Source organism: Streptomyces sp. SID12501 (assembly GCF_010550245.1).
In the GTDB taxonomy this organism is placed as follows: Bacteria; Actinomycetota; Actinomycetes; order Streptomycetales; family Streptomycetaceae; genus Streptomyces.
Window position 1 is genome coordinate 57,025 of record NZ_JAAGLU010000035.1, and the last position, 57,671, is coordinate 114,695.

The 57,671-nt window shown below is 70.5% G+C and carries 45 protein-coding genes and 1 pseudogene (2 of these 46 only partly in view); 32 read left to right on the forward strand and 14 right to left on the reverse strand.

What is annotated here, in order from left to right; translation table 11 throughout:
- Positions 1 to 563: the end of a sigma-70 family RNA polymerase sigma factor gene (locus G3I71_RS34340; RefSeq protein ID WP_164320894.1), read on the forward strand. Its footprint begins 1,132 nt before the window's first position; the window shows 563 of its 1,695 coding nt (coding positions 1,133–1,695); its start codon lies beyond the left edge, outside the window; its stop codon occupies positions 561 to 563.
- Positions 564 to 587: 24 nt separating this feature from the next.
- Here G3I71_RS34340 and G3I71_RS34345 read toward each other — a convergent pair whose 3' ends face one another.
- Entirely contained in the window at positions 588 to 1,271 is a 684-nt protein-coding gene (locus tag G3I71_RS34345; protein WP_164320896.1) for a glycerophosphodiester phosphodiesterase, read from the reverse strand.
- A 36-nt stretch (positions 1,272 to 1,307) separates the two neighbouring features.
- Positions 1,308 to 2,491, reverse strand: a pseudogene (locus tag G3I71_RS34350) (adenosine deaminase).
- A gap of 97 nt (positions 2,492 to 2,588) precedes the next feature.
- Between G3I71_RS34350 and G3I71_RS34355 the strand changes: the two are divergent.
- Complete coding sequence (locus G3I71_RS34355) at positions 2,589 to 3,599, forward strand: DUF4190 domain-containing protein (RefSeq protein ID WP_164320900.1); 1,011 nt, start codon at positions 2,589 to 2,591, stop codon at positions 3,597 to 3,599.
- Between the two features lie 132 nt (positions 3,600 to 3,731).
- Here G3I71_RS34355 and G3I71_RS34360 read toward each other — a convergent pair whose 3' ends face one another.
- Positions 3,732 to 4,373 (reverse strand): NADAR family protein, encoded by a 642-nt coding sequence (locus tag G3I71_RS34360; RefSeq protein ID WP_164320902.1) that lies wholly within the window; start codon positions 4,371 to 4,373, stop codon positions 3,732 to 3,734.
- Between the two features lie 177 nt (positions 4,374 to 4,550).
- On the opposite strand from G3I71_RS34360, the gene G3I71_RS34365 reads away from it, so the two are divergent.
- The 7 genes from G3I71_RS34365 to G3I71_RS34395 all read left to right on the forward strand — a co-directional run bounded on the left by G3I71_RS34365 (position 4,551) and on the right by G3I71_RS34395 (position 12,429).
- Positions 4,551 to 6,074 carry a gamma-aminobutyraldehyde dehydrogenase gene (locus G3I71_RS34365; RefSeq protein ID WP_164320903.1) on the forward strand — a complete coding sequence of 508 codons (1,524 nt, stop codon included), beginning with the start codon at positions 4,551 to 4,553 and terminating at the stop codon, positions 6,072 to 6,074.
- Positions 6,075 to 6,132: 58 nt separating this feature from the next.
- The gene (locus tag G3I71_RS34370) at positions 6,133 to 7,380 is read left to right on the forward strand and encodes a spermidine/putrescine ABC transporter substrate-binding protein (protein WP_164320906.1); all 1,248 of its coding nucleotides are present in this window, start codon (positions 6,133 to 6,135) and stop codon (positions 7,378 to 7,380) included.
- A gap of 53 nt (positions 7,381 to 7,433) precedes the next feature.
- Positions 7,434 to 8,600, forward strand: coding sequence for an ABC transporter ATP-binding protein (locus G3I71_RS34375; protein WP_164320907.1), 1,167 nt, complete (start codon positions 7,434 to 7,436; stop codon positions 8,598 to 8,600).
- The gene (locus G3I71_RS34380; protein ID WP_164320909.1) at positions 8,600 to 9,526 is read left to right on the forward strand and encodes an ABC transporter permease; all 927 of its coding nucleotides are present in this window, start codon (positions 8,600 to 8,602) and stop codon (positions 9,524 to 9,526) included. Before G3I71_RS34375 ends, G3I71_RS34380 begins: the two co-directional genes overlap by 1 nt.
- Entirely contained in the window at positions 9,527 to 10,342 is an 816-nt protein-coding gene (locus G3I71_RS34385; RefSeq protein ID WP_164320911.1) for an ABC transporter permease, read from the forward strand.
- Positions 10,343 to 10,374: 32 nt separating this feature from the next.
- Positions 10,375 to 11,808: an FAD-binding oxidoreductase gene (locus G3I71_RS34390; RefSeq protein ID WP_164320913.1), complete on the forward strand. Its 1,434-nt coding sequence runs from the start codon at positions 10,375 to 10,377 to the stop codon at positions 11,806 to 11,808.
- Between the two features lie 168 nt (positions 11,809 to 11,976).
- Positions 11,977 to 12,429 (forward strand): hypothetical protein, encoded by a 453-nt coding sequence (locus G3I71_RS34395; protein ID WP_164320915.1) that lies wholly within the window; start codon positions 11,977 to 11,979, stop codon positions 12,427 to 12,429.
- A gap of 133 nt (positions 12,430 to 12,562) precedes the next feature.
- Here the strand turns inward: G3I71_RS34395 and G3I71_RS34400 are convergent, their stop codons facing one another.
- Positions 12,563 to 13,261 carry a phosphatase PAP2 family protein gene (locus tag G3I71_RS34400; protein ID WP_343243148.1) on the reverse strand — a complete coding sequence of 233 codons (699 nt, stop codon included), beginning with the start codon at positions 13,259 to 13,261 and terminating at the stop codon, positions 12,563 to 12,565.
- 340 nt (positions 13,262 to 13,601) lie between these two features.
- Complete coding sequence (gene gabT, locus G3I71_RS34405; protein WP_164320919.1) at positions 13,602 to 14,936, reverse strand: 4-aminobutyrate--2-oxoglutarate transaminase; 1,335 nt, start codon at positions 14,934 to 14,936, stop codon at positions 13,602 to 13,604.
- A gap of 308 nt (positions 14,937 to 15,244) precedes the next feature.
- On the opposite strand from gabT, the gene G3I71_RS34410 reads away from it, so the two are divergent.
- From G3I71_RS34410 to G3I71_RS34420, 3 genes are all read left to right on the forward strand, one after another.
- The gene (locus G3I71_RS34410) at positions 15,245 to 17,650 is read left to right on the forward strand and encodes an ATP/GTP-binding protein (protein ID WP_164320920.1); all 2,406 of its coding nucleotides are present in this window, start codon (positions 15,245 to 15,247) and stop codon (positions 17,648 to 17,650) included.
- Between the two features lie 97 nt (positions 17,651 to 17,747).
- Entirely contained in the window at positions 17,748 to 19,496 is a 1,749-nt protein-coding gene (locus tag G3I71_RS34415; RefSeq protein ID WP_164320922.1) for a PucR family transcriptional regulator, read from the forward strand.
- A gap of 264 nt (positions 19,497 to 19,760) precedes the next feature.
- On the forward strand, positions 19,761 to 21,215 hold the full coding sequence (locus G3I71_RS34420; RefSeq protein WP_164320924.1) for an aldehyde dehydrogenase family protein: 1,455 nt from the start codon (positions 19,761 to 19,763) through the stop codon (positions 21,213 to 21,215).
- A 118-nt stretch (positions 21,216 to 21,333) separates the two neighbouring features.
- On the opposite strand, the gene G3I71_RS34425 is transcribed toward G3I71_RS34420, so the two are convergent.
- Positions 21,334 to 24,207 carry a glycoside hydrolase family 3 C-terminal domain-containing protein gene (locus tag G3I71_RS34425; RefSeq protein WP_164320926.1) on the reverse strand — a complete coding sequence of 958 codons (2,874 nt, stop codon included), beginning with the start codon at positions 24,205 to 24,207 and terminating at the stop codon, positions 21,334 to 21,336.
- A gap of 370 nt (positions 24,208 to 24,577) precedes the next feature.
- On the opposite strand from G3I71_RS34425, the gene G3I71_RS34430 reads away from it, so the two are divergent.
- From G3I71_RS34430 to G3I71_RS34460, 7 genes are all read left to right on the forward strand, one after another.
- Complete coding sequence (locus tag G3I71_RS34430) at positions 24,578 to 26,257, forward strand: extracellular solute-binding protein (RefSeq protein ID WP_164320928.1); 1,680 nt, start codon at positions 24,578 to 24,580, stop codon at positions 26,255 to 26,257.
- The gene (locus G3I71_RS34435; protein ID WP_164320930.1) at positions 26,257 to 27,345 is read left to right on the forward strand and encodes a sugar ABC transporter permease; all 1,089 of its coding nucleotides are present in this window, start codon (positions 26,257 to 26,259) and stop codon (positions 27,343 to 27,345) included. Before G3I71_RS34430 ends, G3I71_RS34435 begins: the two co-directional genes overlap by 1 nt.
- The gene (locus tag G3I71_RS34440) at positions 27,342 to 28,268 is read left to right on the forward strand and encodes a carbohydrate ABC transporter permease (RefSeq protein ID WP_164320932.1); all 927 of its coding nucleotides are present in this window, start codon (positions 27,342 to 27,344) and stop codon (positions 28,266 to 28,268) included. Before G3I71_RS34435 ends, G3I71_RS34440 begins: the two co-directional genes overlap by 4 nt.
- A 178-nt stretch (positions 28,269 to 28,446) precedes the next feature.
- Positions 28,447 to 30,675, forward strand: coding sequence for a sialidase family protein (locus tag G3I71_RS34445; RefSeq protein ID WP_164320934.1), 2,229 nt, complete (start codon positions 28,447 to 28,449; stop codon positions 30,673 to 30,675).
- On the forward strand, positions 30,675 to 32,639 hold the full coding sequence (locus G3I71_RS34450) for a beta-galactosidase (RefSeq protein ID WP_164320937.1): 1,965 nt from the start codon (positions 30,675 to 30,677) through the stop codon (positions 32,637 to 32,639). Before G3I71_RS34445 ends, G3I71_RS34450 begins: the two co-directional genes overlap by 1 nt.
- Positions 32,636 to 34,906 (forward strand): glycoside hydrolase N-terminal domain-containing protein, encoded by a 2,271-nt coding sequence (locus G3I71_RS34455; protein ID WP_164320939.1) that lies wholly within the window; start codon positions 32,636 to 32,638, stop codon positions 34,904 to 34,906. Before G3I71_RS34450 ends, G3I71_RS34455 begins: the two co-directional genes overlap by 4 nt.
- Before the next feature lie 79 nt (positions 34,907 to 34,985).
- Positions 34,986 to 35,705, forward strand: coding sequence for a hypothetical protein (locus tag G3I71_RS34460; protein ID WP_164320941.1), 720 nt, complete (start codon positions 34,986 to 34,988; stop codon positions 35,703 to 35,705).
- 41 nt (positions 35,706 to 35,746) lie between these two features.
- On the opposite strand, the gene G3I71_RS34465 is transcribed toward G3I71_RS34460, so the two are convergent.
- From G3I71_RS34465 to G3I71_RS34475, 3 genes are all read right to left on the reverse strand, one after another.
- On the reverse strand, positions 35,747 to 36,934 hold the full coding sequence (locus tag G3I71_RS34465) for a sulfotransferase (protein ID WP_164320943.1): 1,188 nt from the start codon (positions 36,932 to 36,934) through the stop codon (positions 35,747 to 35,749).
- Between the two features lie 152 nt (positions 36,935 to 37,086).
- On the reverse strand, positions 37,087 to 39,138 hold the full coding sequence (locus G3I71_RS34470; RefSeq protein WP_164320945.1) for a glycoside hydrolase family 31 protein: 2,052 nt from the start codon (positions 39,136 to 39,138) through the stop codon (positions 37,087 to 37,089).
- Positions 39,139 to 39,366: 228 nt separating this feature from the next.
- Positions 39,367 to 40,380 (reverse strand): LacI family DNA-binding transcriptional regulator, encoded by a 1,014-nt coding sequence (locus tag G3I71_RS34475; protein ID WP_164320947.1) that lies wholly within the window; start codon positions 40,378 to 40,380, stop codon positions 39,367 to 39,369.
- Between the two features lie 386 nt (positions 40,381 to 40,766).
- On the opposite strand from G3I71_RS34475, the gene G3I71_RS34480 reads away from it, so the two are divergent.
- Positions 40,767 to 42,713 carry an acyl-CoA dehydrogenase family protein gene (locus G3I71_RS34480; protein WP_164320949.1) on the forward strand — a complete coding sequence of 649 codons (1,947 nt, stop codon included), beginning with the start codon at positions 40,767 to 40,769 and terminating at the stop codon, positions 42,711 to 42,713.
- Positions 42,714 to 42,786: 73 nt separating this feature from the next.
- Here the strand turns inward: G3I71_RS34480 and G3I71_RS34485 are convergent, their stop codons facing one another.
- Positions 42,787 to 43,239 (reverse strand): lamin tail domain-containing protein, encoded by a 453-nt coding sequence (locus G3I71_RS34485; protein WP_164320951.1) that lies wholly within the window; start codon positions 43,237 to 43,239, stop codon positions 42,787 to 42,789.
- 155 nt (positions 43,240 to 43,394) lie between these two features.
- Between G3I71_RS34485 and dxr the strand changes: the two genes are divergently transcribed.
- The 6 genes from dxr to G3I71_RS34515 all read left to right on the forward strand — a co-directional run bounded on the left by dxr (position 43,395) and on the right by G3I71_RS34515 (position 50,912).
- The gene (dxr, locus tag G3I71_RS34490) at positions 43,395 to 44,666 is read left to right on the forward strand and encodes a 1-deoxy-D-xylulose-5-phosphate reductoisomerase (protein WP_164320953.1); all 1,272 of its coding nucleotides are present in this window, start codon (positions 43,395 to 43,397) and stop codon (positions 44,664 to 44,666) included.
- A gap of 8 nt (positions 44,667 to 44,674) precedes the next feature.
- Positions 44,675 to 45,967 carry an RIP metalloprotease gene (locus G3I71_RS34495; protein WP_203732147.1) on the forward strand — a complete coding sequence of 431 codons (1,293 nt, stop codon included), beginning with the start codon at positions 44,675 to 44,677 and terminating at the stop codon, positions 45,965 to 45,967.
- Positions 45,968 to 46,158: 191 nt separating this feature from the next.
- Positions 46,159 to 47,316 carry a flavodoxin-dependent (E)-4-hydroxy-3-methylbut-2-enyl-diphosphate synthase gene (ispG, locus tag G3I71_RS34500; protein WP_164320957.1) on the forward strand — a complete coding sequence of 386 codons (1,158 nt, stop codon included), beginning with the start codon at positions 46,159 to 46,161 and terminating at the stop codon, positions 47,314 to 47,316.
- A 280-nt stretch (positions 47,317 to 47,596) separates the two neighbouring features.
- Positions 47,597 to 48,451 carry a GNAT family N-acetyltransferase gene (locus G3I71_RS34505; RefSeq protein WP_164320959.1) on the forward strand — a complete coding sequence of 285 codons (855 nt, stop codon included), beginning with the start codon at positions 47,597 to 47,599 and terminating at the stop codon, positions 48,449 to 48,451.
- A gap of 107 nt (positions 48,452 to 48,558) precedes the next feature.
- Positions 48,559 to 49,134: a GNAT family N-acetyltransferase gene (locus G3I71_RS34510; RefSeq protein WP_164320961.1), complete on the forward strand. Its 576-nt coding sequence runs from the start codon at positions 48,559 to 48,561 to the stop codon at positions 49,132 to 49,134.
- 71 nt (positions 49,135 to 49,205) lie between these two features.
- Entirely contained in the window at positions 49,206 to 50,912 is a 1,707-nt protein-coding gene (locus G3I71_RS34515; RefSeq protein WP_164320963.1) for a proline--tRNA ligase, read from the forward strand.
- A 106-nt stretch (positions 50,913 to 51,018) separates the two neighbouring features.
- Here the strand turns inward: G3I71_RS34515 and G3I71_RS34520 are convergent, their stop codons facing one another.
- Positions 51,019 to 51,390 (reverse strand): hypothetical protein, encoded by a 372-nt coding sequence (locus G3I71_RS34520; RefSeq protein WP_239149511.1) that lies wholly within the window; start codon positions 51,388 to 51,390, stop codon positions 51,019 to 51,021.
- A 15-nt stretch (positions 51,391 to 51,405) separates the two neighbouring features.
- On the opposite strand from G3I71_RS34520, the gene G3I71_RS34525 reads away from it, so the two are divergent.
- The 4 genes from G3I71_RS34525 to G3I71_RS34540 are packed head-to-tail and all read left to right on the forward strand — an operon-like array spanning position 51,406 to position 54,422.
- Positions 51,406 to 52,398, forward strand: coding sequence for an FAD:protein FMN transferase (locus G3I71_RS34525; RefSeq protein ID WP_164320965.1), 993 nt, complete (start codon positions 51,406 to 51,408; stop codon positions 52,396 to 52,398).
- The gene (locus tag G3I71_RS34530; RefSeq protein WP_164320967.1) at positions 52,395 to 52,988 is read left to right on the forward strand and encodes a ferric reductase-like transmembrane domain-containing protein; all 594 of its coding nucleotides are present in this window, start codon (positions 52,395 to 52,397) and stop codon (positions 52,986 to 52,988) included. The genes G3I71_RS34525 and G3I71_RS34530 overlap by 4 nt, the downstream gene beginning before the upstream one ends.
- Positions 52,985 to 54,205: an NADH-ubiquinone oxidoreductase-F iron-sulfur binding region domain-containing protein gene (locus tag G3I71_RS34535; RefSeq protein WP_164320969.1), complete on the forward strand. Its 1,221-nt coding sequence runs from the start codon at positions 52,985 to 52,987 to the stop codon at positions 54,203 to 54,205. The genes G3I71_RS34530 and G3I71_RS34535 overlap by 4 nt, the downstream gene beginning before the upstream one ends.
- Before the next feature lies 1 nt (position 54,206).
- Positions 54,207 to 54,422: a ferredoxin gene (locus G3I71_RS34540; RefSeq protein WP_164320971.1), complete on the forward strand. Its 216-nt coding sequence runs from the start codon at positions 54,207 to 54,209 to the stop codon at positions 54,420 to 54,422.
- A 100-nt stretch (positions 54,423 to 54,522) separates the two neighbouring features.
- On the opposite strand, the gene G3I71_RS34545 is transcribed toward G3I71_RS34540, so the two are convergent.
- The 3 genes from G3I71_RS34545 to G3I71_RS34555 are packed head-to-tail and all read right to left on the reverse strand — an operon-like array spanning position 54,523 to position 56,539.
- Positions 54,523 to 55,455, reverse strand: coding sequence for an aminoglycoside phosphotransferase family protein (locus G3I71_RS34545; protein ID WP_164320972.1), 933 nt, complete (start codon positions 55,453 to 55,455; stop codon positions 54,523 to 54,525).
- A 41-nt stretch (positions 55,456 to 55,496) separates the two neighbouring features.
- The gene (locus tag G3I71_RS34550) at positions 55,497 to 55,985 is read right to left on the reverse strand and encodes a ferritin-like domain-containing protein (protein ID WP_164320974.1); all 489 of its coding nucleotides are present in this window, start codon (positions 55,983 to 55,985) and stop codon (positions 55,497 to 55,499) included.
- Positions 55,982 to 56,539: a hypothetical protein gene (locus tag G3I71_RS34555; protein ID WP_164320976.1), complete on the reverse strand. Its 558-nt coding sequence runs from the start codon at positions 56,537 to 56,539 to the stop codon at positions 55,982 to 55,984. Before G3I71_RS34555 ends, G3I71_RS34550 begins: the two co-directional genes overlap by 4 nt.
- A 215-nt stretch (positions 56,540 to 56,754) precedes the next feature.
- Here G3I71_RS34555 and rimP point away from each other — a divergent pair, with 215 nt between their 5' ends.
- Complete coding sequence (gene rimP, locus G3I71_RS34560) at positions 56,755 to 57,294, forward strand: ribosome maturation factor RimP (RefSeq protein WP_164320978.1); 540 nt, start codon at positions 56,755 to 56,757, stop codon at positions 57,292 to 57,294.
- A gap of 2 nt (positions 57,295 to 57,296) precedes the next feature.
- Positions 57,297 to 57,671, forward strand: partial view of a transcription termination factor NusA gene (gene nusA, locus G3I71_RS34565; protein ID WP_164320980.1) — the start only. The gene runs 672 nt beyond the window's last position; the window shows 375 of its 1,047 coding nt (coding positions 1–375); the start codon lies at positions 57,297 to 57,299; its stop codon lies beyond the right edge, outside the window.

Sequence of the window (57,671 nt, forward strand, 5' to 3'; positions counted from 1 at the left end):
TCCCGCACCGGCCCGAGGCCGGGATCACCAGCACCGGCGGCGCGCACGCCACCATGAACCACCGCGGGGACAGCGTGACGCTCACCGGCCAGGGCTATGTCCTCGTCCGCTGGCAGATCTCGCCGCAGTACCGGGCCGGCAGCCTGGTCATGCCGGCCTGGACCGGCCTGAAGGGCAGGCTCTTCCACGTGGCCTCGGGCGGTGGCCGCCGTATGGACGACCGGGTCAGCAGCACCGACAGTTCCGCCACCGGCATGGGCAACTCGGCCACCGGCTACGCCGTCCCGCCGGCCGGCACCCAGCAGATGTGGCAGAACGAGTACTTCTACGTCGAGGGCAGCGTCACCCTCACCGTGAACGAGCGGGGCGCCGACTACGGCCTGAACGTCTTCCCGACCACCTGGGACAACGCGGAGGCCGACATCACCAGTGGGCCTCCCGAGGGCGCCATCCGCTACGGCCTGGTCCGAGACACCGGCAAGGACGACTCCCCCGTCCCGCAGTACGTCACCCGGGAGACCCCGGCGGACCCGGCGACCGTGGCCCAGAAGTCCCGCGTGTAAGGAGCGATCAGCAGCCGAGCCGCGTCACCCCTTGCGCAGCGCGCACAACGTGTCGATCCGGTTGGTGGTGATCGAGTCGACGCCGGCGTCCAGCAGCCGCCGGATGGAACGGCGGGTGTCCGGAGTCCACACCGACAGCAGGTGACCGTCCCGGTGTACCCGTGCCACGAGCCGTCGGTCGACCAGGGGGAAGCGGTAGTTGAGCCAGCGCGGGCGTACCGCCGCGAGCAGGGCGGGGCGGGGCGGCGCGACGCTCTTCCAGGTCAGGGCGATCTCGGCGGACGGGGCGGCCGCGCGCACCGCGAGCATCGCCGGGGCGTCCGCGCAGTAGTACACGCGTTCTGCCGCCGCGCACTCCCGGACCACGTCCGTCACCCGCCGGACCGCCCGCGCATCCGGCGAGCCCGGCAGGTCGATCATCACCCGGCTGCCCTCGGTCACGGCCAGCGCCTCCGCGAGCGTCGGCACCCCGTCGTCCGTCAGCCCGCGCACCTCGGCCGCCGACAGTACGGCCAGTGGCCGGTCCCGCTCCCACAGCCGCTTCAGCGTCGCGTCGTGCAGCAGCACGGGCACGCCGTCCCGGGTGAGCCGTACGTCGATCTCGACCGCGTCCGCGCCCCGGTCGAGCGCGGAACGCAGCGAGTCGGCCGTGTTCTCACGGACGCGGTAGGGGTCGCCGCGGTGGGCCACGGCGGTCACGTTCTGCATGGGCCCATTGTGCGTGGGCGGGGCCGGTGGTGTTTCTCAGGGGGCGAGCCATGCCGAGGTGTAGGTGTCGATCTCGTCGGCCAGCGCGGCCTTGCCCGCCGGGTCGAGGAAGGAGGCCTCGACGGCGTTCTTGGCGAGGTCGGCGAGACCCCACTCGTCGAGGTCGAGCAGCCGGGCGGCGACCGCGTACTCGCTGTTGAGGTCGGTGCCGAACATCGGCGGGTCGTCGGAGTTGATCGTGACGAGGACGCCGGCCCGCACGAACTCCTTGATGGGGTGCTCGTCGAGCGTACGGACCGCGCGCGTGGCGATGTTGGAGGTCGGGCAGACCTCCAGGGCGATCCGCTGCTCGGCGAGGTGCGCGAGCAGTTCGGGGTCCCGCGCGGAACTCGTGCCGTGCCCGATGCGTTCCGCGCGCAGGTGGTTCAGCGCGTCCCAGACCGTCTCGGGACCGGTGGTCTCGCCGGCGTGCGGCACCGACCGCAGTCCGGCGGCGATCGCCCGGTCGAAGTACGGCTTGAACTGCGGCCTGGGTACGCCGATCTCGGGCCCGCCGAGCCCGAACGAGACCAGCCCTTCCGGGCGCAGCCGGTCGTCGGTGGCGAGCCGCACGGTCTCCTCGGCCGCTTCGAGTCCGGCCTCGCCGGGGATGTCGAAGCACCAGCGCAGTACGGTCCCGAACTCGGCCTCGGCCGACTTCCGGGCGTCCTCGATCGCGTCCATGAAGGCGCGCGCGTCGATGCCGCGGCGGGTCGAGGAGAACGGGGTGATGGTCAGCTCGGCGTACCGGACCTGCTGCCGGGCCATGTCCCGGGCGATCTCGTACGTCAGCAGCCGTACGTCCTCGGGCGTGCGGACGAGGTCCACGACGGACAGGTACACCTTGATGAAGTGGGCGAAGTCCGTGAACGTGAAGAAGTCCGCCAGTGCCTCGGGATCGGTGGGCACCTCGGAGTCGGGGTGGCGGGCGGCCAGCTGCGAGACGATCCGGGGGGAGGCGGAGCCGACGTGGTGGACGTGCAGTTCGGCCTTGGGCAGCCCGGCGATGAAGGCGTGCGGGTCGTTGGCTGCGGCTGGGGCAGGCTGGTGGTGGTCGCTCAAGGGTTCCTCCCCGGGAACGGCGCCCCGGATCGTGCGAAGGTCGGCGGGACGCGGGTGATCGGCTGATCGATGACTCGGGGATCATCGTAGGCCGGGCTCGCGAGGAGACGCCTGTGGATTCCGTCCCAGGGCGGGGCGGGCAGGGCGGAGGTGCCCCCTCGGCCTGTGATCGCGGGCCGTAGCATGACGGAACGCACGAACGAGGGGACCCCACGCATGACCGACGCCGCGCAGCCACCGCACCCACCGGAGAACATCCCCGCGGAGGGGGCGAGTTCCGAGGGCGCGGCGACCGGGGAAACCGTCAGCGAAAGCCCCGCGAGCGGCACCCCCGCGCGGGTCCCGCTGGACAAGCCTCCGGCCGGATCCGCCACCGGCGGCACGACCGTTTCCGACGCCGAGTTCAATCCCTGGGCACCGCCGACAGCGGAGGTCCCTCGCTCGGGTCCGGCCCCTGAGGGCCCCGGCAGCACGGTGTTCTGGAACAACGGCGACACCACCCCGCCACCCCCCGGCGTCCACCACCACCCCACGGTCACCTCGACGCCCGCGGCCACCACGCCCCCGCCGGGCGCCCACACCGGCCCGCCCGTACCCCAGGCCTCCCAGCCCTGGGCCAACCCGTTCGCGCCCCCCGGCGCTTCCGCGGCCGGGACCCCGCAGGACAACCCGTTCGCGCCGCCCACCCCGCACGCCTCCTACGCCCAGCCCGCCGCGCCGGGCGAGCCGGTCCCTCCGCCGCCCATAGCACCCGACGGCCCCGGACAGGCCCCGTACGGCTACCCGTCCTACCCGGCCTATCCGTCCGAACGGCAGGACTACGGCTACCCGCAGCAGTCCGGCTACGTCGTTCCCGGTCCCGCGCAGTCCGTGCCCCCGATGTACGGCGGCACCGGCTACGGCTGGGCCCCCATGGCGCCCCAGCCGATGAACGGCATGGGTACGGCCTCGCTGGTGGTCGGCATCGTCTCGGCTGTCTTCTTCTGCCTCTGGCCGCTGGCGATCATCCTGGGCATCCTCGCCGTGGTGTTCGGCCTGATCGCCCGTGGCAGGGCCCGCCGGGGCCAGGCGACCAACGGGGGCCAGGCGCTGGCCGGGATCATCTGCGGTGGCGTCGCCATCGTCCTCGCCGTGACGGTCGGCGTCCTCGTCATCGCGTTCAACGAAGAGGGGTCCGCGAACGACTTCGACGGCGGTTACTCGACCTCTCTGTCCCAGCAGGTCTAGCGAGCAGGCCCAGTGAGTGGGTCGAACGGGCCGGGTCGAGCAGGCGGAGCCGAGCGGCAGGGAAGGGCGGCCGGTGCGAAATCCGCACCCCGTGTCGGTGGCGTGGGCCCCGGGACAGGCGCCGGCCCAGCCCTAGCCCCGCAACCGTTTCCGTGCCGCCATCAGTGCGAACCCGAGCAGGTTCGGCCCTCGCCACCGCTCGGGGTCCATCGCCGCCTCGTCGTCCGCGGCGAGGCCGATGCCCCACACGCGGTCGACCGGGCTCGCCTCGACCAGTACACGCTCGCCCGTGCCCAGCAGAAAGCCTTGCAGGTCACTGTGGGCGGCGAACTTGTGGACGCTTCCCTCGACCACGATCTCGAACCGCTCGCGCTTCCACACGGCCTCGTCGAAGCCGCGCACGAGCCGGCCGGCCTTCTTCGCCAGTGCCGGGTTCGGTGCCGAGATCGCCCGTTGCTCCGCCTCCGCGTCCTCGAACAGGCGGGCCTTGGCGGCCATCATCCAGTGCTCGGCCGTCGCGTAATCCACCCCGTCGACCGAAAACGCGGCCGGCCACCACTGGCTGAGACAGCTCGCCCCCACGCGGCCGTCCGGGCGGGGGCGGTGTCCCCAGAAGTGCAGGTACTTGACCCGGGCCCCCGCACGGACTTCCCTGGTCAGGTCCTCCAATGAATCGATCTGCCCGGACTGCTCCGGGTTGGCGGTGTTCGCGTCTTTGGCGGTGTTCGCAGCGAGTTTCCCCATGCACGCGAGTCTTGCAGCCACCACTGACATCGCGTCCCTCCATTTCCCATCCCGCTGGACACCTCGTCGACAGATTCCGTCGCGTAACCAAAAGGAAACAACGGAATCACTTGTTGGAGGACATTTACTCTGTCAGGATCGGCACTCAAATCGACCTGGAGCTACGTTGACCCCCGCAGCACGGGGCGGGCGACGGAGGAGAGCGACATGCACATTCCGGGCCATCGCTTCCCGGCACAGGAGCGGCTCGCGGCCGGCGCGCAGTACATCGCGGGCCGTCTGACACGCGGCACCTCGGGCCGTACGCACGCGGTCGTCGATCCAGCCACCGGCGACGCGGTCTACACGTACGAGCTGGCCGGTCACGACGACGTGGACGCCGCCGTCGCCGCCGCACGCGCGGCCTTCCCCGGCTGGGCCGGGGCCACCCCGGGCGAGCGTTCCGACGCGCTGCACCGCTTCGCCGCGGTCGTCGCCGAGCGCGCCGAGGAGTTCGCGCGCGCCGAGTCCCTCCAGTGCGGCAAACCGCTCAAGCTGACCCGCGAGTTCGACGTGCCGGGGACCATCGACAACACCGCGTTCTTCGCCGGCGCCGCGCGGCACCTCCAGGGACAGTCGGCCGGGGAGTACTCCGGTGACCACACCTCGTACGTCCGCCGGGAGCCCATCGGTGTCGTCGGGTCCATCGCGCCCTGGAACTATCCCCTCCAGATGGCCGCCTGGAAGATCCTCCCGGCGATCGCGGCCGGCAACACGATCGTGCTCAAGCCCGCCGAGCTGACCCCGCTGACCTCGCTCCTCTTCGCCGAGGCGGCCACCGCGGCCGGCATTCCGGACGGGGTGATCAATGTCGTCACCGGGACCGGCAAAGAAGCCGGTGAGTACCTCGTCGGGCATCCCGATGTCGTCATGACGTCCTTCACCGGGTCCACCGCGGTCGGCAAGCGTGTCGCCGAGGTCGCCACCGCCACCGTCAAGCGGCTCCATCTGGAACTGGGCGGCAAGGCACCCTTCGTCGTCTTCGACGACGCCGATCTCGACGCCGCCGTCAACGGGGCTGTCGCGGGCTCGCTCATCAACACCGGGCAGGACTGCACGGCCGCCACGCGCGCGTACGTGCAACGGCCGCTGTACGAGGAGTTCGTCGCGAGAACGGCCGCCCTCATGGACACCGTCCGGCTCGGTGATCCGTTCGCCGCGGGCACCGATCTCGGGCCGCTCATCTCGCACGCGCAGCGCGACCGGGTCGCCGGTTTCGTCGAGCGGGCGCGTGCCTACGCGCGCGTGGTGGCAGGCGGCGAGGTTCCCGAGGGGGAGCTGAAGAGCGGCGCCTACTACCGGCCCACACTGATCGCCGACGCCGCCCAGGACAGCGAGATCGTCCAGTCCGAGATCTTCGGGCCGGTGCTCGTCGTCCTGCCCTTCGACACCGACGACGAGGGCATCCGGCTCGCCAACGACACGCCCTACGGGCTGGCCGCCTCCGTCTGGAGCCGGGACGTCTACCGGGCGAACCGCGCCACCCGCGAGATCAAGGCGGGCTGCGTGTGGGTCAACGACCACATTCCGATCATCAGCGAGATGCCCCACGGCGGGTACAAGGCGTCCGGCTTCGGCAAGGACATGTCCACGTACTCGTTCGAGGAGTACACACAGATCAAGCACGTCATGTTCGACAACACCGCGATTGCCCGCAAGGACTGGCACCGCACGATCTTCGGGGACCGCTGACAGGACACAGGCCGACCGACCAGCGGCCGAATCACCCTCCCGAAAGGGCATCACGCGCATGGAGCAGTACGAGCCCGACCGCCTTTCCCCTGCCCAGGTGGCCGCCATGCGGCGCAGCTTCCGCAACGGCAGGGCCGCCCTGACCCGCCGGTCCCTGCTGCGAGCCTCCGCGGGCGGCGCCCTGGTGGCCGGCGGCCTCGGTGCGCTGACCGGCTGCGGCATCCCCGCGGCCGGCCAGACCGCGGGAGGCGTCTCCGCGGACGACCACTCGGCCAAGGAGAAGACCGTCAACTTCTCCAACTGGACCGAGTACATGGACGTCGACGAGAGCGAAAAGCACCACCCCACGCTCGACGCGTTCACCGAGCGGACCGGCATCAAGGTCAAGTACACCGAGGACATCAACGACAACGTCGAGTTCTTCGGCAAGATCAAACCGCAGCTCGCGGCGGGCCAGGACACCGGCCGGGACATCATCGTCCTCACCGACTGGCTGGCCGGCCGGCTGATCAGGCTCGGCTGGGTCCAGAAGCTGGACGCCTCGAACCTCCCGCACGCCTTCGCGAACCTGTCACAGCAGTTCCGCAGCCCCGACTGGGACCCGGGCCGCGCCTACTCCTACCCCTGGCAGGGCATCTCGACCGTCATCGCCTACAACAAGAAGGCGCTGGACGGCGTCGAGGTGAAGTCGGTCTCCGACATGCTCGACAACCCCAAGCTGAAGGGGCGTGTCGGGTTCCTCTCCGAGATGCGCGACAGCATCGGTATGACCCTGCTCGACATGGGCAAGGACCCGGCGAAGTTCACCGACGACGACTACGACGCGGTCGTGGCCCGGCTCCAGAAGGCCGTCGACAAGGGCCAGATCCGCCGCTTCTCCGGCAACGACTACACGGCCGACCTGACCTCGGGCGACTTCGCGGCCTGTATCGCCTGGGCGGGTGACGTGGTCCAGCTCAAGGCGGACAGCCCGGACATCGACTTCATCATCCCGGACAGCGGCTACATCACGTCGAGCGACAACATGCTGATCCCCAACAGGGCGCGCCACAAGACGAACGCCGAGCGGCTCATGGACTACTACTACGAGCCCCAGCCGGCCGCCGAACTGGCCGCGTACATCAACTACGTGTGTCCCGTCGACGGAGTGAAGCCCTACCTCGCGAAGATCGACAAGGACGCGGCGGACAACCCGCTGATCATTCCCGACGCGGCGATGGCCGCGAAGTCCCACGCCTTCCGGTTGCTGAGCCAGAAGGAAGAGACGGCGTACGAGGAGAAGTTCGCGAAGTTGACAGGGGCGTAGCCACTCCTGCCCCCAGCGGTGCGAAACCCCTCCGACTCCCCAAGGACCACACCATGACCAGCACCAGCACAGCAGACCACGGCGGCGACGTCCGTCTCTCCGGGATCAGCAAGACCTACGGCTCCTTCACCGCCGTACACCCCCTCGACCTCACCGTCCCCCAGGGCTCCTTCTTCGCGCTGCTCGGTGCCTCCGGCTGCGGCAAGACCACCACCCTGCGGATGATCGCCGGCCTGGAGGAACCTTCCTCCGGGACCGTCTTCCTGGGCGACCAGGAGGTCACGAACCTGCCGCCGTACAAGCGGCCGGTGAACACCGTCTTCCAGTCGTACGCCCTCTTCCCGCACCTCGACATCTTCGAGAACGTCGCCTTCGGTCTGCGCCGGCGCGGCGTCAAGTCGGTGAAGAAGCAGGTCGAGGACATGCTGGAGCTCGTACAGCTCGGCGAGCAGGCGCGCAAGAAACCGCACCAGCTCTCCGGCGGCCAGCAGCAGCGGGTCGCCGTGGCCCGCGCGCTGATCAACACCCCCAGGGTGCTGCTCCTCGACGAACCGCTCGGCGCCCTCGACCTCAAGCTGCGCCGCCAGATGCAGCTGGAGCTGAAGCGCATCCAGACCGAGGTCGGCATCACGTTCGTCCATGTCACGCACGACCAGGAGGAGGCCATGACGATGGCCGACACGGTCGCTGTGATGAACGCGGGCCGGGTCGAGCAGCTCGGGTCGCCCGCCGATCTCTACGAGAACCCGCAGACCACCTTCGTCGCGAACTTCCTCGGCACCTCCAACCTCATCGAGGCCGAGGTGGACGCCAAGAGCGGTGACGAGATCGTCCTCAAGGCGGGCGGCGGCAAACTCCTGCTCCCCGAGGCCCGATGTTCCGCGCCGACCAGGACCGGCGGCAAGGTGCTGGTCGGGGTCCGCCCCGAGAAGATCTCCCTGACGCACGCGGACGACGCCGGTGACATCCCGGCCGGCCGCAACCGCATCACCGGGAAGATCGCCGCCACCAGTTTCATCGGCGTCTCCACGCAGTACGTCATCGACAGCCCCGTCTGCCCCGAGTTCGAGGTGTACGTCCAGAACATCGACCGCGACGCCAGGCTGGCCCCGGGTGCGGAGGTCGTCCTGCACTGGAACCCGGCCCACACCTTCGGCCTGGACGCGGATCAGGACATAGACGCGGGCGTCGAGACGGTCGACGAAGAGGCGGTTGCCTGATGGCCACCGCGACCGCCGACGCGCCGCCCCTGGTGCCGACGCCGACGAAGAAGCCCCCGCGCCGAAGAGGCCGCTGGACGCCGTACTGGCTGCTCCTGCCCGGTCTGCTCTGGCTGTTCGTGTTCTTCGCGCTGCCGATGGTCTACCAGGCCTCCACGTCCGTGCAGACGGGCTCGCTGGAGGAGGGCTACAAGGTCACCTGGCACTTCGCGACCTACTGGGACGCCCTGACCGACTACTGGCCGCAGTTCCTGCGCTCGGTGCTGTACGCGGGCGCCGCCACGATCCTCTGCCTGGTGCTGGGCTATCCGCTCGCGTATCTGATCGCGTTCCGCGCGGGCCGCTGGCGCAACCTGATCATGATCCTGGTCATCGCGCCGTTCTTCACCAGCTTCCTGATCCGTACGCTCGCCTGGAAGACGATCCTGGCGGACGGCGGCCCGGTCGTCGGCGCCCTCAACTCGCTGCACGTCCTGGACGTCACCAGCTGGCTCGGCATCACGGCCGGGGACCGGGTGCTGGCGACGCCGCTCGCGGTGGTGTGCGGTCTGACGTACAACTTCCTGCCGTTCATGATCCTGCCGCTCTACACCTCGCTCGAACGCATCGACGGGCGGCTGCACGAAGCGGCCGGCGACCTCTACGCCAGGCCGTTCACGACCTTCCGCAAGGTCACCTTCCCGCTGTCCATGCCGGGTGTCGTCTCCGGCACGCTGCTCACCTTCATCCCGGCGAGCGGCGACTACGTCAACGCCGACCTGCTCGGCTCCACCGACACCCGCATGATCGGCAACGTCATCCAGACGCAGTTCCTGCGCATCCTCGACTATCCGACGGCCGCCGCGCTCTCCTTCATCCTCATGGCCGCGATCCTCATCATGGTGACTCTCTACATCCGCAAGTCCGGGACGGAGGACCTGGTTTAAATGGCCTTCGTGAATTCGATCGGGCGCTGGCTCAAGAGCCATTTCGTCGTCATCGCGGGACTCGTCACACTCGGCTATCTGCTGCTGCCGAACGTCGTCGTCACGGTGTTCTCCTTCAACAAACCGAAGGGCCGCTTCAATTACGAGTGGCAGCAGTTCTCGACGGACGCCTGGCGTGATCCCTGCGGGGTCGCCGGCATGTGCGGCTCGCTCTCGCTCAGCCTGCGGATCGCCTTCTGGGCGACCGTCGGGGCGACGGTCCTCGGCACGATGATCGCCTTCGCGCTGGTGCGGTACCGCTTCCGCGCGCGGGGCGCCGTCAACTCCCTGATCTTCCTCCCCATGGCGATGCCCGAGGTCGTCATGGCGGCCTCGCTGCTCACCCTGTTCCTCAACCTGGGCGCGCAGCTGGGCTTCTGGACGATCCTGATCGCCCACATCATGTTCTGCCTCAGCTTCGTCGTCGTCGCCGTGAAGGCACGCGTGATGTCGATGGACCCGCGCCTTGAGGAGGCCGCGCGGGACCTCTACGCGGGCCCGGTGCAGACCTTCGTACGCGTCACCCTGCCCATCGTCGCCCCCGGAATCGCGGCGGGCGCGCTGCTCGCCTTCGCGCTCTCCTTCGACGATTTCATCATCACCAATTTCAACGCGGGCTCGACCGTCACCTTCCCCATGTTCGTCTGGGGTTCGGCGCAGCGCGGAACACCCGTTCAGATCAATGTCATCGGTACGGCCATGTTCCTGATCGCCGTACTGTTCGTACTGACCGGAATGGTCATCGGCAACCGCCGAAACAGGCAGAAGAGCGCATAGCCTTTCCTCGTCATTCGTAGGGAGTTGGAATCATGGCCCCAAGCGCCATGACCCATGGAAACGTAAATCGCTGGACGAAATCCCTTTCGGACGCCCAGCCGGTCGCGTACTGGCTGGACGATCCCGGCAAGCCGCACCCCGAGCCCGCCCTCACCGGCGCCGAGAGCTGCGATCTGCTGGTGGTGGGCGGCGGGTACAGCGGGCTGTGGACCGCGCTGATCGCCAAGGAGCGCGACCCGCAGCGGGACGTCGTGCTCGTCGAGGGCCGCGAGGCGGGCTGGGCCGCCTCGGGCCGCAACGGCGGCTTCTGCGCCGCCTCCCTCACCCACGGCCTGGCGAACGGCCTGGCCCGCTGGCCGGACGAGATCCACCGGCTCCAGGAACTCGGCGCGCGGAACCTGGACGAGATCGAGAAGTCGGTCGCCCGGCACTCCCTCGACTGCGACTTCGAACGCACCGGCGAGATCGACGTCGCCACCGAGCCGCACCAGGCCACCGAACTCCGCGCCTGGTACGAGGAGCTGACGGGCAAAGGCCTCGCGACCGGCATGGAGTTCCTGGACACGGAGGCGGTACGGGAACAGGTCGCGTCCCCCACCTTCCTGGCCGGCCTGCACGACCGCACCGGTGTCGCCATGCTCAACCCGGCGAAACTGGCCTGGGGCCTGAAGAGGGCCTGCCTGCGGCTCGGCGTCCGCGTCTACGAGCACACCCCGGCCCTCACCCTGCGGACGTACGGCGCCGGTATGGCCGTACGCACGCCGTACGGGTCGATCCGGGCCCGCCGGATCGCGCTCGGTACGAACATCTTTCCGAACCTGGTGAAGCGCGTACGGGCGTACACGGTCCCGGTCTACGACTACGCGCTGATGACCGAACCCCTGAACGAGACGCAGCTCGCCGACATCGGCTGGCGGAACCGGCAGGGCCTGGGGGACAGCGCCAACCAGTTCCACTACTTCCGGCTGAGCGCCGACAACCGCATCCTGTGGGGCGGCTACGACGCGATCTATCCGTACGGCGGCCGGGTGCGCGCCGAGTACGACGACCGCCCGGAGACCTACGCCAAGCTGGCCGACCACTTCTTCACCTGCTTCCCGCAGCTGGAGGGCGTCCGCTTCACGCATGCGTGGGGCGGCGCGATCGACACCTGCTCGCGCTTTTCGGCGTTCTTCGGCACCGCGCACTCGGGCAGGGTGGCGTACGCGGCGGGGTTCACCGGCCTCGGCGTGGGCGCCACCCGCTTCGGCGCGGACGTGATGCTTGACCTGCTGGCGGGGGAGCGCACGGAGCGTACGTCGCTGGAGATGGTCCGCAGGAAGCCGCTGCCGTTCCCGCCCGAGCCGTTCGCCTGGACGGGCATCGCCCTCACCAAGTGGTCGCTGGCCAGGGCGGACGCACACGGCGGCAGGCGCAACCTGTGGCTGAAGACCATGGATCGGCTGGGGCTGGGGTTCGACAGCTAGGGCGGCCCCAGGGCGCGTGCGGAGCGCAGTGATCCACAGGCGTACGCCCAGCTCATCGGCTGTGATCTGATTCACTCCCACGGTATGGCGGAACCCGCGTAATGCTCCCGGGAAACCTCCCTCTCTCTCGTGACGCGACCAGCGTTCACAGAGAAAGGGAGGTCCCTCATGACAGGGGCGAAAACGGCGGTCGAGTGGCTGGCGTCCGTTGCTCCGGATCCCGAGGCCTGTCGCTGGGAATGGGAGCGCAATCCCCTGGGGATCGCGCTGCTGCCCGCAGGCAAGGCCTGGGACGTACTGATCCTGCCGGGTGAACTCGGCTACCCGACCCTCGACGTCCTCTCCCGTGTCATCGACCAGCCCGGCCCGGTGCTCGTCGACTTCGGCGACTCCCGGATGGGGTTCTTCGTGCCACCGGGCACCGCGGCCCGCTGGCTGGGCACGGGGGTGCGTACGGCGGGACGCGGCACGTGGATCGTCGTCCCGTACCCGGGACGCGCGACCGGCGGCGTCCGCTGGCTGATCCCGCCGGACGGCTCCGGCACCCTCACCGACCCGGCACTCCTCGAACTGGCCATGCACGAGGCGGCGGCGGGTCTGGCGACCGACGAAGGCAGGTGATGCCCGAGACTCTCGCGGTTGTCTGATTCCCGCGTGACCACGCTCTCGTCGGCCGTCCGTGCGGTCGACGCGAACCGTGGGCATGTGGTGCGTAGGCGTGTCGTCCGGTGTGCCGCACAGCCAACAGCTGGGATCAGGGTGAAGGCGAATGTGAAGGCGAAGGCCTGCGGACGAACAGCCGCAGCAGGATCAGCAGCGCCCCGCACAGGCACCAGCTCGCCACCACGTCCAGCGGCCAGTGGTAACCGCGGACGACCAGCCCGACGGCGACGGCGGCGTTGAGAGCGAGGCAGCCGATCAGGACGAGCCGACGGGCGTACGTACGGCGCAGCCACGGCAGCAGGAGCAGCGTGGCGGAGCCGTAGGCCACGACGGCTGTCGCGGTGTGACCGGAGGGGTAGAACCCGGTGCCGGGACCCATGACCGGCGGCCCGGACCGGGCGACCAGTTCCTTCATCGGAACGACGATCGCCGGTACGGCCGCCATCAGCACAGCCGCGCCGACCGGTTCCCGCCACCAGCGTTCCGTACCCGCGCGGCGTGCGCGCAGACCGACGTACACCAGGACCACGACGAGGACGGGAACGGCGACCACGATGCTGCCGAGGTCGGCGAGGAGGGCCCAGCCGCGGGACGGGTGGACGAGTGAACCGCTGAGGCGTTCGTCCGCGCGGGCCAGGGGGCCGTGGACGGCGACCTGCCAGGTGATCAGCGCGAAGAGGACGACCGCGAGGGTCAGTGCGGAGAGAGGACTCCGAAGACTCCGAGAAGTCGGCCACCCTGGAACAGGGGGGGGAGTTCCAGGGCGGCCGATCAGGCCGGGTCGTCGCACGCCCCGGGGGGTTTGGGGCGGGCGACTGTCCGACCGGTGAGGAGACCCGGAACCAGAAGTTCCGGTGGTGTGCGCGAGGGCACGACCGGATCGAAGCTGGGGAGGCCCCGACCAGGTACCACCCACAGTTTCCTGCGAGCGGGGTGTATCTCTCATCTGGATAGAACCTACGGCAGGGGACGGGTATCGGACAGGCGGAATCGCATCCCGCCATCCTCCTCGCACACCTTCTTCACACGCTCTGACGGTGCCCGCACGGGCACCGGAAACAAGCGGAATCCGGGCCCGTCGGCCGGCAGGAACGGGTGGGGCGGAGGGGCGCAGGAGCGCCGAGAGCGCGTCAGACGCTGGTGAAGGCCTGCTCGATGATGTCGAGACCCTCGTTCAGGAGGTCCTCGCCGATCACCAGCGGGGGCAGGAAGCGGAGGACGTTGCCGTACGTGCCACAGGTGAGGACCACCAGACCCTCCTGGTGACAGGCCTTGGCCAGAGCGGCGGTCGCCTCCGGATGGGGCTCCTTGGTGGTGCGGTCCTTGACCAGTTCGATGGCGATCATGGCGCCCCGGCCCCGGATATCACCGATGACCTCGTACTTCTCGGCCATGGCGGTCAGCCGGGCCTTCATGACGGCCTCGATGTGCTTGGCCCTGGCGTTGAGGTCGAGCTCCTTCATCGTCTCGATCGAGCCGAGCGCGCCCGCACAGGCGACAGGGTTTCCGCCGTAGGTACCGCCCAGGCCACCCGCGTGCGCGGCGTCCATGATCTCGGCGCGCCCGGTGACGGCGGCGAGCGGCAGCCCGCCCGCGATGCCCTTCGCGGTGGTGATCAGATCGGGCACGATGCCCTCGTCCTCGCACGCGAACCACTGCCCGGTCCGGCAGAACCCGGACTGGATCTCGTCGGCGACGAAGACGATGCCGTTGTCGGCGGCGAACTTCCGGATCGCCGGCAGAAACCCCTTCGCGGGCTCGATGAAGCCGCCCTCGCCGAGCAACGGCTCGATGATGATCGCGGCGACGTTGTCCGCCCCGACCTGCTTGCTGATCTGGTCGACGGCCTGCGCGGCGGCCTCGGGGCCCGCGTTCTCGGGGCCGGTGGGCCAGCGGTAGCCGTAGGCGACGGGTACGCGGTACACCTCGGGCGCGAACGGCCCGAAGCCGTGCTTGTACGGCATGTTCTTCGAGGTGAGGGCCATGGTGAGGTTCGTACGCCCGTGGTAGCCGTGGTCGAACACGACGACGGCCTGCCGCTTGGTGTAGGCGCGGGCGATCTTGACCGCGTTCTCGACGGCCTCGGCACCACTGTTGAACAGGGCGCTCTTCTTGGCGTGGTCGCCCGGTGTCAGCTCGGCGAGCGCCTCGGCGACCTCGACGTACCCCTCGTACGGCGTGACCATGAAACAGGTGTGCGTGAAGTCGGCGAGCTGGGCGGTGGCCCGGCGTACGACCGCCTCGGCGCTGGCGCCGACCGACGTCACGGCGATGCCGGACCCGAAGTCGATCAGCCGGTTGCCGTCGACGTCCTCGATGATCCCGCCGCCCGCCCGGGCCGTGAAGACGGGCAGCACCGAGCCGACACCGGCCGCGACGGCGGCGAGACGCCGGGCCTGGAGCTCCTGCGACTTCGGGCCGGGGATTGCGGTGACTACGCGGCGCTCCTGGGGGAGGGAGGTCATGAGGGGCTCCTGAGGGCGTGACGGACGCGAGGTTGAGGTGGGGCTGACGCGGGACTTTCGCCGCGACTCTCTTCGCAGGCTAGGCCTGGGAGGTGGGGGCGGGCATGCACCGTTTGGGAGTGGTGGGGGCGTGTCGTTGTCCTTGGTGGACAGAGGGGTGCCCCCTTGAAGAGCCTCGAAGCATGGGGTGCGCGTCAGGGTCCGCTCCGTGTGGTCGGCCCGGTAAGCGGTGAACTCCCCTTGTGGGAGCGTTAGATTGACCGTTGTCGACCGATGGTGGTCGGAACGGCTGGTCAGGGGGCAGGGCGATGGACAGCGACGGGACGCAGGACGCGCGGGGTACGCATGCGAATCCTGTGCCGCGTCCGGCGGGGCCGCCGGACGTGCCATCGGTGCCGCCCCGGCCGGGGCGGGCGCCACGGCCGATCGAGCAGGGGGCGCCGCAGGGCGCGCCCGCTCGTGCGTCCGTCGCCGAGTGGCTCAACGAGCCACGGCCCGACACCGAGCCCGGGATCTGGCGGTACGGGTACCGGCTGCCGAAGGGGGCGCAGGCGGCGGAACGTCTCTCCCCGGTCACCGTCGTCGGGCTGCTGGTGCCGCTCGTCGTGGGGCTGTTCCTGTGGTCGCTGTGGCGGCGGGGCGCGATGCCGTACGAGTCGGTGCTGCTGAAGCTGTTCACGCCGGAGGACTGGTGGTGGGGCGGGACCGTCTCGCCCAAGGGGTGGGAGGGCAGCGCGGCCGTCCTCGTCTACAACGGGGCCTTCTTTCTCGTACTGCTCTATGCCATGGGCCGGCTCGGCAGCTGGCCCGACATCGCCCGGCACTTCGTCGGGCGTCGGCCACAGCCCGCGCGGGCTCTGCTCGCGGCACTCGGGGCGCTCGTCACGCTCAGCTTCGTGTTTCCCAACGCCTTTCCGGGCGCCGGCTGGGACGCCCTGCCGATCGTCGACGCGGTCGTCGCCCTCGTCGCGTTGATCTCCGGCGGGTTCGATGTGTTCGCGTCGACCGCCTTCAAGGTCGGCCTCTACACCGTCATCACCCTGCTCGTCGTATGGCCGTTCGCGCGGATCGGGGGCTGGTGGGCGTACGCGAAGGAGCGGCTCGCAGCCCGCAAGGCCGCCGCCGGGCCCACCGGACCCGCACCCGCCGACCGGCCGCGCGAGCAGTGGCCCGACCTGCGGGAGGCCGGCCAGTACGAGGCCGCCGAGCTGCTCACCGCCGAGGTGACCGGCGGTCGTATGAACGACGTGGACTGCGCCCGGGTCGAGCACGCGTGGACGCTCGCCCGGCGGGACGGGCTGCTCCCGGGCTTCCGGGACACCGTGCTGCGGCAGGGCGCGGCGGCCTGGGTCCACCCCTCCGGAGCCCGGGACCTGGCCCGGCGTACCGCGCCCCACGACCTGGCCGCGGGGCAGGTGCGCATCGGGCGGTGGGTGGCGGCCGAGCGGGCCCCCCTCGTCTATCAGGGTGCCGGCGCCGCTCTCGGGCCCGACGTGCTGGGCACGTCCCTGCTCGCGATCGGACCGTCGGGTGCGGGCAAGACACGGCATCTGATCGAACCGGTGGCCGAGGCGCTGGCTCTGCGGGCGCTCACCGGGCAGTGCGCGTTCGTCACGGTGTCCGCGCCGGGGACGCCGCTCGCCGCGGATTCGGGGTTCGACGTCGTCGTACGGATCGGTGACCGTTCGTCCGTCCACGACCTCGACCCGTACGCCGACTCCGACGACGCCGACGAGGCGGCCTCCTTCCTCGCCGAGGCGCTGGTCGGCGACCTCGACACCGTCGGCACCGAGAGCGCGGCCACCGCCCTCGCCCAGGTGCTCGGCCCCTACCGGGCTGCCCACGGACGCTTCCCGGCCCTGCCGGTGCTGCGGGAACTGCTGGAGAGCGACCCGGCCGCGCTGTCCGGCCTGCGGGACGCCCTGGCGGGAGGCGAGTTCACCGTCATGCGGCGCGAACTCGACGTACGCATCCGGCAGGCGGCGAGCCCGACGGACGTCGGCCGGGCCCTCGCCGACCGGCTCGCGCTGCTGAACCGGCCGGTCTTCGACGGCTTCTTCGGCGGGGGCGGCACGGCCCGGCCCTTCTCCCTGCGCTCCCTCGCCCAGTACCCGCTGCGCGTCCGCGTCGACCTCCCCGAGCACGGCCACGAGGAGGCAGCCCGGCTGATCACGCGGCTCGTCCTCGCCCAGTTCTGCGCGGTCGTACGCGACGGACGGCGCCCCCACTTCGCCTGCCTGGTCCTCGACGACGCCACCGGGACGGTCACCGCCGGTTCGGTACGCCGAGTCCAGCGGCTGCGGACCCAGAACGCGGGCGTCGTCCTCGCCCTGCGGACGATCGGCGACGTCCCGGAGGTGCTGCACGGGCCGCTCTACGGTGCTGTCGGCTGCCATATGGCGTTCTCCGGCGTGACGACCTGGGACGGCGGCCGGTTCGCCCAGGCCTGGGGCACGGCCTGGGTCGAGACCCGGGACGTGGCCAAGCACACCGTCTTCGCGGACCAGCCGATGACCCGCGCCATCCACGCCCTGCGCAAGCTGGTCACCGGCAAGGCGGTCACGACCGATGCCGTGACCGTACGTACGGTCGAACGGGAGCGCTGGTCGGCGTCCGAACTGGCGCACGAGGTGCCGCCCGGACACGCGGTGCTGTCACTGACGACCGTCGAGGGCGAGCATGCCCCTCCACTGTTGGTGAATCTGCGGGGCTGAGCGGAGCGCACGGTACGTACGGTGAGGCAGAATCGGCGCAGGCTGTTCATACACGGCGGCCAAAAGTTCACGGAGATCACCCAGACCTGAAGGCCTCATGCCCCCGACGCTCGCCTCGCTCGTCCACCACTCCGCGCTCAAGCTGACCGTGCGGGCGGGCGGGGACCGCCTGGACGTACCCGTGCGCTGGGCGCACGTCAGCGAACTGGCCGACCCCGTCCCCTACATGGAGGGCGGGGAGCTGCTCCTGATCACAGCCCTCCAGCTGGACGCCGAGGACGCCGAGGTCATGCGGCGCTATGTGAAACGGCTGGTCGGGGCAGGTGTCGTCGGACTCGGCTTCGCCGTCGGGGTCAACTACGCGGACATCCCGAAGGCGGTCGTCGAGGCGGCGGAGCACGAGGGGCTCCCGCTCCTCGAAGTCCCGCGCCGCACGCCCTTCCTCGCCATCAGCAAGGCGGTGTCGGCAGCCATCGCCGCCGACCAGTACCGGGCGGTGACCGCCGGATTCGCGGCGCAGCGCGAGCTGACCCGGCAGGCGCTGAGTGACGGCCCGGAAGGCCTGCTCGCCTCGCTCGCCTCTCAGGTCGACGGCTGGGCCGCGTTGTACGACGCCTCGGGCGCCGTCGTCGCCACCGCGCCCGAGTGGGCCGGGCGACGGGCGGCGCGGCTCACGGCCGACGTGGAACGGCTGCGGGAGCGGCCCGCGCCGGCGAGTGCGGTGGTGGGTGCGGGCGGCGGGGACGACGACGGAGAGCGGGACCGGGTCGAGCTGCACTCCCTCGGCACCGGACGCCGGCCGCGCGCCGCACTGGCCGTCGGCACGGCCGCCACGCTGGGTACGGCTGAGCGGTACGCCCTTCACTCGGCCATCGCCCTGCTGACGCTCACCACCGAGCGGTCCCGTTCCCTCCAGGCCGCCGAGCAGCGCATCGGGGTCGCCGTGCTGCGCATGCTGCTGGCCGGCGAACCCGACCACGCGCGCGCCGTCGCCGGTGACCTGTACGGCGAGCTGCTCGACGCGCCGTACCGGATCGTCGTCGCCGAGTCGGCGTCTTCTCCGGCGGGGGCGCCGGTGGGGACGGGATCGGTGAGCAGGCCCACGGCCGGTGCTCTGGTCGCCGCCGAGACGAACGGCGATCCGCTGGGCGGGCTCACCGAGTGCCTGGAGTCGGCCGCCGCGCGGGCCGGGGAGGCGGTGCTGGTGGTGCCGGAGGGAGAGCGCTTGGTGGTGCTCGCGGTGGACGGGGGCGCGGCGGTGGGGGCCTGTGAGGAGTTCGCCGCGGCGTTGGAGGGGGCCCGGGCGGACGTCAGGGAGCGACGGGCTACGGATACCGCGGCTTCCGCTTTCGGTTCCTCCGGTGGTTCCGGCTCCGGCGGCTCCAGCGGTTCCAGTGGTTCTTCCGGTGATGAGGACGAGCTTGTGGTGGGGATGTCCGGGCCGGCCGGGCCCATCGCCGCGGCGGCGGCCTACAAGCAGGCCGAGCAGGCGTTGTCGGTGGCCCGGCGGCGGGGGCGGGTGCTCGTCGGGCACGAACAGTTGGCTGCGGGGTCCGTGGTGCCGTTGCTCGCTGACGACGCGGTACGGGCGTTCGCGGACGGGTTGCTGCGGCCGCTGTTCGCGCACGACGCGACGGGACGGGGTGACCTGGTGGCGTCGTTGCGGGCGTGGCTGTCCAGGCACGGACAGTGGGACGCGGCTGCGGCGGACCTTGGTGTGCACCGGCACACGCTGCGGTACCGGATGCGGCGGGTGGAGGAGATTCTGGGGCGGTCGCTGGATGATCCGGACGTGCGGATGGAGTTGTGGCTGGCGCTGAAGACGACGGCGGCGGTGGGGGAGTGAGGCGGGGGTGGGTGGGGTTTTCTTCGCCCCCGCCGCCCCTACCCGTCCCATCCCTCCCCCAGAGGGGGGACCCCCACTGGGGGCTGCGCCCCCAGACCCCCCTTCGGCCCTGAAGGGGCCTCGTCCTCAATCGCCGGACGGGCTGGATGGTGCGGCCGGCGCTGGAATGTCAGCCCCTCACCACGCCAAACCGTCCGACCTCCCACCCCCACCACTCCACCCCGGACAAGTAACCCCCCGCCCTCCCCGCCCTACCGTGTATCCATGACCTCCACGACCGTCACCCACGCCTTCTGGCTCGCCGGCCGCCAGGCCACCGGCGAGACCACCTTCGACGTCACCTCCCCCTGGGGCGGACGCCTCGTCGGCAGGGTCGGCGTGCCGACCGAGGCCCAGGTCGAGGAAGCCGTCGCCGCCGCGTACGCCGTCCGGGACGAGTTCGCCGCGACCCCCGCCCACCTCCGCGCCGCCGCCCTCGACCACGTCAGCCGGCGTCTCGCCGAGCGCACGGAGGAGATCGCCCAGCTCATCTCCGGCGAGAACGGCAAGCCGATCAAGTGGGCCCGCGGCGAGGTCGGCCGGGCCGTCTCCGTGTTCCGGTTCGCCGCCGAGGAAGCCCGGCGTTTCAACGGCGGCGAGGCACAGCGCCTCGACACCGACCCCGGCGGTCAGGGCCGGCTCGCCCTCACCCGGCGCTTCCCCAAGGGCGTCGTCCTCGGCATCGCGCCCTTCAACTTCCCCCTCAACCTGTGCGCCCACAAGATCGCCCCGGCGATCGCGGCAGGCGCCCCCATCATCCTGAAGCCGGCCCCGGCCACGCCCCTCTCCGGCCTGGTCATCGGCGAACTCCTCGCCGAGACCGACCTGCCCGCCGGTTCCTGGAGCATCCTCCCGGTCGCCAACGACCGCATGCCCGACCTTGTACAGGACCCGCGCCTGCCGGTGATCTCGTTCACAGGGTCGGAGAAGGTCGGCTACGCGATCATGGACTCCGTGCCGCGCAAGCACTGCACCCTCGAACTCGGCGGCAACGGCGCGGCGGTCGTCCTCGGCGACTACGCCTCCGACGCCGACCTCGACTGGGCAGCGACCCGTATCGCCACGTTCTCCAACTACCAGGGCGGCCAGTCCTGCATCTCCGTGCAGCGGGTCATCGCGGACGCCTCCGTGTACGACCGGCTGCTGCCCCGCATCGTCGCCGCCGTCGAGGCCCAGGTCACGGGTGACCCGGCCGACGGTGCGACCGACGTCGGGCCGCTGGTCAGCGAGGACGCCGCCAAGCGAGTCGAGACGTGGGTCGACGAGGCGGTACGGGCCGGTGCGAACCTCCTCGTCGGCGGCAAGCGCGACGGCGCCTCCTACGCGCCGACCGTCCTCACCGACGTACCCGCCGATGCCACGATCGCCTGCGAGGAGGTCTTCGGCCCGGTCCTCACCGTGCTGAAGGTGGAGGGCGAGGCCGAGGCCTTCGCCGCCGCCAACGACTCCAAGTACGGCCTCCAGACAGGCGTGTTCACCCACGACCTCCAGGTCGCCTTCCGGGCCCACCGTGCCCTGGAGGTCGGCGGTGTCGTCATCGGCGACGTGCCGTCCTACCGCGCCGACCAGATGCCGTACGGCGGCGCCAAGCAGTCCGGTGTCGGCCGCGAGGGCGTCAGGTTCGCGATGGACGACTACACGTACGAGCGTGTCCTCGTACTGACGGGCCTTGCCCTCTAGATAATGGGAACCGTTTCCACATACACTCGCCGATGACGCGAACGCGCCGTCACGAAAGGGTCCGGCACCGATGCCTTCCGGTGCCGGACCCCTTCCATGCGCCGACCGCTCCGGGCCCTCAGCCGGAGAAGCCGACGTGCGCCAGCCGCAACGGGCCGCGCAGCCTCACGCGTACGTCGCGTACGCCGTCGGTGGTGAGGGCGGCCCGGACCGTCGTGTAGTCGTACGGGCCCGGCGTCGGCGTCGGTGTCAGGACGGTCGGCTTGTCGTCGCCGTCGAGCAGAACCTCCACCACTCCCTCGCCCGCGACCTCGACCTCGACCGTGACCTCCGTGACGCCCTCCCCGAAGTCGCAGTCCCGGTAGAGCAGTTCGGCCTCTCTTCCGCCCGCCGGTGTCACCGCGTCGCCCGAGACCTTCGTACGGTCGACGATCCCCGCACCGCTGTGCTCGTCGAAGTCGGCTGCGGCCAGGCCTCGTTGGCGCACCGGCCGGGGCGTCGCCGGAGTGCCGGTCAGCTGGACCGTCGTACGCGCGCGGATGTCCTCGCTCGACGCGCCCGCCAGGATTTCGTACGCGCCCGGGGCGAGGCGTCGGCCGCCGATCGCCACGTCCCAGAACTCCAGGCAGCTGAGCGGGAGTTCGAAGGAGACCGTTACGGACTCCCCCGGTGACAGGGGGACACGGCGGTGGGCCAGCAGTTCCCTGCGCGGGCGGGTCACCGGCGAGTCCGGTGCCCGTGTGTACAGCTGCGCGACCTCGTCCGCCGCGCTGTCCCCGGTGTTGGTCACCGTGAACGACACCCGCAGAGTCTCGTCGTCCTCCGCCCCGGCCGTCAGGTCGGCGTACGCGAACGACGCGTACGACAGACCGTGGCCGAAGGGGAACAGGGGGGTGCCCTCGAAGTAGAGGTACGTCTGCCGGGAGCCGATGATGTCGTAGTCCAGCAGGCCGGGGAGGTCGGCGTCGTCCGCGTACCAGGTCTGCGGGAGGCGGCCCGCCGGAGAGACGTCGCCCGCCAGGACGCGGGCCAGCGCCGTGCCCGCCGCCTGACCGCCGTGCGCGGTCCACAGGGCCGCCGGGAGATCCGATACGTCCACCGCGTACGGATACGCCGAGGTCAGGGCCAGGATCGTTCGGGTGTTCGTGGCTCGGGCCGCGTCCAGCAGGCGCTGCTGGTGGGCGGGGAGGCGCAGAGTCGTGCGGTCCTCGGTCTCGCGGCCGTTGATGTGCGGGTCGTTGCCCGCGACCACGACGACCACGTCCGCCCGGGCGGCCGCTCTCTTCACCGATTCCTCACCGCGTTCAGCGATGATCAGTTCGAAGATCTCCGGAGAGGTCTCCTCTTCGTCGGCAACCCTTACGCCGTCGGCGGCGACGGAGACGTGGCGACCCGTACCGACGTGCCTGAGGAGGTGACGGTTCTCGTGCGACCCCTGCGACCCGTGGGGCTCCAGGCGGAACGTCTCCTGGACCACCCAGCCGCCCGGCTGGTCCGCCGACGCCCGTACGAAGCCGTCCTCCGCGACCGAGAGGTAGCGGCCGTCGGGCGCCCGCAGCGTCAGGAGACCCTCACCCCAGTCGATCAGCGCGAACGCGGTGCCGTCGGCGTCGGCGGTGAGCGCGGGCAGGTCGGTGCGGCCCGCGAGGAGGGCCGGGTCCAGCGCGCCCTCGGCGCCCCGGGCAACGTCGGGCGCGTCCTCGGCGGGCGGTACGTGCAGGAAGGTACCCGCGGACGTCCGAAGCCGTACGCGGTCCACGCCCTCCGCGAACTCGACATGCTCGGCGCCGAAGCGGTCGTACAGCGCCTCCAGCGGTGTCGAGCGGTGGATGAGGGTGCCGCTGTACCAGTCGACCTTGCACTCGTCGGCGAGCAGGCCGACGACCGCCACCCGGGTGCCGGGGGCCAGGGGGAGCGTGTCGTCGTCGTTCTTCAACAGGACGATCGCCTGTTCCGCCGCCTCCTGGGCGAGGGCGCGGTGAGCCGGGGTGTCGAAGTCCGAGGTGCCGGCGTACGGGTCGTACTGCGGGTCGAACTCGCCCAGCCGGAAGCGGACCGAGAGCTGGCGGCGGACCGCCCTGTCGATGTCCTCCTCCGACAGCAGGCCCTGGGCCAGGGCGCCCCGGAGTCGGGCGACGATCTTCGAGCTGTCCGTGCCGTGGTCGGTGAAGCTGTCCACGCCGGCCAGCAGGGAGGCGGCGGTCGCCTCCTCGTGGGTGTCGTAGTAGTGCTCCGAGTCGACCAGATTGGAGGGCGCTCCGGCGTCCGAGCAGACCAGCAGGTCCTCGTCCGTCCAGGTGCGCAGCTGGTCGTCCAGGTGCGGCGAGACGTGGTTGGGACGGCCGTTGACCAGGTTGTACGCGGGCATCACACCGGCCACCGCGCCCGCCTCGACCGTCTCGCGGAAGGCGCGCAGATCGTACTCGTGCAGCACGCGCGGGCGGACCGAACTCGACGCGGTGGCCCGGTCCGTCTCGTTGTTGTGGGCCAGCCAGTGCTTGAGGACCGGGGCCGTGCGCCAGTACACGGGGTGGTCGCCGCGCAGGCCGCGGGTGTAGGCGGTGGCGATCGCCGAGGTGAGCTTCGGGTCCTCCGAGTAACCCTCCTCGTTGCGGCCCCACAGCGGGTGGCGCAGCAGGTTGACGGTGGGCGCCCAGACGTTGAGGCCGACGCGGTCGTCGAGGGCGCGCATCGCCCGGACCTCCTTGGACACCGCCTCGCCGACGCGGTGCACGAGCTCCTCGTTCCAGGTCGCGCCGAGACCGACCGCCTGCGGGAAGACGGTCGCCGGGCCCATCCAGGCCACCCCGTGCAGCGCCTCCTGGCCGGTACGGAAGGCGGCGACGCCGAGGCGTTCGACGGCGGGTGCGAACTGGTGCAGGAACGCCACCCGTTCGTCGAGGGTGAGGCGCGACAGCAGATCGTCGATGCGCTTCGCGATCGGCAGCTGCGGATCGCGGAATGGCGGCGAAGGCGGCGTTTGTGCGGTCACGTGGGGTTCCCTTTGCGATGGAGCGGCCAGGCACATTCGAAGCGCTTCGATGCTCATTCGACGTGGGGGTGGGTGTCAAGAGACCCAGGCGCAACAACTCCGTTTCCCGCCCGTGATGTCAGGCGGCATACGGGGGCGCTCCGGGCCGCCTGGCAGGGCCCTGTACCTCGGAGGAATCTTGGAACCGACCCTTGTGCACCCTCTGGTGTTCACTTAACCTCGCAGCAACATCGAAGCGCTTCGACTACGGAATGCCGTTGCACTGGTCGGAGGACCGCTTCAGCTCAGCCAGTCTCACTCAAGTCACTCAAGACACCGCAGCCGACGGCCCACCGCCGGGTGTCCTGGTGCGCCATGAAGGGTTGACGCAATGACGCCGAACGCCGCTTCCGCCTCCTCCGGGCCGAGCCGGAGAAGCTTCCTCGCCTCGACGGCGGTCGCCACCGCCGTGGTGACGGGCGGGATCCCGCTGCTTGCCGCCTGCGGAGGGTCGGGCGGCGGCGAGCGCGAGGGAGCCACGTCGGGCAAGGCCGCGGACAAGCTGCTCCCGACGTTCGTCGCGAGCACGGTCGCCAGGCCGGACCTGCCGTCGAAGAACGGTTCCTCCGCCGGCTACACCGGCAAGGTCGACCTCGCGGCCCTCACCGCCTCGGTCCCGGACAAGCTGGGCACCGGCGCCTCCTTCAAGATCATGTCTCCGTACTGGGGCTCCCCGCCGAAGGCCGACTGCGCCTACTACACGGCGCTCGACGCCGCGGCGGGCACCAAGATCACCTGGCAGAACCAGGACGGCACCACCTACGGCCAGAAGCTGGGCGCCGTCCTCGCCTCCAGCTCCGTCCCCGACATGGTGGTCGTGCCCGGCTGGGAACTGGTCGGCAAGATCGCGAACGCCGTCACCGCGAAGTTCATGGACCTCGGCCCCTACCTGGCGGGCGACAAGGTCAAGAAGTACCCGAACCTGGCCGCGATCCCCTCCGACGCCTGGCGCATGGGCATCTTCGGCGGCGCGCTGCGCGGCATCCCGATGCCGGCCGCCTCCGCGTCCTTCATCGTGCCCTACTACCGCAAGGACATCTTCGACAAGAAGGGCTACTCGGTACCCAAGTCGCCCGACGAATTCCTCAGCTGGGCCAAGGAGGCCACCAGCGCCAAGGCCAAGGTGTGGGCCTGCGGGGACATGTCCTGGAGTGCCTTCAACATCTTCGGTGTCCGCTCCTCCGGGTCGCTCGGCTGGAACATCGGTTCCGACGGCAAGCTGACCTACCGCTCCGAGCAGCCCGAGTACCTCGAGGCCCTGGAGTGGACCCGCAAGCTGTTCGACGCGGGCGTGGTCCACCCCGACGACAAGGCGCGCTCGGGTGACGCGGGCAACCGGTTCACCGCCGGGCAGATCCTGGTCTTCAACAACGACATGTCCAACTGGTACGGGAAGACCGCCGAACAGGCCACGTCCAACCCGGACTTCGACATCGAGGGCATGGACCTCTTCGGCGCGGACGGCGGCAACCCGACGCTGTGGGCGGCCCAGCCCGCCAACATCTGGTCGATGATCCGCAAGGGCGCCTCGAAGGCGACGGTCGAGAACGCGCTGGCCGCCGCCGACTTCGCGGCCGCGCCCTACGGCACCAAGGAGCGGATGCTCGTCGACTACGGCGTCGAAGGCACCCACTACACGGTCAAGGACGGCGTCCCGGTCAAGAACGACCTGGGCAACTCCGAGGTGGTCAACGCCTGGGTGATGCTGTCCGCGCCGGCCCCCTACTACGCCCACCCCGACTTCCCGGACGTCGCCCGCAAGCAGGTCGAGTGGCAGCAGCGGATGGGCGCCTTCATGAAGAAGACGTCCACGTACGGTATGAACATCGTCGAGCCGACCCGCTGGGCGAACCTCTCCAGCCAGTTCGAGCAGCTGGAGATCGACTACGTACGCGGCAACCGCAAGCTGTCGGACGTACAGGCCGCGATCTCCACCTGGAAGTCCTCCGGCGGCGACAAGCTTCGCGACTGGTACCAGCAGCTCATCGACAAGAACGGCAGCGGCAACTGATGTCTCTCACGGCCGGGAGCAGGCCCGACGGGACTCGTTCTCCCGCGGCCGTCGAGGAACCGACGGCCGCGGTCGCCGCGGCGGTGGCGACCGAACGGGTGCCGCGCGAGGCCCGTAAAGCAGGCAAGGCGGGCAAGGTGGGTAGAGCGGGCAAGGCGGGCAAGGTCCCCTGGCGGGTCCGGCTGCGCCGTGACCGCGCGCTCATCCTGATGACGCTGCCCGTCATCCTCCTGCTCCTGCTCTTCAACTACGTCCCGCTCCTCGGTAACGTCGTCGCCTTCCAGGACTACGACCCGTACGTCTCCAGCAACGGCGTCACGGCGATCTTCCACAGTCCCTGGGTCGGCTTCGAGCAGTTCTCGCGGATGATCGACGACCCGCTGTTCTGGGGCGCCGCGAAGAACACCATCCTGCTGTTCGCGCTCCAGCTGGTGCTGTTCTTCCCGATCCCCATCGCCCTCGCGCTGATCATCAACAGCGTGATCCGGCCCCGGGTCCGGGCCGTGGCGCAGGCGATCATGTATCTGCCGCACTTCTTCTCGTGGGTCCTCGTGGTCACCGTCTTCCAGCAGATCTTCGGCGGCGCGGGCATCATCGCCCAGACCCTCGAGGACCACGGGTGGAGCGGCTTCGACCTGATGACCAACGCGGACCTCTTCAAGTACCTGGTCACCGCGCAGGCCGTCTGGAAGGACGCCGGCTGGGGGATCATCGTCTTCCTCGCCGCGCTGGCCGCGGTCAGCACCGACCTGTACGAGGCCGCCGCGATGGACGGCGCGGGGCGCTGGCGCCGCATGTGGCACGTGACGCTGCCCGCGCTGCGCCCGGTGATCGCCCTGCTGCTCGTGCTGCGGGTGGGCGACGCGCTGAGCGTCGGATTCGAGCAGTTCCTGCTCCAGCGGGACGCGGTCGGCGTGGGAGTCAGCGAGGTCCTCGACACCTACGTGTGGAACATGGGTATCCAGAACGGCGACTTCAGCTACGCGGCCGCGGTCGGCCTCGTCAAGGGAGCCATCGGATTGTGTCTCGTCCTGGGCGCGAACAAGTTCGCGCACCTGCTCGGCGAGCAGGGGGTGTACAAGAAGTGAGCCTCAACACGCAGCTCGTCCGCAGTCTCAAGGCGCCTGCCCGCCCCGCGTGGGAGGAGGAGCCCAACAAGGCCGGGATCACCGCCAAGAGCGTCTTCCTCGCGCTCTGTTGTCTGGGGGTGGTCGGCCCGCTCTGGATCGTGATCGTCACCAGTCTCTCCCCGAAGCCGGTGATCGACCGGGTCGGCGGCCTCGTCGTGATCCCCCAGGGCATCACCTTCATCAACTACACGGAGCTGCTCAGCGGCGGCCAGGTCAGCCGGGCGATCACGATCTCGGTCGGTGTCACGCTCTTCGGCACACTGTTCTCGATGGCGGTGTCGGTGCTCGCGGCCTACGGGCTGTCCCGGCCCGGCAGCCTGGGACACCGGTTCTTCCTGATCACCATGATGGCGACCATGTTCTTCGGGGCCGGCCTCATCCCGACGTACCTTCTGGTGCAGTCGCTGGGGCTCACCGACACCTATCTGTCGCTGGTCCTGCCCAGCGCGGTCAGCGTCTTCAACATCCTCGTCCTGCGGGCCTTCTTCATGGGGATCTCGCCCGAGCTCACCGAGTCCGCGCGGATCGACGGGGCGGGGGATCTGCGGATCCTGCTGACCATCATCATGCCGCTGTCGCGGGCGGTGCTGGCCGTGATCTCCCTGTTCTACGCGGTCGGGTACTGGAGTGCCTGGTTCAACGCGTCCATCTATCTCAGCGACCAGGAGATGATGCCGTTGCAGAACGTGCTCATCCAACTGGTCCAGAAGAACACCGCGTCGCCCACGGGGCTGCAACAGGCGGTCCGTACCGGGCAGTTGTCGGCGCTGGGGTTGCAGATGGCCGTGATGGTCCTCGCGTTGATCCCGGTCGCGGTGGCATCGCCGTTCGTGCAGCGGCACTTCAAGAAGGGCATGCTGACCGGCGCGGTCAAGGGCTGACGGTCGGTTTCTTCCGGTTTCGTTAGGTTTCGCGGCTTGGGGTGCCTCTTGCGGTCCGGTGGTGGCTGCGGGTGCGTCGTGGCTTCTCGCGCCCACCCGGCGGAGCCGTAAATGTCACAGCCCCGCGCCCCCTAAGGGGCGCGTCCCCTCACTCTCTCTGTTCAGATCGAGGTAAGTCATGCCTGCGTCCCGTCCGAGTAGACGTGCCGTTCTTGCTGCGACCGCTGCCGTTGTCGCGGTCTCCGCCGTGTCCCTGTCCGGTACGGCGGCCCAGGCGGCCTCCGCTGCGGCGGCCCCCGCCTACCGCTGGCGCACCGCCGTCATCGGCGGCACCGGGTTCGTCACCGGGGTGCTGTTCCATCCCTCCGTACGAGGACTCGCCTACGCCCGTACCGACATCGGGGGCGCCTACCGGTGGGACGAGCGGGCCGCCCGCTGGACCGCGCTCACCGATCACCTCGGGTGGGACGACTGGAACCTCCTCGGGGTGGAGGCGATCGCCGTCGACCCCACGCACCCCGACCGGGTGTACCTCTCCCTCGGGACCTACGCCCAGTCGTGGGCCGGAAACGGTGCCGTCCTGCGGTCCGAGGACCGGGGCGCGACCTGGGCCCGTACCGACCTGACCGTGAAGCTCGGGGCCAACGAGGACGGGCGGGGCGCCGGCGAGCGGCTGCTCGTCGACCCGCGGGACAGCGACACCCTGTGGCTGGGCACCCGGCACGACGGACTCCTCAAGTCCACCGACCGGGGCGCCACCTGGGCGTCCGCGAGCACCTTCCCGGCCACCCCGAGCCCGAGTGGTCAGGGCGTGACCTTCCTGGTCGCGGCCGGCCGTACCGTCTACGCCGGCTGGGGCGACGGTGACGGCAAGGGCACCGCCGGTACGGCCAACCTGTACCGCACCTCCGACGGTTCGACCTGGGAAGCCGTGCCCGGGCAGCCCGTCGGCGCCACCTCCGCCAAGGTCCCGATCCGCGCCGCCTACGACAAGCACACCCGCGACCTGTACGTGACGTACGCCAACGCGGCCGGTCCCAACGGCCAGTCGGACGGCAGCGTGCACAAGTTGCGCACGACGACCGGCAGTTGGACGGACGTGACCCCGGTGAAGCCGGGCGGGACCACCGCCGACGGCTCCGCCGACAACTTCGCCTACGGCGGGGTCGCCGTCGACGCCTGCCGGGCCGGCACCCTCGTCGTCTCCACCAACAACCGCTGGGCCGACATCGACACGGTGTTCCGCTCCACGGACGGTGGCCGCAACTGGACGTCCCTCAAGGACAGCGCCGTGCTCGACGTGTCCGAGACCCCCTTCCTCAAGTTCGGCAAGGACAAGCCGAAGTTCGGCTGGTGGATCCAGGCGCTCGCCCTCGACCCCTACGACTCCCGGCACATCGTGTACGGGACCGGCGCGACCCTCTACGGCACCCGCGACCTCAAACACTGGGCCCCGCAGATCCGCGGCCTGGAGGAGACGTCCGTACGCCAGCTGATCTCGCCTCCGACCGGGGAGGCGCACCTGCTCAGCGGGCTCGGGGACATCGGCGTGATGTACCACGAGCGGCTCACGGCGTCCCCGTCGCGCGGCATGGCGTCGAACCCCGTGTTCGGGTCGGCGACGGGACTCGCCCAGGCCGCCGCAAAGCCGTCGTACGTCGTCCGGTCAGGGTGGGGCGACAACGGCAACGGGGCCTTCTCGAACGACGGCGGGCGGAGCTGGGCACCCTTCGCCGCCCAGCCCGCCATCGCCAAGAACGCACCGGGGCCGATCGCCACCAACTCCGACGGCAGCGTGCTGCTGTGGACCTTCGTGCACTGGGACGGCACGAAGTACCCGGCCCAGCGCTCCACGGACAACGGCACGACCTGGTCCGAGGTCTCGACCATCCCGAAGGGCGCCACGCCGGTCGCCGACCCGGCCGACCCGACGCGCTTCTACGCGTACGACACCGACACGGGAACGCTGTACGCCAGCACCGACAGCGGCCTCACGTTCACCGCCCGGGCGAGCGGACTGCCCTCCGGCGACAGCCAGTTCGAGCTGGCCACGGCACCCGGACGCTCCGGCGACCTGTGGCTGAGCGTCAAGTGGAACGGGCTCCACCGGTCCACCGACGGGGGTGCCACCTTCACCAAGGTCGCCAGCTGCTGGGCGTCGTACACGCTCGGGTTCGGCCGGGCGGCCGAGGGTGCCGCCTACCCGGCGGTCTTCATGGTCGGCTCCACCGAGACCGTCACCGCCGTCTACCGCTCCGACGACGAGGCCAAGACCTGGACGCGGATCAACGACGACGCCCATCAGTGGGGTTGGACCGGCGCGGCGATCACCGGCGACCCGCGCATCCACGGCCGCGTCTACCTCGCCACCAACGGACGGGGAATCCAGTACGGGGAGCCGGTCTGATGCCGGGGCTCGGTGACGCCGGCCGGGGCCGCATCCTCTTCGGCGGCGACTACAACCCCGAGCAGTGGCCCGAGGAGACCTGGCCCGAGGACGTCCGGCTGATGAAGGACGCCGGCGTCAACTCCGTCACGCTCGGCGTCTTCTCCTGGGCCAAGCTCGAACCCCGGCCCGGGGCAAGGGAGTTCGGCTGGCTGGACCGGCTGATGGACCTGATGCACGAGAACGGCATCGGCGTCGTCCTCGCCACGCCCACCTCCTCGCCGCCGCCCTGGATGGGCCGGCTGCATCCGGAGACCCTGCCCGTCGCCGAGGACGGGCGGATCGAATGGTGGGGCGGGCGCCAGCACTTCGCACACTCCAGCGCCGCCTACCGCCGCTACGCCGCCGCCATCACCGAGGACCTGGCCGCCCGCTACGGCGGCCACCCCGCCCTCACCATGTGGCACATCAACAACGAGTACTGCACCTACGACTGGGGCGACGAGTCGGCCGCCGCGTTCCGGCGCTGGCTCCAGGACAGGTACGGCTCGCTGGACGCCCTCAACGAGGCCTGGGGAACGGCGTTCTGGAGTCAGGGGTACGGCGACTGGTACGAGATCCTGCCGCCGCGCCTCCCGCACTACATGCGCAACCCCACCCAGGTGCTCGACTTCAAACGCTTCACCTCCGACGCGCTCCTGGAGTGCTACCTCGCGGAACGCGACATCGTCCGCCGCCACTCCCCGCACCTCCCGGTCACCACCAACTTCATGCCGATGTGGGTGGGGCAGGACGCCTGGCGCTGGGTCCAGGAGGAGGACGTCGTCTCGGTCGACATCTACCCCGACCCGCGCGACCCGTTCGGCGCCCAACAGGGCGCGCTGATCCAGGACATGACGCGTTCGCAGGCACGCGGCCCGTGGATGTTGATGGAACAGGCCGCCGGTCCGGTCAACTGGCGGGGCGTCAACCACCCCAAGCCGCGCGGCCTCAACCGGCTCTGGTCGCTCCAGGCGGTGGCGCGCGGCGCCGACGCCGTCTGCTACTTCCAGTGGCGCCAGTCCCGACAGGGCGCCGAGAAGTTCCACTCAGGCATGGTCAGCCACGCGGGCGAACACGGCCGGACCTTCCAGGAGGTCAAGCAACTCGGCGCCGAACTCGCCGCCATCAGCTCTGAAGTGACGGACAGTCACACACCCAGCGACATCGCCGTTCTCCACGACTGGCACGCCTGGTGGGGCGGCGCCCAGGACGGACGGCTCTCCTCCGAGGTGGACTACCCGCAGGTCGTACGGGCCTGGCACCGCGCTCTCTGGGAAGCGCACCTCGCGACGGACTTCGCCCACCCCGAACACGACCTGTCGGCCTACCGGCTCGTCGTCGTACCGCAGTTGTACCTGCTCACGGACGCGGCGATCGACAACCTCCTGGCGTACGTACACGGCGGCGGCACCCTCGTCTGCGGATTCCTGACCGGAGTCGCCGACGAGGACGACCGGGTACGGCCCGGCGGCATGGACGCCCGGCTGCGCGAACTGTTCGGCCTGGGCACCCTGCACGAGTGGTGGCCACTGGACGCGGGCGAGACCGTCGAAGTGGACGGCTTCCAGGGGCACTTGTGGTCCGAGGAGCTGGAGGCCGACGGCGCCGACGAGGTCACCCCGTACAAGGGCGGCGAACTCGACGGGCTGCCGGCGATGCTGCGCAAGGGCCGAGCCTGGTACGTCTCCACGCTCCCCGAGTCCGACGCGCTGCGCGACCTCCTCGCCCGGATCGGCGCCGACGCGGGCGTCCGGCCGGTGCTGGACGCGCTGCCCGCCGGGGTCGAGGCCGTCCGGCGCGGTGAGCTGCTCTTCGTGCTCAACCACGGCTCCGATCCGGTGACCGTCCAGGTGCCCGGCGTCCACCGGGACCTGCTGACCGGCGCCATCGTCATGGACGAGGTCCCGCTGGGCCGGTACGGAGTGGCGGTGCTGAAGCCATGACAACCGACGGACCCGCCCAAGGACCTGTCCACGGCACCTGGGAACCACGCCCCGCCGCCCGCTGGGAGGACGGCTATCTGAGCGGCAACGGCCGCCATGGCGCCCTGGTCTTCGGCGACCCGGACAACGACCGTGTCGTCATCACGCACCACACCCTCGTCCGCCCGAACGGTGGCGAACACGCGAGGCCGCCACAGCTGGCAGACCAACTGGCCGTCCTCCAGGACCGGTTGCTGGCCGGGGACACCACGGCCGCCGAGAGCTTCACCGACGGGCGGGAGCTGCAGTGGGTGCAGCCCTTCCACCCGGCGTTCCAGGTGCGGCTGCGCGGCGGAGCTCCGGCGGGGGAGGGGCGTGACTACCGGCGGTCCGTCGACTTCACCACCGGCGTCACCGAAGCCGGGTGCGAGGGCTGGCGCAGCCGGGTCTTCGTGTCCCGCGCGGACGACGTCATCGTCCAGTACGTCACCGCCGACGCCCGTGCCGCCGGCGGTCCCGGTCTCACTCTCGAAATCGACCTCGACCACCGACTCCCGGGCGCCCCGCTTGAGTTGGGCGTCGGCCAGAGCGTGGTGCGCACCACCGAGGGCGCCCTGCTCACCCTTCGCGCCCGCTACCCGGACAGCGACCGCGCGTACACCGGCGTGACCCTCGTCGTGCCCATGGGCGGCGGTACGACCCTGACCCCGCCCGGCGTACGGGTCGAGGGCGCGAAGTCCGTACTGCTGCTGACCCGCGTCGTCCGGCACATCGGCGAACTGGACACGGCGGACCATGCCCGTGCCCTGCGGGAACTGCTGCCGGACGAGGACGCCGAGCCGGGTTCGGAACAGCGGACGTACGACCTCCTCCTCGCCCGCCACACCCTCCTCCACCGCACCGCCTACGACCGCGTCACCCTCGACCTCGCCGCCGACGAGACCGAACGCGCCCTTCCCGGCGCCGAGTTGCTCACCCGTGCGAAGAGTCCCGCCCTCCTGGAGCGCCTCTTCGCCGCCGGCCGCTACCACCTGCTCTCCGCCGGCGGAATGTGCCCGCCCCGCCTGGTCGGCCTGTGGACCGGCGACTGGAACACCGCCTGGTCCGGGGCGTTCACCACCGACGCCAACCTCAACCTCCAGATCGCGTCCGCGGCGGCCGGAGCACTCCCCGAAGTCACCGAGGCCCACGCCGCCCTGATCCACCGTCAGATCGACGACTGGCGGGAGAACGCCCGCGCGGTCTTCGGCGCCCGGGGTGTGGCCGCGCCCGCACACACCGACGGAGAGTCCGGGCTGATGTACCACTTCAGCCGTGAGTACCCGCTCCACCTGTGGACCGCCGGCGCCGACTGGCTGCTCAAGCCGCTCGTCGACCACGACGACACCGAGGGCGTCCGCGACCCCCGCACCGCCGCCCTGCTCGCGGAAGTCGCCCTGTTCTACGAGGACTTCCTCACGCGCACCGACGCCGACGGCCACCTCGTCGTCGTCCCCTCCTACTCACCCGAGAACCGTCCCGCCAACGCGAGCTGGGGCGCCGTCAACGCCGCCATGGACCTCTCGGCGGCCCGGCACGCCCTGCTCGCCGCCGCCGATCATCACCCCGACGACCGCGAACGGGCGGACCGCTGGCGGGCGTTGGCGGACCGGCTCCCACCGCACAGGGTCAACGCCGACGGCGCGCTCGCCGAATGGGCCTGGCCCGGCCTCGACGACACCTACGACCACCGGCACCTCAGCCATCTCTACGGTGTCTGGCCCCTCGACGAGATCAACCCGTACGACACCCCGGACCTCGCCGCCGCCGCGTACCGCGCGCTCCAACTCCGGGGCGCCGAGAACGACTCGGCCCACGGACACCTGCACCACGCGCTGATCGCGGCCCGCCTCCGCGACGGCGAACGGGTCACCCACGCCCTCGGCCAGGTGCTCGACGGCGACTTCTTCCACGCCTCGCTGATGAGCGCCCACTATCCAGGGCGGGACGTCTACAACGCGGACGCGGCCCACGCCCTGCCCGCGGTGCTGATCGAGGCGCTCATCCAGTCGACCCCCGACCGGCTGGTCCTCCTGCCCGCGCTCCCGGCGGCCTGCCCCACCGGCCGGCTCCGGGGCGTACGCACGCGGTTCGGCGCGGAGGTCGACCTCGACTGGGGACCGGGGCGGGGCCGGGCCGTCGTACGCCCCAGCCGCAGTCACCGGATCGACCTCAGGACTTCCTCCGGCGCACGAACGCTCGATCTCGTCGCCGGAGAAGACCGCGTCCTCGACCTGGGGCCACGGTAACCGCACCGAGGAACAGCGCGACAGAGAGCAGCACACAACCCCCCACCCGCATTTCCCCCCACCCTTGGAAGGAACCCCCATGGCAACACGCACCCGCACGCTGAGCCGGATCACCAAGGTCCTGCTGGCCCCCGCTCTCGCGCTCGGCGCGACCGTCGGTCTCGCGTCCGCCCCCGCCTCGGCGGCCGTCTGGAGCTCCTGCGACCAGTGGGGCAACACCTCACTGAACGGCTACACCCTCTACAACAACATCTGGGGCTCCGGCGCCGGCAGCCAGTGCATCTGGGCCAACTCCGGTACCAACTGGGGCGTCAACGCCAACCACCCCAACACCGGCGGCATCAAGTCCTACCCCAACTCCAAGAAGGTGATCAACAAGACGATCACCTCGCTCGGTTCGCTCTCCAGCACCTACAACGTCACGGTCCCGTCGTCCGGCGCGTACAACACGTCGTACGACATCTGGGACACCGACTACGACTACGAGATCATGCTCTGGGTCAACAAGACCGGAGCCGTCGGCCCGCTCGGCACCTCGCAGGGCAACGTGACGCTGGGCGGCCACAGTTGGACCGTCTACAAGGGCAACAACGGCGCGAACGAGGTCTTCTCGTTCATCCGCACCTCGAATTCGTCGTCCGGCACGGTCAACGTCCTGCCGATCCTCAAGTGGATCAAGGACACCAAGGGCTGGTTCGGCAACGAGACGATCGGTGACGTGCAGTTCGGGTTCGAGATCACCTCGTCCTCCGGGGGCCTGAACTTCACCACCAACAACCTGACGGTCAGCAGCAGCTGACGCGGGCGGCCAGACAGAGGGGCCGGGGCCGGTCGCGCCGTTCAGGCGCGGTCGACCTCGGCCCGCAGGGCGTTGTAGTCGGCGAACGCCGAATCGACGTCTGCGCGGGTGAGGCCGTACCGGGCCAGGTCGTAACTGTGGGGGCGGGTGCCCTTGGGGCGGGCTGCGACCTCGGGGAGCCGGGCGGCGTCGGAGTCGGTCCAGCGGGCGCCGACGGCCGCGTAGAGCTTCGGGGCGCCGGCGGCCGGATCGGACCCGAGCCAGGAGTACGGGACGTCCACCAGGGACTCGCGCGGGACGGCGGCACGGGCGGCGAGGCCGCGGTTCACGGAGTGGCTGAGGAGTTCCAGCCAGGTGGCGCCGAGGCCGGGCAGGTCCAGGGGGCGCAGGGTGATCGCCATGCCGGCCTCGATGAGGCTGCAGAACGATGCCACCACGGCAGCCGGATCGCGGTGTGTCCACACGATCGTCGCGTCCGGGAAGACCCGGAGCAGGGCGTCCAGATTACCGGTGTGCAGAGGGGACTTGAGGACCCAGCGACGGCGGGGGCGGCCGTACTGGAGCACCTGGTAGACCTGCTTGAGGTATGCGTAGTCGGGGACGAAGTCCCGCTCGTCGAGGGCTGCTCGGTACTCGGGGATGCGGGCCTGGGACAGCGGCATGATCGTGTGCGGGAGGGCGAAGGTGCACTCGTCCGGGCCCTCGGCGGTCATCGGGTGGATGTCCCGGTAGCGCGGGGCGAACAGGTTGATGCCGCCGACCATCATGCGCGCGGACCGGATCGCTCTGCGCCGCTGCTCGGGAGTGCCGTCCAGGTCGGGTGTCAGCAGTTCCCACAACCTGGGACATCGGTGCCCGGCCGAGAGGGACAGCACCCCGTGGGTGAGCGTGGTGGCGGTGCGCGGCAGGCCCACCACGAACACCGGCTTCTCGATGGGCTCCTGGGCGATCCCGGGCTGCTCGGCGATCAGCCGCCGGACCCGGACCCGGCTGGTGAGATGCCTGCGGACATGCCCCTGTGCGGACGCCCAGCCGACCGGGGTGAGGTTCTCGTCCCGGGCCCAGTCGCACAGCAGGGAACGGAAGCCGTCGACGAACTCCTCGTCACCGGGCGCCTGTCCGACGTCGGCGACCAGCCGGTCGAAGGCATGGCCGGGGGTGCGGCGGGAGCGGTGGGCCGGCCGGAGCAGCAGGTCGGCCAGTTGGAGAGCGAGCGGAGATGAGGACACGGGTGGAACACCCTTCCATGGGCGAGTGGAGCTGGACGGGTGGTCCTTACCCAGCCAACTGCCCTTTTCTGCACAGGAGTTCGCAGGAATCCCAGCATTGACAGACGGCCGGCCCTCCGCTCGAAGGGCCGACCGCCTCCGCGTCGGGGCCGCTACTCCGCCACAGGCAGACTCACCCCGTCCCGCAGGAACAGCGGGATACGCTCCAGCGGCGCGTCGACCGTCACGACCACCCCGCCCTCATACGTCTCGCCGGTCCACGCGTCCGTCCAGGTCGCCCCCGCCGGAAGGTACGCCGTACGGGTCGTCGCGCCCGCCTCCAGGACCGGGGCGACCAGCAGGTCGGGGCCGAAGAGATACGCGTCGTCGACCGACCAGGTCGCCGGGTCGTCCGGGAACTCCAGGAACAGCGGGCGCATCACCGGCAGCCCCTCCTCGTGCGCCTCCCGCATGACCCGCAGCACATACGGCTTCAGACGCTCGCGGAGATGGACGTACCGCTCCAGGATCGCGCCGGCCTTCTCGCCGTACGACCACACCTCGTTGGGACCGCCGGTCATGTCGGGGCCCAGCGGCAGGCCCGGGTCACGGAAGCCGTGCAGGCGCATCAGCGGGGACAGCGCGCCGAACTGGAACCAGCGGACCATCACCTCCTGGTACGCCGGGTCGTCCGGGTCGCCGCCGTGGAAGCCGCCGATGTCGGTGTTCCACCAGGGGATGCCGGACAGAGCGGTGTTGAGACCCGCCGCGATCTGGCGGCGCAGGGTCGGGAAGTCGACCCCGATGTCACCGGACCACAGGGCCGCCCCGTAGCGCTGACTGCCCGCCCACGCCGAGCGGTTGAGGCTGATCACCTCGTCCTCGCCGGACGCGACCAGGCCCTCGTAGAAGGTGCGGGCGTTCTCGAGCGGGTACAGGTTGCCGACCTCCAGGCCGGGGCCCGCCCAGTACCGCAGGTTCTCCGGGAACCCCGGCTTCAGCTCCGGCTCGCAGGCGTCCAGCCAGAAGGCCGTGATGCCGTACGGGGCAAGGTAGTTGTCGCGGATCTTCGACCAGAGGAACTCGCGGGCCTCCGGGTTCGTGGCGTCGTAGAACGCGACCTGGACGGTGGACGCGACACCCTTGTCCGGCCAGTCGGCGTGCGCCATCGGGCCGTACTGCGTACCGATGAAGTAGCCGCGCTGCTCCATGAGTTGATGGTTCTCGGAGAGCGGCGACACCGAAGGCCAGACGGACACGACGAGTTTGACGCCCATCTCCGCCAGCTCCGCGACCATGGCGGCCGGGTCGGGCCACTCGGCCGGGTCGAACTTCCAGTCGCCAAGATGCGTCCAGTGGAAGAAGTCGCACACGATGGCCCGCAACGGCAGCCCGCGCCGCTTGTACTCCCGTGCCACGTCGAGGAGTTCGTCCTGCGTGCGGTAGCGCAGCTTGCACTGCCAGAAGCCCGCCGCCCACTCCGGCAGCATCGGCGTACGGCCCGTCACCGCGCTGTAGCGCCGTTGCGCGTCGGCCGGCTGCCCGGCCGTGATCCAGTAGTCGATCTGCCGGGCCGAATCCGCCACCCAGCGCGTCCCGTTGCCCGCCAGCTCCACCCGCCCGATCGCCGGGCTGTTCCACAGCAGCGTGTACCCGCGGCTGGAGGTGAGCACCGGCACGGACACCTCGGCGTTGCGCTGCACCAGGTCCAGCACGACACCCTTCTGGTCGAACAGACCGTGCTGATGCTGCCCGAGCCCGTACAGCTTCTCGTCCTCGTAGGCGGCGAACCGCTGCTCCAGCCGGTGGTAGCCGTTGCCGACGGCCGTGTAGAGACGCGAGCCCGGCCACCAGAAGTGCGCCCGTTCCTCGGCGAGCAGCTCGGCCGCGTCATCGGTGCGCAGGAAGCGGATCATGCCCTCGGCGCTCACCTCGACGGTCAGCGCGCCGACGGTCAACTGCCCCTGCCCGTCCTCGATCTTGACGGTGTACGGCGTCGACTCCGGCTCGTCCAGAAGGGCACCCGGCAGCCCTTCCAGGACCGGCCCGCCGAGCCGGGTCCGGACCCGGACCGCGTCCGGGCCCCAGGGCTCTATCCGTACGGTCTCCTGCCGGCCGCTCCACTCCAGCGCACCGTCCCGCTCACGGAACGTACCGACGGTGGGAGAGGACTGCGCGAGGCTGACCGCGCCTGACGGGGACAGGGATTCGGCGGGCTGGTTCACGTGGCGGCTCCTGAAGGAAGGAGTGGGGGAAAGGGGTGGCTGTGGGGGACCCCGGCGCGGCTCTGGCGGGCCGGTCCGGGACATGCGGGGGTGCCCCAACGGTCCTGGGATGTCCGGGCGTCGGGTGTGGCGTCGGGCGAGGTCTTCGGTTGTGAGCGGGGATCGTGCGCGGGAATCTGGAGGTGGCCGGGGATCAGGAGGTGGCCGGTGATCAGGAAGTGCCGGAAATCAGGAGGTGGCCGGTGCCGGACCCGTGCTCGCACGCACCGTCAACTCCGGTGAGATCAGCGCGACTTCGTCACTCCCGCGCCCTTCGAGCTTGGCGATGAGCAGTTCCACCGCTCGGCGTCCCATCTCCTGTGCGGGAATGGCGACGGACGTCAGCCGCACCGAGGCCTGGGTGGCGACCTGGTCAGGACAGACGGCGATCACCGACACGTCCTCCGGCACCGCCCGCCCCTGCTGGCGCAGCAGCGCGAGCAGGGGTTCGACCGCCGACTCGTTCTGCACGACGAACCCCGTGGTGCCCGGCCGCTCGTCGAAGATCCGGGCCAGGGTCACCGTCATCGCGTCGAACCCGCCCTCGCACGGCCGGTGCAGCACCCGCACCCCCAACTCCCTCGACCGGGACCGGAGTCCGTCGAGCGTGCGCTCGGCGAATCCGGTGTGCCGTTCGTAGACCGCGGGCGCTTCACCGATGACGGCGATGTCCCGGTGCCCGAGCTCTGCGAGGTGCTCGGCGCACAACGCGCCCGTGGCCCCGAAGTCGAGGTCGACGCAGGTCAGGCCCTCGGTGGCAGCCGGAAGTCCGATGAGTACGGACGGCTGGTCCGTCCCGCGCAGCAACGGCAGCCGCTCGTCGTCGAGTTCGACGTCCATCAGGATCATCGCGTCGGCGAGCCCGCTGCCGGTCACGCGGCGCACGGCGTCGGGACCCTCCTCGCCGGTGAGCAGCAGCACGTCGTACCCGTAGGTGCGGGCGCTGGTGGCCACCGCGATGGCGATCTCCATCATCACCGGCACGTACATGTCCGTACGCAGCGGGACCATCAGGGCGACGATGTTGGAGCGACTGCTCGCCAGCGCCCGGGCACCCGCGTTCGGGTGGTAGCCGAGCTGTTGGATGCTCTGCTCGACCCGCTGCCGGGTGCCCACCGAGATGGACCGCTTGCCGCTGAGGACATAGCTCACCGTGCTCGCCGAGACTCCGGCGTGCTGGGCGACCTCGGCGAGAGTGACCATCCAGCTCTCCAAGCATTGTGTGAAGCGCTTCGACAGTGCGCGTAATGGATAACAGCGACGGATAACAGCGAGTGAGGGGTGGAACGACAGTATCCCCACCCGGGTTGGGTGTCCATATGTTGTCGAAGCGCTTCGACAAGGTTTTTCGGGGCCTTCTCGGCCGCCATGGCAACTTTCCCACCCGGCGGTGGCCGTTGAGGAGTGCTGGGTCCGATCGGTCTGCATCGGCACCGGCACCGGCTGGCGGGCGGGGTGCCGAGGGCCTGTCCCGGCCGATGGCCGCGCGAGGACTGGTGGGGGCGCCCGTAATCGGGTACCAACGATCGAGTAGCACCGATCAGTAACGTACGGTCCTCAAGATCCCGATTCGCGGCGAGGTGTGCCTCATGTCCGCAAGCCCAGTCAAGCCCCCAGCCAAACCCACCGTCACCGAGCGGGAGGCCCGCCAGGTGGCGGAGGCCGCCCGGGAACAGGGCTGGCGCAAGCCCAGCTTCGCCAAGGAACTGTTCCTCGGCCGCTTCCGGCTCGACCTCATCCACCCGCACCCGCTCCCGCCCGCCGAGGACGCGCGACGCGGCGAGGAGTTCCTCGCCGAGCTGCGCGACTTCTGCGAGACGAAGATCGACGCGGCCCGCATCGAGCGCGAGGCGCAGATCCCCGACGAGGTCGTGAACGGGCTCAAGGAGCTCGGCGCCCTCGGCATGAAGATCGACACCAAGTACGGCGGCCTCGGCCTCACCCAGGTCTACTACAACAAGGCGCTCGCCCTGGTCGGCTCCGCGAACCCGGCGCTCGGCGCGCTGCTCTCCGCCCACCAGTCGATCGGCGTCCCGCAGCCGCTGAAGCTCTTCGGCACCCAGGAACAGAAGGACGAGTTCCTGCCGCGCTGCGCCCGCACCGACATCTCCGCGTTTCTGCTGACGGAGCCCGACGTCGGCTCCGACCCGGCGCGGCTCGCCACCAGCGCGGTACCGGACGGCGACGACTACGTCCTGGACGGCGTGAAGCTCTGGACGACCAACGGAGTCGTCGCCGACCTCCTCGTCGTCATGGCCCGCGTACCGAAGTCCGAGGGCCACAAGGGCGGCATCACCGCGTTCGTCGTCGAGACCGCCTCCGAGGGCGTCACCGTCGAACACCGCAACGCCTTCATGGGCCTGCGCGGCCTGGAGAACGGCGTCACCCGCCTCCACCAGGTGCGCGTCCCGGCCGCCAACCGGATCGGCCCCGAGGGCGCCGGCCTCAAGATCGCCCTGACGACCCTGAACACGGGCCGCCTGTCGCTGCCCGCGATGTGCGTGGGCGCCGGGAAGTGGTGCCTGAAGATCGCCCGGGAGTGGTCGGCCGTACGGGAGCAGTGGGGCAAGCCGGTCGCGCTGCACGAGGCGGTCGGCGCGAAGATCAGCTTCATCGCGGCCACCACCTTCGCTCTGGAAGCCGTACTCGACCTCTCCTCCCAGATGGCCGACGAGAACCGCAACGACATCCGCATCGAGGCCGCCCTCGCCAAGCTGTACGGCTCCGAGATGGCCTGGCTGATGGCCGACGAACTCGTCCAGATCCGTGGCGGACGCGGCTTCGAGACCGCCGAGTCGCTCGCCGCCCGCGGGGAACGGGCGGTCCCCGCCGAACAGGTCCTGCGCGACCTCCGGATCAACCGCATCTTCGAGGGCTCGACGGAGATCATGCACCTGCTGATCGCCCGCGAGGCCGTCGACGCCCACCTGACGGTCGCGGGTGACCTCATCGACCCCGACAAGTCCCTGTCGGACAAGGCGAAGGCGGGCGCCAACGCCGGTGTCTTCTACGCCAAGTGGCTGCCCAAGCTGGTCACCGGAGCCGGACAACTCCCGGGCTCGTACGCCGAGTTCAAGCGCGAAGGTGTCGACCTCTCGCCGCATCTGCGCTACGTCGAGCGCAGTGCCCGCAAGCTGGCCCGCTCCACCTTCTACGCCATGTCCCGCTGGCAGGGCCGGATGGAGACCAAGCAGGGCTTCCTCGGCCGGATCGTCGACATCGGCGCCGAACTGTTCGCGATGAGCGCGGCCTGCGTACGCGCCGAACTCCTGCGCGCCCAGGGCCAGAACGGCCACGAGGCCTACCAACTGGCCGACGCCTTCTGCCGCCAGGCCCGCGTCCGCGTCGACGAACTCTTCGGCCGCCTGTGGACCAACACCGACGACGTCGACCGCGCGGTGGTCAAGGGCGTCCTCGCCGGTGCGTACACCTGGCTCGAGGAGGGCGTGGTCGACCTCTCGGGGGAGGGCCCCTGGATCGCGGACGCGACACCAGGCCCGACGAAACAGGAGAACGTCCACCGTCCCATCCGGTGAGAGACACCCGCGCCCCTCCAGCAGAGGGGGCGCGGGGCTCTTTACCGGCCCTACGGCGGAGCGCCTAGCAGGCTTAACAGGCCTTGTCGCTCGGGTCGCTGGTCGTCCACTTGCAGTCGTCGACCTTCGACCCGTTCGCTCTCGTCAGGATCGCCGTGTCACTGGTGTTGTTCCAGACGTACGCGCGCCGGTTCTGGAACTTGGTCGCCGCACTGTCGGTCCCCTTACCCGTGCGGATCTTCATGGTCTTGCCCGCGCCGATCTTCAGATTGGCGAAGGTGTACTTGTGGTTGGCTACGTCCTTCAGGATCCAGCCCTTGAGCGATATGGACGCCGAGCCGGTGTTCTTGATCTCCACCCACTCCCCGTTGAGGGAGGCGTTGGAGCCGTTGTCCGAACCCGGACTGTCGAACCACACATGCCGGATGACCACCCCGCCGGCCGCCTCGGCCGGAGTACTGAGAACCGCGCCGGTCAGGGCAACGGCGCCCGCGAGCGCGGGCAGGGCAGCGCGTCGAATGCGCATCGAGATCCCCCCAGGATTTCGTACACGACTGACCGGTCGTCCACCGGCCAGGAAAGAAGTGTTATCACACGATCTTTATGTGGGTTTCGCTTATGGAAACTCCGCCCGGGGGACGCCCTGTCCTCACTGTCGGTGGCAGCGGCCACAATGGAGGGATGACCGACAGTCCAGCCCCACTCGCAGACCCGCACCTCGTCTTCGACCCCGTGGTCGAAGACGGCTCCAGGGACGTGGTGATCCTCGGTTCCACCGGGTCGATCGGCACCCAGGCCATCGACCTCGTGCTGCGCAACCCGGACCGCTTCCGGGTCACCGGGCTCTCCGCCGCGGGGGGCCGGGTCGCGCTCCTCGCCGAGCAGGCGCACCGGCTGCGCGTGCGCACGGTCGCGGTGGCCCGCGAGGAGGCCGTACCGGCCCTTCGCGAGGAGCTGAGCACGCGGTACGGCGCCGGGGAGCCGCTCCCAGAGATCCTCGCCGGACCTCAGGCGGCCACCCACCTCGCCGCGTCCGACTGCCACACGGTGCTGAACGGCATCACCGGCTCCATCGGCCTGGCCCCCACCCTCGCCGCGCTGGAGGCGGGCCGCACCCTCGCGCTCGCCAACAAGGAGTCGCTCATCGTCGGCGGCCCGCTGGTCAAGGCCCTCGCCAGGCCGGGCCAGATCATCCCCGTCGACTCCGAGCACGCGGCTCTGTTCCAGGCCCTGGCGGCCGGTACCCGCTCCGATGTGCGCAAGCTCGTGGTCACGGCGTCGGGCGGTCCCTTCCGCGGCCGTACGAAGGCACAACTGGCCGAGGTGACGGTCGAGGAGGCGCTCGCGCACCCCACCTGGGCGATGGGCCCGGTGATCACGATCAACTCCGCGACGCTCGTCAACAAGGGCCTGGAGGTGATCGAGGCACACCTCCTCTACGACATTCCCTTCGACCGCATTGAGGTGGTCGTGCACCCGCAGTCGTATGTCCACTCGATGGTTGAGTTCACGGACGGATCGACACTGGCCCAGGCCACGCCCCCCGACATGCGCGGCCCCATCGCGATCGGCCTCGGCTGGCCGGAGCGCGTCCCGGACGCGGCGCCCGCGTTCGACTGGAGCAAGGCGTCGACGTGGGAGTTCTTCCCGCTCGACACCGAGGCGTTCCCGTCGGTCGGTCTGGCCCGGCATGTCGGGCAGCTCGCGGGCACGGCCCCCGCGGTGTTCAATGCGGCGAACGAGGAGTGCGTGGAAGCATTCCGGAGCGGCGGGCTACCGTTCAACGGAATCATGGAGACCGTGACCCGGGTGGTCGAGGAACACGGAACCCCTCGTACGGGAACTTCCCTGACCGTCGCGGACGTCCTTGAAGCGGAGTCCTGGGCGCGGGCGAGGGCCCAGGAACTGACACAACAGACGAAGACACAGCAAGCGGCGGAGGCCCGTGCATGACGGCACTGATGATGATCCTCGGCATAGTCGTCTTCGTGATCGGCCTGCTGGTGTCGATCGCCTGGCACGAACTGGGCCATCTCTCGACGGCGAAGCTCTTCGGCATCCGCGTACCGCAGTACATGGTCGGCTTCGGCCCGACGATCTGGTCGCGCCAGAAGGGTGACACCGAGTACGGCATCAAGGCGATCCCGTTCGGCGGCTACATCCGCATGATCGGGATGTTCCCGCCGGGTCCGGACGGCCGCATAGAGGCCCGCTCGACGTCCCCCTGGCGCGGGATGATCGAGGACGCGCGCGCCCAGTCCTTCGAGGAGATGCTGCCGGGCGACGAGAAGCGCCTGTTCTACACGCGCAAGCCGTGGAAGCGCGTCATCGTGATGTTCGCGGGCCCCTTCATGAACCTGATCCTCGCGGTGGCACTGTTCCTGATCGTCCTCATGGGCTTCGGCGTCGCGCAGGAGACCACCGCCGTCAGCTCAGTCTCCAAGTGCGTCATCGCCCAGAGCGAGGGCCGGGACGCCTGTCGCAAGACCGACAAGGCCTCGCCGGCCGCGGCGGCCGGTCTCAAGGCGGGCGACAAGATCCTCTCCTTCGGCGGGGTCCAGGTCGACACCTGGAACAAGCTCTCGGACGAGATCCGCGCGAACCCCGGCAAGGAGGTGGCGATCGTCGTCGACCGCAAGGGCGAGCAGGTCACCCTCCACGCGAAGATCGCCAAGAACCAGGTCGCGAAGAAGGACTCCAGCGGCCAGATCGTCAAGGACCAGTACGTCACGGCGGGCTTCCTCGGCTTCAGCGCGGCCAGAGGCGTCGTCCGTCAGGACTTCGGCGACTCGGTGACCTGGATGGGCGACCGGATGGGCGAGGCCGTCGACTCGATCGCGAGCCTGCCCGGCAAGATCCCCGCCCTGTGGAACGCGGCCTTCGACGGCGGTGAACGCGCGGCGGACTCCCCGATGGGCGTGGTCGGCGCGGCCCGCGTGGGCGGCGAGATCTTCACCCTGGACATCCCGCCCAGCCAACAGCTGGGGATGGCGTTGCTGCTGGTGGCGGGCTTCAACCTGTCCCTCTTCCTCTTCAACATGCTCCCGCTGCTGCCCCTCGACGGCGGTCATGTCGCGGGCGCCCTGTGGGAGTCACTGCGAAGGAACACGGCAAAGGTGCTGAAGCGCCCGGACCCGGGCCCGTTCGACGTGGCGAAGCTGATGCCGGTCGCCTATGTGGTGGCGGGACTCTTCATCTGCTTCACGCTGCTTGTCCTGGTGGCGGATGTGGTCAACCCGGTGCGAATCTCCTAGTCACCCGGGGTTTCCCGCGGATTCACGGCGGCCGGGCACAGTGGAAGCACTCCGCTGTGCCCGGCTGTTCTCCAATGAGTGGGTTTACGTGCGGGATGTGCCCGGGCCTGGGCACGTGCCGTAATCTCGAAGTCTGGAGCCCGTTGTTCCCGGGGCCGGACCTTGAACCACAACTTGGGGTTGCACAGCAGATGACTGCGATTTCTCTCGGCATGCCGACCGTTCCGACCAAGCTCGCCGAACGCCGGAAGAGCCGACAGATCCAGGTCGGTTCGGTGGCCGTGGGCGGAGACGCGCCGGTGTCGGTGCAGTCGATGACGACGACGCGTACGTCGGACATCGGGGCCACGCTTCAGCAGATCGCCGAGCTGACGGCGTCCGGCTGCCAGATCGTGCGGGTCGCGTGCCCCACGCAGGACGACGCGGACGCGCTGGCGACCATCGCGCGCAAGTCGCAGATCCCGGTGATCGCCGACATCCACTTCCAGCCGAAGTACGTGTTCGCCGCAATCGAGGCCGGCTGTGCCGCGGTCCGGGTGAACCCCGGCAACATCAAGCAGTTCGACGACCAGGTCAAGGAGATCGCGCGGGCCGCCAAGGACCACGGCACGCCGATCCGCATCGGCGTCAACGCCGGTTCGCTCGACAGGCGACTGCTCCAGAAGTACGGCAGGGCCACGCCGGAGGCGCTCGTCGAGTCGGCGCTCTGGGAGGCGTCCCTCTTCGAGGAGCACGACTTCCGGGACATCAAGATCTCCGTCAAGCACAACGACCCGGTGATCATGGTCAACGCCTATCGGCAGCTCGCGGCGGCCTGCGACTACCCCCTCCACCTGGGCGTCACCGAGGCCGGCCCCGCCTTCCAGGGCACCATCAAGTCGGCGGTCGCCTTCGGCGCGCTGCTCAGCGAGGGCATCGGCGACACGATCCGTGTCTCGCTGTCCGCCCCGCCGGTCGAGGAGATCAAGGTCGGGAACCAGATCCTGGAGTCCCTGAACCTGCGCCAGCGAGGCCTGGAGATCGTGTCGTGCCCGTCGTGCGGGCGTGCCCAGGTCGACGTGTACAAGCTGGCCGAAGAGGTCACGGCCGGCCTGGAGGGCATGGAGGTCCCGCTGCGCGTCGCCGTCATGGGCTGCGTGGTGAACGGCCCCGGCGAGGCCCGCGAGGCGGACCTCGGCGTCGCCTCCGGCAACGGCAAGGGGCAGATCTTCGTGAAGGGCGAGGTCATCAAGACGGTCCCCGAGTCGAAGATCGTCGAGACGCTCATCGAGGAGGCGCTGAAGCTCGCCGAGCAGATGGAGGCGGACGGCATCGCCTCCGGCGAGCCCTCGGTGTCCGTCGCGGGTTGATTCGCCCCCGCCGCCCCTACCCGTCCCATCCTTCTGGGGCTCCGCCCCAGACCCCGCTCCTCAAACGCCGGAGGGGCTGAAATACCCAGCCTGTCCGGCGTTTGAGGACGAGGCCCCTTCAGGGCCGATAGCGGGGGTCTGGGGGCGCAGCCCCCAGGGACGACGGCAAGTCAAGCCGACCTTCACCGACAAGCGAGCGGCATCAACCACAGGACGACGCCGCTCAGCTTCCGCAGGTACAGTGCGGAGATCAGCAGACCGCATCGGTGAGGCCCCGCACGTGTTGACGCAGACCACCTCCCGGGTGCTCGACCCGGGCGACCTGGACGCCGCGCTCGCCGTCCTCGGCCGCGAGCCGGTCGCGAACGCCTTCGTGACGTCCCGTGTCCAGGTGGCGGGCCTAGACCCCTGGCGCCTCGGCGGCGAGATGTGGGGCTGGTACGAGGACGGCATGCTCACCAGCCTCTGCTACGCGGGCGCCAACCTCGTCCCGATCTGCGCCACCCCGCGCGCCGTACGCGCCTTCGCCGACCGCGCCAGGCGAGCCGGCCGTCGCTGCTCCTCCATCGTCGGCCCCGCCGAAGCCACCACCCAGCTGTGGCGGCTGCTCGAACCGAGCTGGGGCCCGGCCAGGGAAGTCCGCCGCCACCAGCCCCTCATGGTCACCGACAGGCTGCCCGACCCCTCCCTCATCACCCCGGATCCATACGTCCGCCGCGTCCTCAAGGAGGAGATGGAGACGATCATGCCGGCGTGCGTGGCGATGTTCACCGAGGAGGTCGGGATCTCGCCACTCGCCGGCGACGGCGGTCTCCTCTACCAGGCCAGGGTCGCCGAACTGGTCGGCTCCGGCCGCTCCTTCGCCCGCCTCGACGAGCGTGGCAAGGTCGCCTTCAAGGCCGAGATCGGCGCCGCGACCTCGCAGGCCTGCCAGATCCAGGGCGTATGGGTGGCCCCCGAATACCGCGGTCAGGGCCTCGCCGCCCCTGGCATGGCCGCCGTGCTGCGCTACGCCCTCGCGGACGTGGCCCCGGTGGTCAGCCTGTATGTGAACGACTTCAACACTCCCGCCCGCCGGACATATCTGAGGGTGGGCTTCCAGGAGGTCGGAGCGTTCATGAGCGTCCTGTTCTGAATCGGCCCCCGCTGTCCGAGCGATCCGGCCCATCCGGGGGTGTGCGGCTCAGCCACATCCGGCCCACGCCCCGCGAGGACGCTCCGCACCCCCTGTAGTCTCCCGACATGCCGCGCTTCCCCGGTCAGGACCACCGTCACCCCCGCCCCCACGACGTGGTCGTCGGCCCCCTCGACCTCGCCGCCCGGGTCGACGAGGCGCTCGCTGTCCAGGCCGTGGCGTTCGGGCTCGGGGCCGACGAGGTCGCCGTACGCAGGCAGATCGTTCTGCGGCATCTGACCTACCCCGGCGCGTGCGCACTCGGCGCGACCACCTCCGGGGGACGGCTCGCCGGGTTCGTGTACGGCATGCCGAACGACCGTGCGCACTGGTGGTCCACCGTCGTCGAGCCGTATCTGCGCCGGCAGGGCCACGACGCCTGGCTCGACGACTCCTTCGTGATCACCGAACTGCACGTCCACCCGACCTTCCAGAACATCGGCGTCGGCCGTGCCCTCATCAGCACGATCACCGACGCCGCCGCCGAACCCCGCTCGATCCTCTCCGCGATCGACACCGACAGCCCGGCCCGCGGCCTCTACCACTCGCTCGGCTACGAGGACCTGGCCCGCCAGGTCCTCTTCCCCAGCGCCCCGAAGCCGTACGCGGTGATGGGCGCCCCACTTCCGTTGCGCCGCCGCTAGTCGATTTCCACCGTCCCGCACCCCCCGGCTAACCTCCTGCCATCACCCTTAAGCAGCAGGAGTCGAGAATCATGGCCCAGGCCCAGGTCCAGCGCATGTCCCGTTTGATGGTCAAGACACTGCGTGACGACCCGGCCGACGCCGAGGTGCTCAGCCACAAGCTGCTGGTCAGAGCCGGTTATGTGCGCCGTACCGCCGCCGGTCTGTGGTCCTGGCTGCCGCTCGGCAAGAAGGTTCTGGCCAACGTGGAGCGCGTCGTCCGCGAGGAGATGGACGCCATCGGCGCCCAGGAGGTCACGCTCCCCGCCCTGCTGCCGAGGGAGCCGTACGAGGCGACCGGCCGCTGGGACGAGTACGGCCCCGAGCTGTTCCGCCTCAATGACCGCAAGGGCGGCGACTACCTCCTCGGCCCGACCCACGAGGAGATCTTCACCCTCCTGGTCAAGGACCAGTGCTCGTCCTACAAGGACCTGCCGGTGATCCTCTACCAGATCCAGAACAAGTACCGCGACGAGGCCCGCCCGCGCGCCGGCATCCTGCGTGGCCGCGAGTTCCTGATGAAGGACTCGTACTCCTTCGACACGGAGGACGAGGGCCTGGCCAAGTCGTACGCCCTGCACCGCGAGGCGTACCAGAAGATCTTCGCGCGTCTCGGCCTCGACTACCGCATCTGCGCCGCCACCGCGGGCGCCATGGGCGGCTCCAAGTCGGAGGAGTTCCTCGCCCCGGCCGCCGCCGGTGAGGACACCTTCGCCGACTGCCCCAACTGCGACTACGCAGCCAACACCGAGGCGATCACGTACGCGCTCCAGCCGGTGGACGGGTCGGCCGTCCCCGCCCTCGAAGAGATCTCCACCCCCGACACCCCGACCATCGAGACGCTTGCCGCGTACCTGGAGGTCGCCGCCTCCGCCACCCTCAAGAACCTTCTGGTCAAGGTGGACGGCGAGATCGTCGCGATCGGCGTCCCCGGCGACCGTGAGGTCGACCTGGGCAAGGTCGAGGCGCACTTCGCGCCCGCCGTCGTCGAACTCGTCACGGCCGAGGACTTCACGGGCCGCGACGACCTCGTACGTGGTTACGTCGGCCCGCAGGGCCTGGAGAAGGTCCGCTACTTCGCCGACCCGCGCATCGCCCCCGGCACCGCCTGGATCACCGGCGCCAACAAGGCCGGCCTGCACGCGAAGAACGTCGTCGCCGGCCGTGACTTCGAGGTCGACGGGTACATCGACTCCGTGGTCGTCCAGGAAGGCGACCCCTGCCCGGCCTGCGGCACCGGCCTCAAGCTGGACCGCGCCATCGAGATCGGCCACATCTTCCAGCTCGGCCGCAAGTACGCCGACGCCCTCGGCCTCGACGTCCTCGGCCAGCAGGGCAAGCCGGTCCGCGTGACCATGGGCTCGTACGGCATCGGCGTCTCCCGCGCGGTCGCGGCCCTCGCCGAGCAGCACGCCGACGAGCAGGGCCTGTGCTGGCCCAAGGAGATCGCCCCGGCCGACGTCCACGTCGTCGCCGCCGGCAAGGCCCTCCAGACCGAACTGGCCCTCGACGTCTCCGACAAGCTGGCCGCGGCCGGCGCCCGCGTCCTGGTCGACGACCGGGCCGGCGTATCCCCGGGCGTCAAGTTCACGGACGCCGAGCTGATCGGCGTACCGAAGATCCTGGTGGCGGGCCGCCGTTCGGCCGAGGGCGTCCTCGAACTGAAGGACCGCCGGACGGGCGAGCGCGAGGAACTGACGGTCGAGGAAGCCATCGCCCGTCTGACCGCCACCGCCTGACAACGCGCGTGATTTAAATCCCGCTCTCAGAGAGTTCTCGGGAGGCGTATGGGCGCCTCACAGACTTCTCTCAGGCCGTTCCCCGAACGTAGGACGTGACACGGAGTCACATCCTATGGAGGGGAACGGCCATGACGGTCAGGGAGCAGGAGCGGGGAGCCGCCGCGGCGGTGCGCAGAGGGATGCGGCGTACGGCTGCCGTGGCGGCGGCGGTCTCGCTGGCCGCGGCGGCCGGGGTGTTCGCCCTCGTCGGCACGATGGAGTCGGACGCGACGACGACCGCGAGCAGTACCTCGGACTCGACATCCAGTTCGAGCAGCAGCACGGACACCAGCACGGACACCGGCACGAGTACCGACACCAGTACGGATACAGCGTCCTCGGACTCATCGGACTCATCCGACTCCTCGTCCGCCGGCCTCCAGTCCTCCTCGGACGACCTGACCGCCTCCGGCTCCAGCGGCTCCGCCGACTCCACCTCGGGGGCGTCGTGATGACCACCGCCGTCCGCCCCACTGCTGCCGCCGACTGGCGTGCCCTCGGTACCAGCGTCCGGCTCGTCACCACCGACCCGGCCCTGCTGGACTCCTGCAACCTGCTCCTGGCCCGCCATCTGGCAGAGGTCGACGCCACCTGCAGCCGCTTCCGTGCCGACTCCGAACTCTCCGCCCTGGACGACAGCGACGGCCGCCCGACCCGGGTCAGCCCGCTGCTCGCCGAGGCCCTGGCGGTGGCGCTGCGCGCGGCCGAGGCGACCGACGGAGCCGTGGACCCGACCGTTGGCTCGGCGCTGGAAGCGCTCGGCTACGACCGTGACTTCACCCTCGTCCAGGAGGACGACCGCCCGGTACGGCTCGCCGTGCGCCGCGTCCCCGGCTGGCGCCGGGTACACCTGGACCGCGCGACCGGCACGGTCACCGTCCCGTCCGGCATCCGCCTCGACCTGGGCGCCACCGCGAAGGCCTGGGCCGCCGACCGGGCCGCGCGAACGCTGGCCCGGACCGCCGGGTGCGGAGTCCTGGTGAGCCTCGGCGGCGACACGGCGGTCGCGGGCGAGCCCCCGGCGGGCGGCTGGCGCATCCGCGTCCAGGACGTCACCGGCCCGACGGAAGAGCCGCCCGCCCAGGGCCCGTACGCCACGATCGGCCTCCACAGCGGCGGCCTCGCCACCTCCGGCACGGCCGCCCGCCACTGGCGCCGGGGCGAGCACACCCTCCACCACATCATCGACCCGAACACCGGCCTCCCCGCCCGCACCCCCTGGCGCACGGTCTCCGTGGCGGCGGCCAACTGCGCCGACGCCAACGCGGCGACCACGGCGGCCCTGGTGAAGGGGACGGGCGCGGAACGCTGGCTGACGGGGCTGGGCCTCCCGGCGCGGCTGGTGACAAGGGACGGCACGGTACTCACTACTCCGGGCTGGCCCCTTTCGATCTGCCCGGCGAACGAGAGCGAGGCCGTTCAGGCCGAAGGAGAGCCGACGTGACCTCCGAGACCCTCTGGTACGCCAACCGCGCGACCGGCGCCGTATGCCTGGTCCTCTTCACTGTCGTCGTGCTGCTGGGCATCGCGGTGAGACTGCGAGCCAGACTCCCCGGCCTGCCCAGATTCGGCACCGTGACCCTCCACCGCACCCTCTCCCTCTCCGCCACCGCCTTCCTCGCGCTCCACATAGCCGCCGCGGTGATCGACGGCTACGTCGACATCACACCCCTCGACGCCCTCGTCCCCTTCGTCTCCGACTACCAGTCCCTCTGGCTGGGCCTCGGCACGGTCGCCCTCGACCTGATGCTCGCGGTACTGGTCACCAGCCTTCTGCGGGCCCGCCTCGGCCACCGCACCTGGCGTGCCGTGCACTGGCTCGCGTACGTCTCCTGGCCGATCGCCCTCGTCCACGGCATCGGCATCGGGACGGACACCGGCGCCGACTGGATGACCTGGCTGACCGTGTCCTGCGTCGCCGCCGTACTCGCCGCCTTCGGCATCCGCACGGCTCAGGCCGTACGCGCCTCCCGCCGGACCCCGGCAGCCCTGCTCCACACACCGGAACGCACGCTCGAAGGGGCCCGCTCATGACCGCCACGTACACCGAGGTCCTCATGTCGCCCCGCCTCCTGGCCCCCGGCGGCGCCCCGGCCGACTTCACCACCCACGAGCAGCGCTACGGGCCCGTCGCGTACGGCAGTCCACCCCAACTCCTGCAGTCCGTCGCCGAGTCGGGCCTCACCGGCCGCGGCGGAGCCGCCTTCGCCACGTACCGCAAACTCGTCTCCGTGGCCGACGCCGGACGCCGGACCGGCCGCGCCCCGGTGGTCGTCGCCAACGGTGCGGAGGGGGAGCCCGCGAGCCGCAAGGACAAGACTCTGCTGCATCTCTCGCCCCATCTCGTCCTGGACGGGCTCCAGTTGGCGGCCGAGGCGGTCGGTGCCGGGGAGGCGTACCTCGCCGTGGAGGCGGGCGCGAGCTATCTGGAGGCAGCCCTCGCCGAACGCCGTCGCGACCCGCTGTCCGTCAAGGTCGTCCGCGTTCCCCGGCGGTTCCTGTCCGGCCAGTCCTCCGCCCTCGCCTCGTACGTCTCCGGTGGCGCGGCCCTCCCGCAGCACCAGCGCCCGCCGGTGCGGGAACGCGGAGTGCGCGGGGCCCCGACCCTCGTGCAGAACGTCGAGACCCTGGCCCACCTCGCGCTGATCGCCCGTTACGGCGCCGACTGGTTCCGGGCCGCCGGGACACCCTCGGAACCCGGCAGCGCGCTGTGCACGGTGCATGTGCCCGGGCGCGAAGTACGGGTCGTCGAGGCCCCGTTCGGGATGCCGATCGGCAGACTGCTGCCACTGGGTCCAACGGGTGCGGTCCTCGTCGGCGGCTACCACGGCAGCTGGATCCCGGCCTCCGAGGCAGCCCAACTCCCGCTCAGCACAGCCAATTTGGGTGCAGGCGTACTCGCTGCACTGCCCGCCGACCACTGCGGCCTCGCCGAAACCGCCCGCGTCCTGCGGTACTTGGCCCTGGAGTCGGCAGGCCAGTGCGGGCCCTGCCTCAACGGCCTGCCCCGGATCGCCGCCGCGTTCCAGACCCTGGCCGCCCCCGGTGCCCAGGGCACGGTCCGCGCGGACGTCGCCCGCTGGGCCGGCCTCGTCGAGGGCCGCGGCGCCTGCCACCACCCCGACGGCACGGTCCGCCTGGTCCGCTCGGCCCTGACCACCTTCGCCACCGAACTCGACGCCCACGCGACCGGCTACTGCACGGCGACGGACGCGACCCCACTGCTGCCCGTCCCCAACGACAGGAGCTGACATGCCGCAGAGTCACGAGACGACGACGATCGACATCGACTGGACGTCCTGCAAGGGCCACGGCCTGTGCGCGGAACTCCTCCCGGAACACATCACCTTGGACGAATGGGGCTACCCACTCGTCGACGGCACCCCGATCCCCGCCCGCACAGTGAAACGAGCCCGCAGAGCGGCGACCGACTGCCCCGTACTGGCCCTCAAACTCGCGGCCAGGTGAAGCGCCTTTTTAGGGGCGCGAGGCTGTATCGATGTGCGGCTCCGCCGCGTGGGCGCGACCAGCCACGACTCACCCGCAGCCGACAACGAGACCGAATACCTCAAAGCCACCCAGCGAACTCCAGCAACAACTCCGCATCCCTGGGCCGCCCCACGCGCAGTGCCCGCACACCCGACTCCACAGCCCTGAACAACGTCCACCCCCGCAACCGCTCCTGATCCACATCCAGCGACTCGGCGAGCCGCTTCACCCGCCGTCGGGTGATCGCCGCCCCCGACGACGACGCGATCAGGTCTTCCACCCGGTCCCGAACCAGCCGCGCCAAATCGAACGCGCACTCACCGACCAACGGATCCGGCCCCACAGCCAGCCAGGGCACCCGCTCCGCGGCCAGCACCTTGCTCTGCCGGAACGTACCGTGCAGCAACCGTGCCTCGGGCGGCGCGACCAGCAACTCCTCGCGCGCGGCGAGCGCTGCCTCGACCAGTGCCGCCACCTCGGCATCCGCACCGGCGCTCGCCGACATCGTCTCGGCCTGCCGACCGGTCCGTGAGGCCACCGTCTCGAACACGCCTGCCGAGCCCGCGGGCGGCTCGACCCACAGCCGCCGCAGCGTTCCCGCCGCCTCCAGCAGGGCCTTCGCCTCGGGCAGTGACCGCACCGACACATCCGGATGCAGTCGCTCCAGCATCAAGACACCCTCGTCGGCGGAGCCGCCGGAGGTTGTCGAGCCGGTGGACGGTTCCAGCAACTGCACCGCACCCGCCCCGCCCCAGTGCGCCAGCGCCACCCGCTCACTCTCCGGCCGGGCCCTGCGTGGCGCGAGCTTCAGGACGGCGGGCGTGCCGTCGGCCCGCCGCACCAGCACCACCAGGCTGCTGCGACCGCCCGGAACCTGTACCCGTTCCACGGTCAACACGCGTAGATCCACGGCTTGTTGAGCCGCCACGGGCAGCCGCGCCAGCCAGTCGTCACCGTCCGGTGCCGGCTCGCCGAGCGCCCTCACCAGACGGGGCGGCGGTTCGAAAGCCATGCGCGAGTCGTTTCCTTCCGGTACGCGGGATGCGGGACGGGCTACGCCGTGGGTGTCGCCGACGCCGTGGCCGGTGCCGACGCGGAGCCGGACCGCTCGGCAAGACCAGGGAAGGGTACGCTCCCGCCCCGCCACCGGACCGCACGCACCGCGGCCTCCCTCAGCCCCTCGGCGCCTGTCCGGCGCCGCTCGCCCCCGGTTGCCCGGACCAGGTCGGAGTACACCCCGGCGACCCTCTCCTCGAGCTCGGCCGCGAGGCGGACGGCGGCCTCCGAGTCCGACACGGGGAACGGCAGGGCGTACCCGGCCGCCGCCGCCACCGGCGTGCCCCCGAGGTCCCGTACCGCCCGCGCCAGCTCGTCGCGCCGGGCCCGGTGGGCGTCGTACGCGGCCCGCGCCTCGCTCCGGCGGGCCTCGCCGATCAGCCCGCCGACGACTCCGTACCCGTACACCGCCGCGTGCTCGGCGCCCAGGGCGGCCTGGAGGGCGGTCAGCTCGGCAGTGTCCTTCTCCGCCGCGGTACCGGTCACTTCGTGCCCTCCGTCAGCAGATAGACATGCGCGGCCCCGGCAGCCGCCACCGAGGCCAGCAGCCGCGCCAGCTCACCCGGCACATCGAGGAGCGCCTTCGTACGCCGGTCCGCCAGGGTCCGTTCGGCGGCGGCGAGCCCGGCGAGGGCGTCCCGCTCGTTCGCCGGCGCCGCGGAAGCCGAAGGCGACGCGGATGCCGAGGAGGCCGTATGCGTAGGGGTAGGGGTAGGGGTAGGAGTGGGCGTCGGCTCGCCGCCTCCGAACGACTCCGCGTGCCGTACGACCTCCGCCCGCAGCCCCGACAGCCGCTCCGCCAGTACCGGAAACGCGGCGATCGCCGTGTCGTACTGCTGTACGAGCTCCGTGCTGTCGCGTGCCGCACGCGCGCGTGTCCGCTCGGCGACCGACGGGCTGCCGGCGCTCGTGGCCGTCGTGTCGGGCTCGGGGGTGCAGCCCACGAGAAGGGCGGCGCCCGCGGCCGAGGCGAGCAGGGTCCTTCGGCGCGGACCCGGAGGGGCTCCCAGCGGAGTACGCGACGGTGGGGGGAACGGCACGGCAGACGTCCTCGGAGGGCTCGTACGAACGGGACACCAGGGAAGGGCAGCACGCCCGCGATCACCGTACCCGCGCCCCGGCCCGCCGCCCGCCACCGGCGCCGCCGGGCAGCGGGCGGCGTACCGGTGGACGGCAACACCCCCTGGGACCGGATACCCTTTGACCTGACACGCGATCCACCCACAACAGCACACGCGGCCGAGGAGTCACCCGGATGAGCACCACCCAGAGCGAGAGGCTTCGAGAGCTCCTGGAGCCGCTCGTCAGCTCGCAGGGTCTCGATCTCGAAGAGATCGCAGTGGAGCCCGTCGGGCGCAAGAGAGTGCTGCGGGTCGTCGTCGATTCCGATGACGGCGCCGATCTGGACGCGATCGCCGATGTGAGCCGCGCGCTCTCGGCGAAGCTCGACGAGACGGACGCGATGGGCCCGGGGGAGTACACCCTGGAGGTCGGCACCCCCGGCGCCGAGCGCGAACTCACCGAGCACCGGCACTACGTACGCGCCGTCGAGCGACTGGTGAGGTTCCAGCTCACCGAGGGCGCCGGTGAAGTGGTCGGCAGAATCCTGACCGTGGACGACGAGGGCATGGACCTCGAAGTGCCGGGCGTGAAGGGCCGGAAGGCCACCGCCCGCCGACTCGCCTTCGCCGACATCGACAAGGCCCGCGTCCAGGTCGAGTTCAACCGCAAAGAAAAGCAAGACAAGCAAGACGAATTTGACGAGCAGGACTTGACGGAAGAGGAGGAGGCGTAGCCGTGGACATCGACATGAGTGCCCTGCGGGGCTTGGTGCGGGAGAAGGAGATCTCCTTCGACCTGCTGGTCGAGGCGATCGAGTCGGCCCTCCTCATCGCATACCACCGCACCGAGGGAAGCCGCCGCCACGCGCGCGTGAAGCTCGACCGGGAGACCGGTCATGTGACCGTGTGGGCGAAGGAGGACCCCCAGGAGCTGGAGGAGGGGCAGGAGGCGCGCGAGTTCGACGACACCCCGTCGGACTTCGGCCGGATCGCCGCCACCACCGCCAAGCAGGTCATCCTGCAGCGCCTGCGGGACGCCGAGGACGACGCGACGCTCGGCGAGTACGCGGGCCGCGAGGGCGACATCGTCACCGGTGTCGTCCAGCAGGGC

What these genes read in the sequence shown, in the direction of transcription:
- G3I71_RS34495 (WP_203732147.1), top strand. Translation starts at nt 44,675, where the DNA reads ATGATGATCCTCGGCATAGTCGTCTTCGTGATCGGCCTGCTGGTGTCG.
- G3I71_RS34480 (WP_164320949.1), top strand. Translation starts at nt 40,767, where the DNA reads ATGTCCGCAAGCCCAGTCAAGCCCCCAGCCAAACCCACCGTCACCGAG.
- G3I71_RS34485 (WP_164320951.1), bottom strand. Translation starts at nt 43,239, where the DNA reads ATGCGCATTCGACGCGCTGCCCTGCCCGCGCTCGCGGGCGCCGTTGCC.
- G3I71_RS34360 (WP_164320902.1), bottom strand. Translation starts at nt 4,373, where the DNA reads ATGTCAGTGGTGGCTGCAAGACTCGCGTGCATGGGGAAACTCGCTGCG.
- G3I71_RS34390 (WP_164320913.1), top strand. Translation starts at nt 10,375, where the DNA reads ATGGCCCCAAGCGCCATGACCCATGGAAACGTAAATCGCTGGACGAAA.
- gabT (WP_164320919.1), bottom strand. Translation starts at nt 14,936, where the DNA reads ATGACCTCCCTCCCCCAGGAGCGCCGCGTAGTCACCGCAATCCCCGGC.
- G3I71_RS34450 (WP_164320937.1), top strand. Translation starts at nt 30,675, where the DNA reads ATGCCGGGGCTCGGTGACGCCGGCCGGGGCCGCATCCTCTTCGGCGGC.
- G3I71_RS34510 (WP_164320961.1), top strand. Translation starts at nt 48,559, where the DNA reads ATGCCGCGCTTCCCCGGTCAGGACCACCGTCACCCCCGCCCCCACGAC.
- G3I71_RS34460 (WP_164320941.1), top strand. Translation starts at nt 34,986, where the DNA reads ATGGCAACACGCACCCGCACGCTGAGCCGGATCACCAAGGTCCTGCTG.
- G3I71_RS34455 (WP_164320939.1), top strand. Translation starts at nt 32,636, where the DNA reads ATGACAACCGACGGACCCGCCCAAGGACCTGTCCACGGCACCTGGGAA.
- G3I71_RS34525 (WP_164320965.1), top strand. Translation starts at nt 51,406, where the DNA reads ATGACCACCGCCGTCCGCCCCACTGCTGCCGCCGACTGGCGTGCCCTC.
- G3I71_RS34475 (WP_164320947.1), bottom strand. Translation starts at nt 40,380, where the DNA reads ATGGTCACTCTCGCCGAGGTCGCCCAGCACGCCGGAGTCTCGGCGAGC.
- G3I71_RS34365 (WP_164320903.1), top strand. Translation starts at nt 4,551, where the DNA reads ATGCACATTCCGGGCCATCGCTTCCCGGCACAGGAGCGGCTCGCGGCC.
- G3I71_RS34445 (WP_164320934.1), top strand. Translation starts at nt 28,447, where the DNA reads ATGCCTGCGTCCCGTCCGAGTAGACGTGCCGTTCTTGCTGCGACCGCT.
- G3I71_RS34535 (WP_164320969.1), top strand. Translation starts at nt 52,985, where the DNA reads ATGACCGCCACGTACACCGAGGTCCTCATGTCGCCCCGCCTCCTGGCC.
- G3I71_RS34410 (WP_164320920.1), top strand. Translation starts at nt 15,245, where the DNA reads ATGGACAGCGACGGGACGCAGGACGCGCGGGGTACGCATGCGAATCCT.
- ispG (WP_164320957.1), top strand. Translation starts at nt 46,159, where the DNA reads ATGACTGCGATTTCTCTCGGCATGCCGACCGTTCCGACCAAGCTCGCC.
- G3I71_RS34370 (WP_164320906.1), top strand. Translation starts at nt 6,133, where the DNA reads ATGGAGCAGTACGAGCCCGACCGCCTTTCCCCTGCCCAGGTGGCCGCC.
- G3I71_RS34345 (WP_164320896.1), bottom strand. Translation starts at nt 1,271, where the DNA reads ATGCAGAACGTGACCGCCGTGGCCCACCGCGGCGACCCCTACCGCGTC.
- G3I71_RS34415 (WP_164320922.1), top strand. Translation starts at nt 17,748, where the DNA reads ATGCCCCCGACGCTCGCCTCGCTCGTCCACCACTCCGCGCTCAAGCTG.
- rimP (WP_164320978.1), top strand. Translation starts at nt 56,755, where the DNA reads ATGAGCACCACCCAGAGCGAGAGGCTTCGAGAGCTCCTGGAGCCGCTC.
- G3I71_RS34435 (WP_164320930.1), top strand. Translation starts at nt 26,257, where the DNA reads ATGTCTCTCACGGCCGGGAGCAGGCCCGACGGGACTCGTTCTCCCGCG.
- G3I71_RS34545 (WP_164320972.1), bottom strand. Translation starts at nt 55,455, where the DNA reads ATGGCTTTCGAACCGCCGCCCCGTCTGGTGAGGGCGCTCGGCGAGCCG.
- G3I71_RS34395 (WP_164320915.1), top strand. Translation starts at nt 11,977, where the DNA reads ATGACAGGGGCGAAAACGGCGGTCGAGTGGCTGGCGTCCGTTGCTCCG.
- G3I71_RS34430 (WP_164320928.1), top strand. Translation starts at nt 24,578, where the DNA reads ATGACGCCGAACGCCGCTTCCGCCTCCTCCGGGCCGAGCCGGAGAAGC.
- G3I71_RS34540 (WP_164320971.1), top strand. Translation starts at nt 54,207, where the DNA reads ATGCCGCAGAGTCACGAGACGACGACGATCGACATCGACTGGACGTCC.
- dxr (WP_164320953.1), top strand. Translation starts at nt 43,395, where the DNA reads ATGACCGACAGTCCAGCCCCACTCGCAGACCCGCACCTCGTCTTCGAC.
- G3I71_RS34375 (WP_164320907.1), top strand. Translation starts at nt 7,434, where the DNA reads ATGACCAGCACCAGCACAGCAGACCACGGCGGCGACGTCCGTCTCTCC.
- G3I71_RS34420 (WP_164320924.1), top strand. Translation starts at nt 19,761, where the DNA reads ATGACCTCCACGACCGTCACCCACGCCTTCTGGCTCGCCGGCCGCCAG.
- G3I71_RS34380 (WP_164320909.1), top strand. Translation starts at nt 8,600, where the DNA reads ATGGCCACCGCGACCGCCGACGCGCCGCCCCTGGTGCCGACGCCGACG.
- G3I71_RS34515 (WP_164320963.1), top strand. Translation starts at nt 49,206, where the DNA reads ATGGCCCAGGCCCAGGTCCAGCGCATGTCCCGTTTGATGGTCAAGACA.
- G3I71_RS34385 (WP_164320911.1), top strand. Translation starts at nt 9,527, where the DNA reads ATGGCCTTCGTGAATTCGATCGGGCGCTGGCTCAAGAGCCATTTCGTC.
- G3I71_RS34355 (WP_164320900.1), top strand. Translation starts at nt 2,589, where the DNA reads ATGACCGACGCCGCGCAGCCACCGCACCCACCGGAGAACATCCCCGCG.